Below are 57671 nucleotides of genomic sequence, written 5' to 3'. Positions count from 1 at the left end.
TCGAGTCCCAGGTCATCCACTGGCTCACGAGGCGCTGACGCGCGGGCGCGGCCGCGGCCGTACGCGCCGCTCGCTGGCTCGGGCGCCGCGGGGCCTCGGGGAGCGGGAGCGCGATCACCTCACCGCGCGGCCGCCGACCGGTGACGTCCCCCGCCGACGTCACCCACGCGCAGCGGCCGGCGTCAGGGCATAGACGTCGACGTCCACGCCCGGGCTATACAGCACGTGCGGCGCCCCCTTGGGCGCGGGGAGGCCGGCCGCGGCGACGACGCTCTCCTCGACGTGCGTCACCTCGGCTCGGTGGAGCGGATAGGGCGCGTGGTGCACCTGCCCGACATCGATCGCGCCACCGCTCGCGGCGAACAGCAGGTAGCGCTCGGCCAAGAAGTGCTCGAAGGTCCCCGGCGCCGCGACGCGGCCGTCGATCGCCGCACCGACGCGATAGCGCGCGTCGAAGCGCGCGGGCACGGGGCCCGGCCAGCGCCGCTCGCTGCGGTAATGGACCTCCCCGTCCCTCGATTCGAGATCCATCGACGCGTAATGATAGGGCAGGTGCCAGCCGACCCGGGCCGCGACGACCGCGATGGCCTTGGCCGCGTCCAGGCTGAAGAACCACACGCCCGGGGCGCGCCCCTCCTGGTGCACGTAGGTGCGGACGTTGAGCTCGTGGAAGTTCGAGATCCCCGGCACGCTCGGCGACCACGAGGGGCTGACGTCGCGCATGGTGAAGGCGACGACGCCGACGTAGGCCCTCCCCTCGAAGGTGTCGAGTTCGAGCGCTCTCGGCACGACGGCGCGGAGCGCGGCGATCGGCGTCTCCCAGTGCAGGAAGAGCAGCTCTCTCCAGCGCTGGAAGCCCGCAGGGCGGCCCGGAGGGCGGAGTGTGGGAGCGATTCGGTCCACGGCGACCTCAGCATAGGACGGCGCGGCGAGAAGATCTCCTCTCGCGGCCGGCGACGGCATGGGGATATCCTGCGCGCGGAACCAGGCGAGTGCGAGCACGGAGCGGAGGCAGGATGAAGAAGCTCATCAATGCGCCGGACGATCTGGTCGACGAGGCGCTCGAGGGGTTGGCGCTCGCCCACGCCGAGCTCCTCCGGGTGAACGCCGCGCCGCGCTTCGTCACGCGCGCGGAGGCGAAGGGCAAGGGCAAGGTGGCGCTCCTCTCGGGCGGCGGCAGCGGGCACGAGCCGCTGCACGCCGGGTTCGTCGGGCGCGGCATGCTCGACGCCGCCTGCCCCGGCGCCGTGTTCACGAGCCCGACACCCGACCAGATCTTCGAGGCGACGCGGGCAGTCGACGGCGGCGCCGGCGTGCTCCACATCATCAAGAACTACACCGGCGATGTGATGAACTTCGAGATGGCCGCCGAGCTCGCACGCGAGGCGGGAATCCCGGTCGAGGGCGTGGTCGTGAACGACGACGTGGCGGTCGAAGACAGCCTGTACACTGCCGGACGGCGCGGCGTGGGGACGACCGTCCTCCTCGAGAAGATCTGCGGAGGCGCCGCCGAGGCGGGCCGCCCGCTCGACGAGGTGGCGGCGCTGGGCCGACGGGTCAACGCGCACGGCCGCAGCATGGGGATCGCGCTCTCCGCCTGCACCGTGCCGCACGCTGGCAAGCCGTCGTTCGAGCTCGGCCCGGGCGAGATGGAGGTCGGCGTCGGCATCCACGGCGAGCCCGGCCGGCGGCGGGCCAAGCTGGAGCCGGCCGACCGGGTGACCGAGATGCTGATGCAGCCGGTCCTCGACGATCTGCCGTTCGGGCCGGGTGATGACGTGCTCCTGTTCGTCAACGGCATGGGCGGGACGCCGCTCCTCGAGCTCTACGTCGTGTACCGCAAGGCGTGCGCGATCGCGCAGGGCCGCGGCCTCAAGGTCGCGCGCAGCCTCGTGGGATCGTACATCACGTCGCTCGACATGGCCGGCGCGTCGGTGACCCTCCTCAAGCTCGACGACGAGATGATCCGCTGGTGGGACGCGCCAGTGCACACGCCCGCGCTCCGCTGGGGGGCCTGAGCCATGGACACCTTGAGCGGCGTGCACATCGCGGCGTGGCTCGAGCGCGCGGCCGACGTCATGGAGCGCGAGAAGATGTTCCTGACCGAGCTCGACGCGGCGATCGGTGACAGCGACCACGGCATCAACATGGCGCGCGGCTTCACGGCGGTGCGTGCCCGGCTCGACGGCCTCGAGCGCGGCGACGTGGGCGCGCTCCTCAAGGGCGTCGGCATGATCTTGCTGTCGACCGTCGGCGGGGCGAGCGGCCCGCTCTACGGCACGCTGTTCCGCGATGCGGGCCAGCGGGCGGCCGGCGCCGCTGAGCTCGACCTCGCGGCCCTGACCGGGTGCCTCGAGGCGGGCCTCGACGGCGTGAAGCGCCGGGGCAAGGCGTCGCCCGGCGACAAGACGATGGTCGACGCGCTCGGCCCTGCGGTCGACGCGCTCAAGGCCGCGCTGATCGCGCCGGCGACCGCGGGCGCCCCGGCGCACGCCCCGCTCGCGGAAGCGCTCGCCCGCGCCGCCGAGGCGGCGCAGGCCGGGGCCCTCGCGACCGTGCCGCTCGTGGCCCGCAAGGGCCGGGCGAGCTACCTCGGCGAGCGCAGCGCTGGGCACCAGGACCCCGGCGCCACGTCGTGCTCGCTCTTGCTGCGGAGCCTGGCCGCGACGGCAGGCGTATGAGCGGGGCGGCGGGCCGCGTCGGGCTCGTCCTGGTCTCGCACAGCCGTGCGCTCGCCGAGGCCACCGAGGCGCTGGCCCGCCAGATGACCGGCGAGGCGGTCGCCATCGCGCGCGCGGCGGGCGCGGGCGACGACGGCGCCGAGCTCGGCACCGATGCGACCGTGATCGCCGCGGCGATCGAGCGCGTCTGCGGGCCGGCCGGCGCGGTCGTGTTGATGGACATCGGCGGCGCGATCCTGAGCGCCGAGACCGCGCTCGAGCTCGTCGACCCGGACATCGTCGCGCGCACACGCCTCACCGACGGGCCGATCGTGGAAGGGGCGATCGCCGCCGCCGTGCGGTCGGCGGCGGGCGGCACGCTCGATCAGGTCGCCGCGGAGGCGCGGCTGGCGCTCGCTCCGAAGGCCGCGCAGCTCGGCGAAGCGGAGGGCCCCGCGGCGGCTGCCTGGGCGACGCCCGCGGCGGCGGCCGCGTCGGTCGCGGCCGGCGCCGCGGCGTTCACGGCCGCGACCGACGCGGCCGTGGCGGTCGAGCTCGCGATCGCCGATCCGAGCGGCCTTCACGCCCGCCCGGCCGCGCGGCTCATCACGCGCGCGGCGGCCTTCGACGCGACGATCACCCTGGAGAACGTGACCACGGGGCGCGGTCCGGTGCCGGCGTCGAGCCTGATCGCGCTCGCCTCCCTCGGGGCGCGCCGGGGCGACGTGCTGCGCCTGCGCGCGACCGGGCGGCAGGCGGCCAAGGCGATCGAGACGCTCGCGGCGCTCCTGCAGCACGGCGCGCCGGCGGTCGCGACGGCGCCGCCCCCCGCGTCGTCCCATGCGATCCCCGTCGCGCCCGGCGTCGCGCTCGGCCCCGTGGTCCGGCTCGTGCGGTCGATCCCGGAGGTCCCCGAGACCACGGTCGACGATCCCGCGGCCGAGGCCGAGCGGCTGCGGCGGGCGCTCGATCTGGCGGCGCAGGACCTCGGCAGCGCGCTGCGCGGCACCGACATCCTCGACGCCCATCAGGCGCTGCTCTGCGACCCGGCGCTCGTCGACGAGGCGATCTCGCGCATCGAGCGGGAGCGCTGCAACGCCGCCTGGGCCTTCCGCCAGGCGATCCACGCGGCGGCCGCGATCTACCGGCAGCTCGACGACCCGTACCTGCGGGCGCGCGAGGCGGACGTCCACGACGTGGGCGACGCTGTGGTGCGCGCCCTGCTCGGCGGCGCCGCGGCGGCGCTGCCCGACGGGCCGCCGGCCGTCGTCGTGGCCGAGGACCTCACGCCGTCGGAGGCCGCGCGGCTCGACGCGGCGCGGGTGCTCGGCGTCATCGACCGGCGCGGCGGTCCCACGTCGCACGCCGCCATCCTGCTGCGGAGCGCCGGCATCCCCGCTGTCGCCGGGGCCGCGGCGCAGGTGCCGGACACGGGCGGCGCGCGCGCCGGCCTCGACGGCGCGACCGGCGAGGTGTGGCTCGACCCGGATCCGGAGACCACCCGCGAGCTCGAGCGGCGGCAGGCGGCCCTCCGCGCGTCACGGCGGCCGCCGAGCGCGCGCGACGGCCGCTTGCGCCTCGCTTGCGGCCGCGAGGTCGAGCTCTGGGCAAACGTGGCAGGCCCCTCGGACGCGCGCGCCGCGCGCCAGGCCGGCGCCCTCGGGATCGGGCTCCTGCGCACCGAGATGCTGTTCCTGGACCGCGTCGACGAGCCCGGCGAGGACGAGCAGGCGGAGCTGCTCGCCGAGATCTTCGCGGCGTTCGCCGGCGCTCCGATCGTGGTCCGCACGCTCGACGCCGGCGGGGACAAGTCGCTGCCGTACCTCGATCTCGAGGCCGAGGTGAACCCCAGCCTGGGCGTCCGCGGCGTCCGCCTCTCCCTCGCGCGACCGGCGCTGCTCGAGGCGCAGCTCCGCGCGATCCTGGTCGCGGGGCGCGGCCATGACATCCGGGTCCTGGTCCCGATGGTCTCGACCGCCGCGGAGGTGAGCGCCGTGCGCGCCGCGCTCGAGCGCGCGCACGAGGCGCTCGCGGCGACGGGCGCGGCGCACCGCTGGCCCGTGGCCACGGGCATCATGGTCGAGGTGCCGTCGGCCGCGCTCATGGCCGATCGCCTCGCGCGCCAGGCCGACTTCTTCAGCATCGGGACCAACGACCTGACGCAGCACACGCTGGCGGCCGAGCGCGGTCACCCGCGGCTGCACGCGCTCGCGGATCCGGCGCACCCTGCGGTGCTGCGGCTCGTGCGCGCGGTGGTGGAGGCGGGGCACGCCGCGAAGCGGCCTGTCTCGGTGTGCGGCGAGGCCGCCGGCGATCCCGGCGTCGCGCCGCTCCTGGTCGGCCTCGGGATCACGCGCCTCAGCATGTGCCCCTCGGCGTTCGACGCGGTGGAGGACGCGCTCGCCGGGGCCTCGTTCGCCGAGCTCGCCGCGATCGCCGAGGAGGCGCTCGCGGTCGACGACGCGGCGGCTGCCCGCGCGGCCCGCGCGGCGGCGCGGCGTCCGGGCTGAGGCGCTGCGCGTCGCTACAGCGCGCCGGTCGGCCGCGCGGTCTCGTTCGCGGAGCGCGCGGTGGCGTCGCCCGATGGCTGACGTTCGCGGACCGGGTGTCCCAGCACGCACGCGCTGTCGTCAGGCAGCTCCGTCGCGTCATCACACGCGGCGAGCTCCCAGCCGGTCGCCTGTTCGGCGTCGGCCCCGGAGAGGTCGGCACCTCGGAGGTTCGCGGCGGTCAGATCGGCGCTCCCGAAGGTCGACTCCATCAGCGCGGCGTCCGAGAGGTCCGCCCCCGCGAGGCGCGCGTTCCGGAAGCTGCTCTGGGTGAGATCGGAGCGGGAGAGATCGAGCCCTGACAGGTCCAGCCCGTCGAAGTTGCGGTGACCGCTCCGCGCGAGGAGGCGTACGGCGGTGGACCGTTGCGCGGCGTCGCCCGAGGCGAGCGTGGCGCGCAGCCGGAGCACGGCGAGGCGCGACGGATCGAGGCCGTGGACGAGCGTCGCGGCGAGCGCGGCGAGCACGAGGCGGGCGCTCAGGGAGCCCGCGGCGCCGCGCTCGGTGCCGAAGGGCGGCAGCGCGAAGGTCAAGAGCGCTGCGCCCAGCGCGCTGCCTGCGTGCACCGCCCAGAGGAGGCCGGGCGGCGGGATCTTCGTCAGAGCGACGGCGGCCGCGAGGAAGAGGAGCAACGCGCCGCCGGCGAGCGCGAGGCGCAGCTCGATCGACCGCGTGAGCAGGGGCGCGTCCGCTGCCTTCCGAGGGGCGCCGGCCACCGCGGCGCCGCGGACCGTCGGCTCGCGCTCGCCGGCGGCGCGGCGCGAGGCGCTGGCGGCGACGCCCTGGCGGGGCACGTCGGTCGCCATGGGCATCCGCTGCGACGCGGGCATTCGCTGCGACTCGGGCATTCGCTGCGACTCGGGTGGCGCCGAAATCCGTTCCGATGACCACGCGGCCCCCAACCGCCGCGAGTCGGGCGCTGCCTCCATCCTCCGCGAGTCCGGCGCTGTCTCCATCCTCCGCGAGTCCGGCGCCGCCTCCGTCCTCCGCGAGTCGGGCGCTGCCTCCATCCTCCGCGAGTCCGGCGCTGCCTCCGTCCTCTGCGAGTCGGGCGCCGCGTGGGGACGGCTCCGCTCCGCGCTCTCGGGGACCGCGTCGGCGCTCGCGAGGGCGTCGCGCAGCGGCAAAGGGAACGACGCGATGTCGTAGAACGACGCGCCCGCGCTCGCGAGTGCCAAGATGGCCTCCTCGTCAAGACCGGAGCGCGCGCAGGCCGACGAATCGACGCGCGCGCCCGCGAGCGAGCTCGCCGAGGAGAACGAGCGCGGGAGCTTGGCCCCGCGCAGGTCGGCGGCCGTGAGCAGCGCCCCGCCGAGCATCGCCCCCGAGAGATCGGCCCAGCGCAGGTCGGCGCCGGTGAGGTCGGCGTTGACGAGCGACGCGGCGTCGAGCCGCGCCCCCCCGAGGTTCGCGCCCGCGAGCTTGGCCCCGTCGAGGCGCGCGCCGGCGAAGTTCGCGCCCTGAAGATCGGCGCAGCGCAGGTGCGCGGCCGCGAGATCCGCGCCCGGGAGCTCGATCGCGGTGCTCTCGCCGTCGCGGCGCGACGAGAGGGCCCCAAACAGCGTATGGAGAGCTGCAGTGTCCATGGCGGCTCCGCCTACTCGTCCGGGTCGAGGGAGCCGATCGAGGCCGCGAACAGCACCTGCCCGTCCTTGAGATAGCCCTCCAGCGCGAACCACGCGTGCGTGCCGTCCCCGTCGAGGTCGCCTCGCGCATAGGCGGCCCACCTGCGATCCAGCGGCACGTCCTCCGGAAAATGAGTCTTCGACACGGGCATCGGAGAGCCGCCGAGCCGATATCGATACTGGTACGACTGAGGTTGGGTGACCTCGAACCCAAGGCACTTCCAGCCCACGGTCGGGCTCCCCGTGTTGTAATCCACACCCGGCCTGGGGTCGGGTTGGTATTTGTGCCCCTGGACTCGATAGAACGCGTTGGGCACCGTGACCGCATCGCTGCACAGCGGCTGAGCCACCGCGCTTGTCGAGCTCGCCTGGAGGCGATCGGCCGACGCGACGACGGCCCTGGCGATGCCGCCGATCGTCTGCTTGGCCTCGGCCGTTTTGGCGAGCACGAGATACTTGGACACCCCCTGGGTCGCCAACGCGCCCAGGATCGTCAAGAGCCCGCCCACGAGCATCAACTCAACGAGCGAGAAACCTCGTTGACCCCGCCCCCGAGCCGCCCATTTCGCTCCAGATCGAAAATTTCTTGCCACGATACATCTATATACCGGGGCTGTTCATCGATAAACAAGCACAACCCGGGGCGCTCGGGCCCATGGAACGCTGTTTGGTCGGGGGTTGTGGGGAGCGCGGTCGCGCAGGCGGCGTGACTCCCACGTAGGCGACGGGAGAAGCGATGTGGCGGCGCGGTGAGCGCGCGTGGTGCAGGTGGCGATCGACGTCGCGCATCGCGCGTCGCGCGTCGCGCCAGCCGTGCCCGGACGGCGGCGAGCGCGCGAGCGTGGATGAGCGGATGAACGGTGCGCTCAGGCGCGCGGGCCAGCGGTCTTGGGCGGCGGGTCGCCCGCGAGGAACGCCTCCAGCGCATCGGCGATGCGCTCGCCGGTCTTGCCGTCCCATCCCTCGGGCACGGAGCCGCGCTTCGCGCGGCCGTCGAGGATGGCGTCGACCTCGCGCGCGATGAGCGCGGCGTCGAGCCCGACGACGATGTTGGTGCCCTGCGTCACGGTGATCGGCCGCTCGGTGCCCTGACGCATCGTGAGGCACGGGATCCCGAGCGCGGTCGTCTCTTCCTGGATGCCGCCAGAGTCGGTGGCGACGAGCAGGGCATTGCCCATCACGGTCACGAAATCGTCGTACCCGAGCGGCTCCATGATCCGGAGCCCCTTCGTCTCGCGGAGGCGCGCCGAGAGGCCGAACGACTCGGCGCGGGCGACGGTGCGCGGGTGGACGGGGAACACGGTCGGCAGGCGCTGCGCGATCGCGTCGAGCGCGTCGAGCGTCTCGGCGAGCCGCTCGGCGCTGTCGACGTTGGCCGGGCGGTGGAGCGTCGCGATCGCGTACTTCTTCGGCTCGAGGCCGAAGCGCGAGAGCGCGTTTGTCTGGCGCTTGAGGGCGTAATGGACGGAGTCGATCATCACGTTGCCCACGAACCGGATCCGCTCGGGCGGGATGCCCTCGGCGAGCAGGTTGGGGTGGGCGTCGTGGGAGGGGGTGAGCAGGAGATCGGAGAGCTGGTCGGTGAGGATGCGGTTGATCTCCTCGGGCATCGTCCAGTCGCGCGAGCGGAGCCCGGACTCCACATGCACGACCGGGATGCCCAGCTTGGCCGCGGCGAGCGCGCCGGCGAGGGTGCTCGTGACGTCCCCGACGACGACCACCACCTTCGGCCGGTGCTCGATCATGTCGGCCTCGGCGCCGACGAGGACCGCCGCCGTCTGCTGGGCGTGCGAGCCGCCGCCTGCCTTGAGCGTGTGATCCGGTGTGGGCAGGCCGAGGTCCCGGAAGAACACGTCGCTCATCGTCGAGTCGAAGTGCTGCCCCGTGTGGAGGAGCCGCATCGGGAGGCCGCGCGCCTTGAGGGCGCGGCAGATGGGGGCGAGCTTCATGAAGTTCGGGCGCGTCGCGGCGACGAGGTAGATCATCTCAACCGAGGATGATGCCGCGGTATACGGCGCGGCACCAGCGTTTTGGCGGAGCCGCGGGCGCGGCCGATTGATCGTTCGTTCGTTCGAGCGAGCGTCGCTTGTGATCGTCGTCGCCACGCGCTCGCCCAGCGCCGCGCGCTCGCGAGCCCTAGGCGCCGCGGTTCGCCACCGCGCTCGCGATGCCGCCCACGTTGGACGCCGCCGTCGGACGCTCTCGCGCCGCCGAGCGCCGCGCCCGGCGCGTGCGCCACCACCGCTCGGCGCTCATCACCGGCAAGATCGTCATCGCGACCAGCGTCGACTTGACCCACGCGTCGAGCGAGAGCGGCGCCGAGCCGAACAGCGTGTGCATGAACGGCGCATAGACGAAGCCGAGCTGCAGCGCGAGCAGCGCGCCGATCCCGACGTAGATCCACGGATTCGAGAAGAGCCCGATCTTCAGCATCGAGTCGCGCAGCGATCGGCAGTTGAGCACGTAGAAGATCTGGAAGAGCACGACCGTCGTGACCGCCGCGGTCTGGGCCTCTCGGTAGGCGATCTCCGAGACGACGCCGCCGCGCACCTCCATGGAGTACTCGTAAAAGAACAGCCCGATCGCCCCCGCCGTCATGAGGACCGCGACGATCGCCGTGCGCACGAGCACGAACCGGCTCAGGATCGGCTCGCTCGGATCCCGCGGCGGGCGGCTCATCACGTCCTTCTCCATCGCCTCGAACGCGAGCGGCAGGGAGAGCGCCACCGTGGCCACCAGGTTGACCCAGAGGATCTGGACGGCCGTGATCGGCATGAGCGGCGCGCCCCCGACGATCGGGAAGGTCATCACCGCGACGAGGAGGATGAGCGCCTCACCCAGGTTCGTCGGCAGCACGAACGCGAGCGCCTTGACCAGGTTGTCGTAGACGCGGCGCCCCTCCTCGACCGCCGCCCGGATGCTCGCGAAGTTGTCGTCCGTCAGCACGACGTCGGCGGACTCCTTCGAGACCGCCGTCCCCGTGATCCCCATGGCCACGCCGATGTCCGCCTGCTTGAGCGCCGGCGCGTCGTTCACGCCGTCGCCGGTCATCGCGACGACCTTCCCCTCGGCCTGCAGCGCCTTCACCAGGCGGAGCTTGTGCTCCGGCGCGACGCGGGCGAACACGTGCGTGGCCTTCGCCGCCGCGCGCAGCTCGTCGTCCGAGAGCCGCGAGAGCTCCGTGCCGTTCATCGCCCTCGCGCCGTCGCGCACGAGCCCGAGCTGCCCGCCGATCGCCCGCGCGGTCGCGATGTGGTCGCCCGTGATCATCTTCACGGTGATCCCGGCCGCATGGCACGCCGCGATCGCGTCGATCGCCTCGGACCGCGGCGGGTCGATCATCCCCTCCAGGCCGAGGAGCTCGAACCCCTCCGGGAGGTGCTCCTCGTCGAGCGACGCGGCGTCGCGGTCCGCCGGCCGCGAGGCCACGGCGAGCACGCGCATGCCCTGCGCAGCCATCCGCTCGACCTGCGCCATCACCTGGGCCCGCCCCGCCTCGCCGATCGCGGCGCGTCCGAGCACCGCCTCGGGCGCCCCCTTCATGAAGATCACCCGGCCTCCGCCGGGGGCCTCGTGGAGCGTCGCCATGAGCTGCCGCTCCGACGAGAACGGGACGGCATCGACGCGGGGGTGCTCCCGCCGCGTCCCCTCGACGTCCACGCCGAGCTTCTGGGCCGCGACGACGAGCGCGCCCTCGGTCGGGTCGCCCTCGATGCCGCAGGTGTCCCCGTCGCGGGTCATGCGGGCGTCGTTGCAGAGCAGCCCCGCGCGGAGCAGCGCGCGCACGGCGTCGGGCACCTCGCCGGCCGGCGCGCCGCCGCGGCGGAGCTCGCCTTCGGGCGCGTAGCCGACCCCGGTCACCTCGAGCGCCTCTCCGGCCTGCTCGAGCGCCTCCTCGCCGCGCGCGCCGGCGGCGGGCGTCCACAGGGCCCGGACCGTCATCTCGTTCCGCGTCAGCGTTCCGGTCTTGTCCGAGCAGATGACGCCCGTGCTGCCCAGCGTCTCGACGGCGGGCAGCTTCCGGATCACCGCGCGGCGCCGCGCCATCCGCTGCACGCCGATGGCGAGCGAGATGGTGATGATCGCGGGCAGCCCCTCCGGGATCGCGGCGACCGCGAGCGAGATGCCCGCGAGCATCGCGTCGACGGGCGGGTAGCCCCGGAGCAGCGCGACCCCGACGATGAGCAGCGCGACCCCGACGATCGCGACGGTGAGCACGCGGCCGACCTTGGCCATCGAGCGCGTGAGCGGCGTCTCGATCTCGGTCGCCTCGTGGAGCATCGAGGAAATACGGCCGAGCTCGGTCGCGGCGCCCGTGGCGACGACCACCGCGGTGGCCGCGCCGCTTGTGACGAGCGTCCCGCCGAAGGCGAGGTTCTTGCGGTCGCCGACGCCGGCGTCCTCGGGGACGGCCGCGGCGTGTTTGTCCGAGGGCACCGACTCCCCGGTGAGCGCCGACTCGTCCACGTGGAGGTTCTTCACCGAGAGCAGCCGCGCGTCCGCGGGGACCTTGTCGCCGGCGTCGAGCACCACCACGTCGCCGGGGACCACGTCGGCGGCGGGGATCACGCTCCGCTGGCCGCCGCGCACGACCGTGGCCGTCTGGGGCACCATGTCGACGAGCGCCTCGATCGCCTTGCCCGCGCGGAGCTCCTGGACGAAGCCGATCGCCGTGTTGAGCACCACGACCGCCAGCACGACCGCGCCGTCGATCGCCTCGCCCATGGCCATCGCGAGGGCCGCCGACGCGAGCAGCACGTAGATGAGCGGGTCGTTGATCTGACGGAAGAGCAGCTTGAGCGGGCCGTCGCCCTTGGCGCGCTGGATCACGTTGGGCCCGACGTCCTTGAGCCGCCGGGTGGCCTCGTCGCCCGCGAGGCCCACCTCGGCGCTCTCGATTTTGGAGAGCACGTCACTGGCAGACAGGCTGTGCCAGGCGATCGCGACCGACGGGGGGAGGACGCGTTGGGACATGGAGTCATCTCCTGCGGCAGGGAGCCGCGCTGAGCGCGCTGTTCCGACCGGCTGTGGCTGCTCATCACGTGGTCTGCACGTGGCTGGCGCTTGGTTTCCCCTGCTATTCGGCACGTCTCATGCCAGACCACGCCAGGGCGGAGCCGGGCTGTTCAGCGCCCTGAGCGGCACACGCACCGACGTTCCGCGGGACCTTTTCACCCGGGTGGGGAATTTTGCCTCGCCAGCGCTCGCCCGCGCGCGGAACATCTGGACGGCGAGCACGCCGGCGTCACGCACGACGACCAACGACCAGCGCGTCGTGCGTAACCGACAGCCGGCGCGACGCTTTACGCGGGCGGGGCCGTCCTGTACACGCGCCGCGTGCGTCTGACCGTGCTCCTCCACGGCGATCCGAGGGCCCCGCAGCAGGCCCGCCTCGGCGCCGCGCTCGCCGCCCGGGGCCACCGGGTCATCGTCTGCGACGCGCCCGGGGTCGCGGCCGCCATCCAGCGCGAGCACGGGCAGCGCTGCGAGGAGCTGAGGCTCGTATCTCCCCTGATCCCCCAGGCGATCCGGCGCCTCTGGGCGCGTCGACGCGTGCGCGAGCTCGGCGTCGACGTGGTGCACCTCAACTTCCTGCGCCCCTGGCACGACCTCTGGTCGAGGATGCGGGGGGGCCCGCCGATCGTCGCCACGGCGTGGGGATCCGACATCAACCCCGAGGTGCTCCACAAGTCGCGGCGGACGGTCCGGAGGGTCGACCACGTGCTGTCCCACGCCTCGGCCGTCAGCGCCGACAGCGTGCCCCTGCTGGCGAGGGCGCGGGCGCGCATGGGTGAGCGCGCCGGCGCCGTCCCCTGCGAGATCGTGCTCTGGGGCGTGGATCTCGCGACGTACGAGCGGCAAAGGTCGCTCGACGGGGCGGCGCGCTTCCGGCGCGCGCTCGGGATCGAGCCCGGCAAGCGCGTCCTCCTGAGCCCGCGGCAGACGAAGCCGCACTACCACGTCGATCGCATCCTCCGCGCCTTCGCCGCGAGCCGCTGGGCGAACGACGGCGTCCTCGTGATCAAGCTGCACGGCCGACCCGAGGAGCTCCCGTACGTGCAGACGCTCACGTCGATGACGCGCGAGCTCGGCGTCGGCGACAGCGTGAGGTTCGCCGAGCCGTGCCTGTACAGCGAGCTCCCTGGCCTCTACGTGATGGCCGACGCGGCGGTCTCGCTGCTGGAGGTCGACGGCGTGCCGTCCACGTTCTGCGAGCTCGCGGCGCTCGGCGTGCCGATCGTCGCGAGCGATCTGCCGGCCTACGAGGGCGTGCTCGCTCACGATCGCGCGCTCCTGGTCCCCGCCGCGGACCACGCGGCGCTCGTCGCGGCGCTCGACCGGCTGCTCGACGAGCCCGAGCTCGGGCCGCGCCTCGCGGAGCGCGGGCGCGCGTGGGCGGTGGAGCGCGCGGACTGGCAGCGGTGCGTCGACAAGTTCGAGGCGCTCTACCGCGCCACCGTCGCCGCCGCCGCGGCGACCTCGGGCCAGCACGCGTAGCGGCCGGCGCGCGCCGCGCTCAGCGCGCCTGCGCCCCGCGCCGCCCCTCGGCGAGGCGCTCGAACAGCGCGACGATCTCGGCGACCTGCGTCTGCCGCGTGAGCTTCGCGATCTCGTCCTCGCGCCGGGCGGGCAGCTCCCCGCGGCGGAAGCGATCGTAGGCGCGCTCGATCGCCAGCGCCCCTAGCTCGACGTCGTCCGTGGGGACCGCCTCCCCTGCCCCCGTCCGCGATAGCACGAGCGCCGCGTCGGTCCCGGGCACCACGAAGGCGAGCACCGGCGGGCCGGCGGCGATGTACTCGTACAGCTTGCCGGGCGTCGAGAGCGGATCGAGCGCGCACAGCACGAGCGCGTCGGCGTCCCGGTAGCGGGCCACGATCTGATCGTGCGGCACCGGCGCCTCGATCCGGAGGTGCGGCCGGAGGTGCGGGTACTTCCTGCCCTCCCGCTCCGCCCACGCGACCGCGCGGCTCACGATGGAGAGCTCGAAGCCCGGCAAGGCGCGCCGCGACAGGAGCCGCTCGGCCGCGCGGAACACCGAGGCGAGGTTGTAGTCGCCGTACATGTTGCCCGCGAACAGGAGGCGGAAGCGGCCGCCCCGGTCCGGCCGGGGCGCGTACGGCTCGGCAAAATCCTCCGCGTCGAAGCCGTTCCGCACGAGGCGCACCTTGCCCTCGGGGAGGCCGCGCCGCTCGACGAGCAGCGAGCGGAACGGGTCCGCCGTGACCAGCACCGCGTCGGCGCCCGCGAAGATGCGCTCCTCGACGCGCCGATCCACGCGCTGGCGCATCCGGGCGATCGGGCCCTCGCCGCGGTAGAGCGGCAGGAAGTTGTTGTCGGTCCACGGGTCCCTGAAATCGGCCACCCAGGGGACGCCGAGCGCGCGACGAGCGTGGTCCCCGAGGAGGTGGGCCGTGAAGGGCGCCGACGTGCTGAACACGAGATCGAACCGCTCCTCGCGGAGGATCGTCGAGAGCCGCCGCAGGGCGAAGGGAAGCCAGCCGAGGTAGGCGTCGACCGGCAGGGCGCCGAAGAGCGTCCCGAAGCCGACCGCGGCGCGCGTGCGCTCCACGCGGACCCCCTGCGGGACCTTGGAAAGGAGCGAGCGATCGATCGCGGTCTTGCCGCGCTCGCCGGACGCGAGCACCACCGGCTCCCAGCCGAGGGAGGGGGCAATCCGGCTGAGGTGCAGCGCGCGCTGCACGCCCGCGCCGCCGTGCGGAGGGTAGAAGTAGCTGATCAACAGGAAGCGGCGCTGCGGCATGTCGGAACCGCGCGCGTGATAACACACGGCCCCGCCCGGTGGCGCCGCTCTCGATGTGCCACGCCCCGGCTCGCCACTTTGCCGTGGCGCCCCGACGCGCCGCGCGCCGGGGGCCGCCGGGCCTCCGCCGCGGAGCGCTGCCCCACCCCGTGATCCGGGGGATCAGCCGCGCATATAGGCAAAGGTCCCGTCGATGTTGAACAGCCGGGTCGCCTGGACGAGCTCGGTCAGGGTCACGCCCACCCGCGGCAGGAGCCGCTCCGCGACGCCACGGCTCAGGAGATCTTTGCGAAAGTAGCGCATCTTTCGTGGGGCGACGTACCCCTCGAGCTCCGCGAACGTGAGGCGCTGGTACTCGGGCGTGCCGGGCACGTGGCGCCGCGAGATCACGTCGTAGAAGAAGAAGATCCCGCCCGGCTTGAGCTGGGCGATCGCCTTGTCCATGAGGCGCCGCTTGAGCTCTGCGTTGGTCACCGACGACAGCACGGCGAGCATCATCACCATGTCGAACGGCCCGCCGACGTCGGCCTTCAGGAAATCGCCCGCCATGAAGCGGATGCCGGCGAAGCGCGATCGCGCGACGTCGGTGCGCTGCGCGATGAGATCGATGCCGGTGAGGCGCGAGGGGTCCGCGCCCAGCTCGACAAGCCACGCCAGGTTGGAGCCCGCTCCGCAGCCCACGTCGAGCACGGACATCTCGCGCAGCGCCTCGGGCGTGCGCACGCCGCACGCGACGAGCGCGTCGCGCATGCGGCGCTGCCGCTGGCGCGCGACGAGGTACGGGTACGCATTGAGCAGGCTCGCCCAGGGGTTCGCCGGCAGGAAGCGCTCGGCGTAATACCGGTTGATCGCCTCGAGATCCCGCTCGAAGCCGCCGCTGTCCCGGTCCTGGGGAAGTTGATCAGGCATCGCGGCTCGCATGCCACGGCCGCCGCCGCGCAGGCAAGGATGTGCTACCGAGCCGCCATGCAGCACCAGCAGCCGGCCCAGGTCGATGAAGGCGCGCCCTCGAGCGCGCCGCAGGCCGCCCGGGAGGCGCCGGCGCCCGCGCCCGCCGAAGCGCAGGGGACGTCGCTCGCCGACCGGATCGGGATGATCGTCGGAGGGCAGTTCGTGAGCACCCTCGTCATCCTCGTGCAGGGTGTCCTCGTCGTGCGCCTGCTCGGCAAGGCCGAGTACGGCACGCTCGCGTTCTCGACGATGCTGTTCATGACGGGGCGCGATCTCGCGCAGCTCTACCTCCCGGAGTCGTTCCTCTACTTTGCGCCGAAGGTGACCCGCGCCGAGCTCCGCGGACTGGTGCGGCAGAGCATGCTGCTCCTGCTCGGCCTCGGGGCGCTCTCCGCGCTCGCGTTCTCGGCCTTCGCCCTGGTCCCCAGCGTCTTCCTCGACGGCCGCGAGGGCGTCACGCAGCTCCTCCTGCTCATCGGCCTCATGAGCATGATCGCCTACCCGGCGAGCGTCTTCGGCCCGCTCTTCATCGCCACGAACAACCACCGCAAGTCCGCCGGCGTCGCGCTGGTCGTCACGCTCTCGAACGCCGCGGGCGCGATCGTCCCTGCCGCGCTGGGGTGCTCGATCGCCTGGATCTTGGCCGCCCAGTGCGCGACCCAGGCCCTCCGGCTCTGGCTCTCGTACCGGCTCTATGCGCGGCTGTTCCAGGACGTCGCCGCGGCGCCATTCCCGGGCGGCGTCAAGGCGCAGCTCGCCTACGCGTTCCCGCTCTCGGTGACGCGCTTCGCCGGCCTCTTCAACCAGAAGCTCGACAAGTTCGTCATCGGCCTCTTCTTCAGCGCGGGGCTCTACGCCGAGTTCGCCGTCGGCGCGCAGGAGCTCCCGCTCGTCAGCGTCCTCGCCTACTCCGTCGCCTCGACGATGCTCCCCGACCTCGTCGCCCGCGTCGAGAAGGGGCGGACGCCGGCGGAGGGCGCGAGGGCCGCGATCGACCTGTGGCACTCGGGCATCCGCAAGACGACGCTGATCATGCTCCCGGTCGCGGCGTTCCTCCTCCTCCTCGCCGAGCCGCTCATGCGCACCATCTACGGCGACGCCTACGCCGGCGCCGCCGTCCCGTTTCGCATCTACTCCGCGCTCCTGCCGCTGCGCGTGACGGCGTACGCGATCCCGCTGATGGCGTTCGGAAAGACGTCGATGATCCTGCGTGTCCAGGTGCTGTCGATGGTGTTCAACGCCGCGGCGAACCTGGTCCTCCTGCCGACGATCGGCATGGTCGGCGCGCCGCTCTCGGCCGTCCTGACGCAGGTGGTCGTGATCACCTCGACCGTGGTCTGCATCGCGCGCTTCTCCGGCGTCGGCCTCCGGGGCGTCTTCCCGTGGGGCCACTACGGGCGCGTCGCGGCCACCGCGATCGTGGCCGCCGCGCCGCTCGCCGCGCTCCTGCTCACGGGCGCGGCCGACAGGCGCCCCGCGCTCTGCCTCGCGCTCGGCGCCCCGCTCTATACGGGGCTCTACCTCGTGGCCGCGCGGATCACGGGCCTGCTCGCCCCCGAGGACCGGGCGTTCGTCGCGCGCTGGCTCCGCCTCGATCCGCTGCGCGGCCGCCACGGCTGACGCGTCCGCGCGCGTCGCACCCTCGCTGTCTCGGGCGGCGACACGAGGGCTGCGGACGCGGAATCCGCGCATGCCGCTTCAAAGGGCGGCTCGCCTGGGAGGCCTCGCCTGGAACGCTTCGCCTGGAAGGCGGTAAATGCTTGATAGTCTTCCGATCGTCCATCGTGTGGCTCCCGCCTTCGTGTGGATTTCCCGCCGATCGGTGTTCTACGCTTAGTTGCCGGCCTCATCGGCGCCTTGTGCGATGGAGACGACCATGAGCGAAGACCAGGAAGCAGGGTTCGTCCTCCGGGTCATCTCCGGCCCCCTGGCCGGGCAGAGCGCCCGCATCCCTGGCGACCGTCCATTGCTCGTTGGCCGCGCGCCTGAATCGGATCTCTCGATCACGAGCGACGGCGAGCTCTCTGCCCTGCATTTCTCGGTGGAGCAGATCGACGGCAGCTACCTGCTCCGCGATCTGGGGAGCCGCAACGGGACGCAGGTCAACCGGGAGCGGGCGCGCGAGGTGTCGCTCCGTGACGGCGACGAGATCCGCGCGGGGGCGACCCTGTTCGCGGTGATGCGCCGCGAGGCGAACCGCCGCTGCGCGCCGACCGAGCCCGCCCCGCCCTCGCGCCGCACGCGGAGGACCGCGGCGCGCGCGACGGGGGCGCCGTTCGCCGCGTCGGCGCGGGCGCGGCTCCGGCAGGAGCGCTCGCCCCTCTTCGCGGTGGTCGACGCCGCCCGGGACCCGCGCATCCGGCTGCTGCTCGGCGAGGCGGGCGAGCAGACCGCCTCGCTCTACACCGGCTTCCAGGGCGAGATCCTCGCGGACGTCGGTCCCACGCTGGTGCGCCTCCCGCACGGGTCCAGGCTGCTCGACGCCCTGGTCGACGGCGGCTGGGGCGACTGCTGGGGCGTCTTCCTGACGAGCGACCGCCCGTTCAGCGACGTGCGGAAGCACCTCCACCGATTTCTCCTGGTCGAGAGCGGGACAGGCAAGCAGCAGTATTTCCGGTTCTACGATCCACGCGTGCTCCGTGGCTTCCTGCCCACCTGTGGTCCGCGAAAGCTCGAGGCGCTGTTCGAGCAGGTCGAGGCCTTCGCCATGGAGGCCGAGGATCCGGGGAAGCTGCTGCGCTTCACCGCCCGAGGCGGCAAGGCGCTGCGCGAGGAATCGGCGCTGGAGCGCGAAGGCTGAAGGCCCGCGCCGGCGCGGCGCGGGCCAGCGTGGATCAGCGCGGCGGCGCGCCGGCGGGGCCGCCCGGCTCCGGCGCAGGGAGATCCCAGGCGATCATGCGCAGGAGCTCCGCCACGCTGAAGGCCTGCGCAAAGCAGCCGCCGGGGTGGTGCGGCGGCTCTCCGGAGGCGACCTCGGGCACCTGGCCGAGCGCGATCTCGTTCGCGGCCGTGGAGGCCGCGAGCCGGTGGAGCAGCGGGACGACGTGCTCGCCGAGCGTGGAGAAGCGCCGCGCGGCCCGCGCGTAGAACCCGAGCAGGAACGGCCAGGCCGTGCCCTGGTGGTAGGCGCTGTCGCGCGCGTCGGGGGCCCCCTGGTACCGGGGCACGTAGCCCGGATCGGCCGGCGAGAGCGTGCGCACGCCGGCGGGGGTCACGAGCTCCAGGCGCACCCGATCGAGCAGCGACGCGGCTCGCTCCGGCGTGAAGCAGGCGGGATCCACGGCGACGGCGATCAGCGCGTTGGCGCGGATCGACGCGTCACGGAACGCGCCTTCGCCCTGCGCGTGCTCCGAGATGACGTCGTAGGGGTAGCCGGTCTCCTCGCACCAGAAACGGGCGGCGAAGCCCCGGCGCGCCGCGCTCGCGGCCGCCTCCGCCCGCTCTGCGAGGCGGTCGTCGCCGGCGGCCCGCGCGAGGCGCGCGAGCGTCTCCGAGCCCTTCGCCCACAGCGCCGTGAGCTCGACGGGGCAGCCGGCGCGCGGGGTGATCGCGCGGCCCGCGACGCGCGCGTCCATCCACGTCAGCCCGTCGACGGCGCCCTCACCCTGGCGCCCGGCGGCGAAGAGGCCGTCGGCCGTGACGTGGATCCCGTTCCGGGTCCCGCGCACGGCGGCCTCGAAGGCGTCGCGGAGCGCGCCGAGCAGCTCGCCCGTGACGAACGGGTGTGTGTCGCCGACGGCGTCGGCGAGCAGGCGGGCCGCCTCGAACAGCCAGAGGGTCGCGTCGGCCGCGTGGAAGTCCGCGGGCTCGCCCGCGTCGGGGAGCCGGTTCGGCACGAGGCCGTCCTGCATGGCGTCGATCATCGCGCGGAGGACGCGGATCGCCGCCTCGGTCTTGCGCGGCACGAGGTAGAGGCCGGGCAGGGAGATGAGCGCGTCGCGGCCCCACACCTCGAACCAGGGGTAGCCCGCGATGATGCCGGGCCGCGGCGCCGCGTCGGCGCGGAACGCCTCGGCCGCGATGCAGAGCCGCCGCTCCAGGAGCGGACGCCGGGGCCCCGGATCCTCGGCGCGGATCGCCGCGCTCGCCGCCGCGAGCAGGTTCTCCGGCTCGTCCTCGGGCAGCGCGCCCACCGCCACGAGCAGGTGAACGGGCTCGGCGCCGATCACCGTCTCGAAGTGGCCCGGCGTCCAGAGATCCTCGAGGAAATCCAGGCCTCGATCCTGCTCGCCGAGGTACTCGAAGCGTCGCCACCAGTCCTGCGAGCCGACGAACGTACCCTGGTAACGGAAGCAGATCCGCGGCAGCGCGCGGTTCGGCTGCACCCGGACCTCGCCCATCACGGCGCGATCCCGCCCCGAGCCGGGCTCGCCGCGCGCCGCCCCGGCGCGCAGCTCGACCTTCTGGGAGATGCCGCCGTTCTCGCGGAGCAGCTGGTGCATGTGGCGGGCCGCGAGGAGCGGGCGCAGCGTCAGCATCACCGGATCCGCCCCGCTCCAGGCATAGCGGAGGACGGCCGCGTTCTCGCCGCGCACGAGGCCGAGCGTCACCTCGAGCTCGCCGCCCGGCACGGCGTAGGCCCAGCGCGGGAGCGGATCCTGATCGAAGCGCTCGAGGTAGAACGAGCTGCTCTCCGGATCGATGCCCGGGAACTGGTGCTTGGCGAGGTCCCACCGCGGCCACGAGGCCCGGCGCTCGGCCGGCGCGCCCTGCTGCCGGACCGGGCGGACGCTGACGTCGACGTGCGAGAGCATGACGTGCCGGCGCCGCGGAGGGTCGAGCGCCGCGACGAGCAGCCCGTGGTAGCGGCGGGTGTGCATGCCGGCGATCGTCGAGCTCGCATAGGCCCCCGCGCCGTTCGTGTGCAGCCACTCCTTGCGCGCGATCGAGAGCTGGCCGCGCACCTCGACGTGCGGCCACGGCGAGGCGTGCTCCAGCGCGGCGCCCTGCCCGCGGGACGCCGCGGGCGTGGACGACAGCGCGTCGTGGGTCGGAGAGTTCCGCCGAGATCCGTCCGAGCTCATCGATCGCCGGTGGCCTTCCTGAGCGAATCCTCGGCGGCGGCGCGCATCACCTCGACCGGCGCCGGAAGGCCCGTCCAGAGGGTGAACGACTGCGCCGCCTGGCCGACCAGCATCCCGAGCCCGCCCGCGGCGTGGAGGCCTCTCTCGCGCGCCATCCGGAGGAAGGGCGTCACCGGCGGGTTGTAGACGAGGTCGTAGAGGCACACGCTCGGCGAGAGCATGTCCCACGGGATGATCCCCGTGACCTCCTCCCCCGGCGGCCCCCCGAGCATCCCGGCGCTCGTGGCCTGGATGATCAGGTCGGCGGCGACGGTGAACTCGCTCCAGTTGAGCCGCAGCGCCACGGAGGACTTGCTGCTGATCGCCCTGTCGAGCGCGATCGGCCAGGGCGCGGTGAGCGCGCCGAGCTCGGACGCGCGCTGCCCCGCGGTCGACTCGAGCATCGCCTCGGTGCTGGTCCACGATCGGGTGGTCACGCTGATGAGGTGATAGCCGAGCATCTTGCACGCGGCGATCGCCGCGAACGCCGCGCCGCCCGCGCCGATGATCACCGCGCGCTGTCGCCGGCTCGTGAGCGCGCCGTACGACCGCTCCGGCTCGTCCCCGCCGGGCGAGGCGGATCCCAGGAGCAGCGCGAGCTCGTCGCGGAGCGCGACCACGTCGGTGTTGTACGCCGTCACGCGCCGCGCCTCCGTCGCGAAGAGGACGTTCGCGGCGCCGACGTCGACGGCGCTCGCGTCCACGTCGTCGACCATCGACATGATCGCGCGCTTGTGCGGGATCGTGACGTTCGCGCCCGCGATAAGGCCGCTCCGGATGTCGCTGACGAAGCGCGCGAGCTCCGCGCCGGTGGGCACGTCGAACGCGCTGTAGATGTGGGGCAGGTGGTGGGCCCGAAACGCGGCCGAGTGCATCGCCGGCGAGACCGAGTGGCCCACCGGGTGCCCGACCAGACCGAACATTCGCCGCTCAGCGTTCGACATGGTGCCTCTCCTCTGGGCCGGCCTCCGCTCCGCCCTGCCCCACCGAGACCTGGCCGGAGCCGCCCGCGCGACCGAGGGTCGGGGCGTGCTCCTCGTCGGCCGCGAAGCCGAGCCCGAGCTGCTCGCACGCGGGCGCGCCGGGCGCCGCCCTCTTGCGCCTCGTCGCGCGACCGGACGGAGCGCGCGGCCCGCCGCCCTGGCGCGCGGGCGCCGCCGCGGCCTGCGCCGGCGCCGCAGCCGGCGCGGGCGCGCTGCCCTCGACGAGCGGCTCGTCCGGACCGGCGGTGACGACGACCCGCGCGAGCAGCGCGCCGTGGTGCACGCGCACCGCGATCGGATCGCCAGGCGCGACCTCGCGGTGATCGCGGACCGCGCGCCCCGAGGCGTCCGTCGCGATGGCGTAGCCGCGCGCGAGCACGCGGAGCGGCGACATCGCCTCGAGCCGGGCCACGTCGCCCGCGAAGCCCTCCCGCAGGAGGGCGACGTGGCGGTGCGCGGCGGCGGCGAGGCGCACCGACAGCGGCCTGAGCGCCCCGCGGGCGCCGGCGAGCACCGCGCGCGGGTGGCGCGCGGCGAGCCGCCGCTCGAGGCGCTGGAGCGCGGCGCGGTCCTCGACGAGGATGCGCTCCATGCGGCGCCGGAGCCTCGCCATGGCGTCGTCGATCCGCTGCTGCGGCTCCGCCAGGATCTGCGCGGGCGAGCCGAGCCGGGCGCGCTGCCGGTCGAGGTCGGCCCGAGAGGCGCGGAGCCGGTGGGCGATCGCGCGGCGCATGCGGGCCTCGAGGTGCTCCAGCGCCGCGCGCCGCGCGGCCGCGTCCGCGACGAGCATCTCCGCAGCCTGCGAGGGCGTGGCGGCGCGCGCGTCGGCGGCGAGGTCGGTCAGCGCGACGTCGATCTCGTGCCCGACGGCGCTCACGATCGGCACGCGCGCGGACGCGACCTTCCGGACGACGATCTCCTCGTTGAACGCGCTGAGGTCGTCGGCGGAGCCGCCCCCGCGCCCCACGATGATCACCTCGATGCCCGGGAACTCCTCGAGCAGCGCGATCGCGCGCACGATCCGCTGCCCCGCGCCGGCGCCCTGCACCGGCGTGCGCGCGAGGATCAGCCGCGCCCCGCCGCGGCGGAACGCGACGGTCACGATGTCGTGGATCGCCGCGCCGTCGCCGCTCGTGACGACGCCGATGATCTGCGGATCGACGGGCAGCTTGCGCTTGCGCTCCGGCGCGAAGAGCCCCTCGGCCGCGAGCTTCTCCTTGAGACGGAAGAGCGCCTCGAGGAGCGCCCCGCGGCCGGCGAGGCGCGCGTCGTCCGCGCAGAACTGGAGCCGGCCGCGCGGCACGTAGACCGTGGCTCGGCCCGTGAGCACGACGCGCGCGCCGTCGGCGAGCAGCTTCCGCGCGCGCGGCGCCGCGGTCCTGTACATCACGCAGTCGATGGCCGCCTCTTCGCTCTCGTCCTTGAGCGTGAAGTACGCATGTCCGCTGCCCACGACGCGCAGCCCCGAGATCTCGCCCTCGACGCGCACGTCCGCGGTCGACCCCTCGAGGATCCGCTTCAGCCGTCGATCCAGCTCCGCGACCGAGACCACCTCCGGCTCGGCGCCCCGCTGGCGGCGCGAGGGCGGCGGGCTCGTGAGCTCGCGAGGCTCGGCGACGGGGAGGGCCGCGAACGAGAGCTCGGGCGGGATATCGCGGCGCTGCACAGGGCAGACGTACCCTTTTGCTCGGCCTGGGGAAAGACTCTCGGGGGCCTCATCCCGCGTCAGGCGAGCCCGCCGTCGGGCCCGCGGCGAAGCTCGGCGCGGAGCGGCAGAGCGACGGGCGGTTCGCCGAGGCGATTTCGTGTGAGGGGGTCGGCTCTCGCTCCGCAAGGTCCTCATCGCCGACCACGGCGAGATCGCCGGCCGGATCCTCCGATCGCCGTGTGCGGCCGACATCCAGGGCGTCGCCATCGACAGCGCCGTGGATCGCGGCAGCTTCCATGTCCGCCTCGCGGACGAGTCGTACGCCATCGGCCCCGCGCCTGCTGCGGAGAGCCACCTCTGCGTCGGTCGGATCCTCGACGTCGCCAGGCATTCCGGGGCGGACGCTATCCATCCAGGGACGGCTTCTTCTCGGAATACGCCGAGTTCGCGGAGGCCTGCGAGCGGGCGGGCATCGCCGCGTCGAACGATCCTCCGGCCGCGCCATGTCGAGCTCCAGATGCCGATCGAGAGGGCAACCTCGTGCATCTCGATGGGCGCGACGTCTCGACTCCGCTGCGCCAAAAGGTGGTCAGGAGTCGCCTTGTCCGACAGCCAGCCCCGAGCTGGTGCAGCGCACGAGTGAGCGCGCCGTGCACGGCGCGTTCAGGGTCGGCAGGCGCTCGATGGGCACGCTCGAGCTCCTCCTCGCCGAGGACGGGGCGTTTTGCTCCTTGGAGACGAGCACGAAGCTCCATCACCGAGTGGACGACCGGCGTCGACCTCGTCGCCGTGGCGCCACGCAACGTGACACGTCGCAGCGCCCGCTGTTCACGACCTGCCGGGGACGTCCTCGGCGGGTCACGGCGGATCACAGCGGATCACAAAAACAGCGCGCCTCCCTACGCAGCGCGTCGTCCAAAGTCCCCCTCGCTCCGGCGTCGGTCAATGCTATTCTACCGCCAACTTTCGGCCGGGGTGGAGGTGCGATGGGACGCGAGGCGAAGGGCCAAAAGGACCCGCTGGGGTCCGTCGCCACGCTCCCGCCGATCGAGGCCCGAGCCCACGAGCCTCCGCCTGCGACAGGCAGGGCGACCGCGCAGCGCGCGGGCGAGCCGGCGAGCGATGCCGCCGTGACGCCTTCCCCGGGGACGCGGTGGTTCGACGCGACCGCTCCCGACGTGACGCCGGCGGGGGGCATGGACGCTCGGCGGCGCTGGGCGATCCCGCTCTTCCTGGCCGCGCTGGTGCTGGTCGTCACCGCGCGCAGCCTGATGCTCCGTGCGTTGCTGCCGGTCGCCCTCGTGACGGCGGCGGTCGCGCTGCTCGCGCGGGGTCGGCGGCACCTCCAGCCCCCGCCGCAGGTGAGCCGGCGCGGGCTGAGCCTCGAGGGCGATCAGCTGCTCCTGCGAGGCCAGGGCAGCGCCGCGCAGCACGTGCTGCTCGCGACCCGCGAGCGGTTCGGCGTCACCCTCCTCGCCACGCCGCGCCGGGATCGCATCGTCGCCCTGCTCAGCTCCAGCGCCGGGATGTCCTCCATCGGGGCCTGCTTCGACGGCCCCTCGCGACGCACCTTCGCCGCGCTGCTCGACCGCGCGTCCGTCGTCGGCTCCGACGAGGTCGGGCTCGAGGCGATCGGCCCGGACGGCGATCCGATCTCGCTCAGCCCGGCGGCGCTCGCGGCGCTCCTCGAGGAGCTCACGCTGCGCTCTCCTGGGTGCCTCGATCGGTTCCTCCTGACCGACGCGCGCGGAGCGGCCCTTGGCCTCGACAGCCGGGAGCTCCGCGCTGGCGGCCGCGTCTTCGATCTGACGGCGCCGCTCGAGTGGCGCGCGTTCGTGTTCCAGGAGGCGCTCGGGCAGGCCATCGCGGTGTACCAGGGGACGTGGGTACGCCAGGGCACGAACGAGCTCTCCCTCGTCTGCCTGCTCCCCGCGATGACGCCGGCGATCGACGGGCTGGGAGCATCGCTCGGCCCGCTCGATCGCGGAGCGCTCCGCGACCTCCGGCTGATGCAGGGCATACCGGAGAGCCCGCCGCCCGCCGATCAGCGCGTCGCCATCGATCGCCTGCTGATGGTCCCGATCCGATCCGCGCTGGACAAGGCGCCCCGACCCGCCGCGCAGGCGCCGCGCGCACGTGCATGACGTGTGAACCGTGAACGACACGCCAGGGTTTGTCCTGATGGGTCGACGACACAGCGAGCCAGGGCTGTCCTAACGGAGCGACGAGACATCGCGCGCGTCTGGCTTCGCTTGACTCCCGCGCGCGGGCACGGGTAAACCGCGCCAGGTATCCAGGCGATTCGAGTCACCACGTCCCACAGGACACCCGGAGGCGATCCATGGCCGTCGATATCCAGAAACTGTTCAACGAGGAGCTGCCCGCTGCGCTGGTGAAGCATTCCGAGGCGGCCAAGCAGATCGGCGGGAAGTACCAGATCAACGTGACGGGCGAGGGCGGCGGCGAGTGGTTGATCGACCTGTCCGGCGGCGTGCCCAGCATCACCTCGGGCAACCCCGGCAACGCGGATGTCACGATCTCGCTCACCAGCGAGGATTTCCAGAAGCTGCACGAGAACCCGCAGGCCAACTCGATGCAGCTCTTCTTCGCGGGCAAGCTGAAGGTCACGGGCAACCAGATGCTCGCGATGAAGCTCCCGAAGCTGTTCCAGCTCAGCGCGGGCTGATCCGGGCGCCGGCATAGATCCGGCGACCCCACCTGCGCCGCCGCGCGCGGTGACGGGTCGCTTGTGGATCGCAGCCCTTGCGTCCGCCCAGCCGACCTCGGTGCCTTCTGCGCGCGGGGCGCCCTTCGCGCATCATTCCTCGATCTCTCGATCCCTCGACGAACCTCGCGCAACGACAGGGAGGCAGCCGTGCGCCCGCTCACCGACACGCGCATCCTCGATCTTTCGAGGCTCTTGCCGGGCCCCTTCGCGACCCTCGTGCTCGCGGATCTCGGCGCGACGGTGGACAGGCTCGAGGACGTCGCCGGCGGGGACCCCCTGCGTCACCTCCCCCCGCAGATCGCCGGAGAATCTGCCGCTTTCCAGCTTCTGAACCGCGGCAAGCGCAGCGCCCAGCTCGATCTGAAGACGCCTGAGGGGCGCGACGCCTTCCGCCGGCTCGTCGCGAGCTACGACGTGCTCTTCGAGCAGTTCCGCCCAGGGGTGCTCGATCGGCTCGGGCTCGGTCACGAGGCGCTGCGCGCGGACAACCCGCGGCTCATCATCTGCGCGCTGACCGGCTACGGGCAGACGGGCCCTCTGGCGGCGCGCGCGGGGCACGATCTGAACTACGTCGCGCGCGCTGGGGTCCTCGGCGCGCAGGGGCCCGCCGAGGGGCCGCCGCAGGTGCCGGGCTTCCAGGTGGCCGACGTGAGCGGCGGGATGTGGTGCGTGATCGCCATCCTCTCCGCGCTGCGCGAGCGGGAGCGGACCGGGCGCGGCGCGGTGCTCGACATCGCGATGACCGACGGCGTGCTCGGCTTCGCCCTTCCCACGCTCGCCGCCGCGCTCGCGAGCGGCGGAGGAGCGGCCGTGGAGCCGGCCCCCGCGGCGGGCGGGGAGCTGCTCACCGGCGGGCTCGCGCCGTACAACACGTACCTGTCGAAGGACGGGCACGCGATGTCCCTCGCCGCGCTGGAGCCGAAGTTCTGGGCTGCGTTCTGCGAAGGCGTCGGGCTCGACCCCGACCCGAGCGCGCTCGTCCCCGGGCCGCACCAAGCCGAGCTCAAGCGCAAGCTGGCGGCCGTCGTTCTGGAGAGGACGCGCGCCGAGTGGGAAGCCCTCGCCGCCGAGCGCGACTGCTGCCTCGAGCCGGTCCTCGATCCGCGGAGCGCCGCGGCGGATCCTCACCTCGCCTCGCGCGGCCTCCTGTTCGAGATCGCCTCGCCGCGAGGTCTGATCCCCCAGCTCAGGACGCCGGTCACGCCGGCTGGCGTCGCGTTCGCGCCGGCACCCCGCGCCGGCGAGCACACGCGCGCCGTGCTCCGCGGCGCTGGCTTCTCGGAAGAGGACATCGACGCGTTGATCCGCGCTGGCGCGGCGCGCGAGGCGCGCTGAGTCGCGCCGTTCGCCCGACGCGCCTCGCCCGGGTTGCACGCGCAGCGCGGAGCGCCGAAGGCTCACGTGCGGCGCGCCGACAGCGGCGCCCGACGCTCCTCCTTCTTCGCGTCAGATCTTCTTCAGCTCGTCGACGAACTCCCAGTCGGCGATGAGGTGCTTCTTGAGCAGCAGCGACAGGAGCGCGGCGAACATCGCCTCCCAGCGCACGTTGTTGCCGAGGATCTCGCTCGCGTCCGCGCCGTGCGAGACCGCGCGCAGCGCGGAGACGAGATCGCGCGCGGTGAGGCCCGAATCGTCCGCCGTAGGCGGAGGAGGCGGATCGGACTGCGCGACGGCCCGGGGGGACGGCGCTGCTGCCCGCGGCTGCTGCGGCTGCGGCTGCGGCTGCTGCTGCTGCTGGGATTTGCTCCCGCGCGCGGGGAGCGTGATGGTCGTCCCGTCGAGGAGGGTGAGCGAGACCATCCGCCGGCGACCGCGGCCTTGCGGCGCGGGGATGTTACGCACCTCGCGCTCGCTCGGGGGCTCGTCGCCGTAGTCGGGCACGCTCTCCGGGACGGTGCGCGCCGCAGCGCTGGCGCGTCCGAGCACGGCACCGAGGAGGGCCGCGGCCGGCGTGCTCGAGGTGGGCGCCACGTCCGTGCTCGACGCCGCCTCACCGGCGGACGTCGTGACAGGCCCCGGCGCGGAGCTCGGGCGCAGCGTCTTCCGGCGCTCCGGCTGCGCCGCCTGCGCGGGCTGCGCCTGCGCGGCTTGCGCGGGCTGCGCGGCTTGCGCGGGCTGCGCCGCTCGCGCTGCCTGCGCCGCCGCGAGCAGCTCGGGCGTCGGCGCGACCTTCAACGTCGGCCGCGAGCGCTCGTCCTGGCGGCCGCGGATCTCACGCTCCTCGGGGCGGCCGCGGATCTGCCGCTCCTCCGGGGAGCTGCGGACCTCCCGCGCCGCGGCGCGAGGCGGCTCCCACGCCAGCTCGTCGTCCACGACGCCCACGTCCGAGGGGTCGACGTCGGAGGTCTCGATCGCCGGCCCCGCATCCTCGGCCAGCTGCGCCCCGGATCGCATGGCAGGCCTGGTGAGCAGCAAGGGCTCCGGCGTCGACGGCGTGGGCGACGCCTCCTCCGCGGGGCGCGTGGTCTCGGGCCCTCTGGCGAGTTCGGACGAAGGCGGCGGGTCGACCGGGCGCGCCCGCGACTGCGGCTCGCTCACCTGGGCCCGCTGCGCGGGCGCGGGCGGCGGCGCCGAGCGGGCGCGGGCCCCGTAGTAGACCCGGATCGCGTTCCGGATGTCGCTCGGCGGAGCGATCATCGCGCGCACGGGCAGGCCGGAGAACGCCATGCACTCCTTCATGCCGTCCTCGTTCGTCGGATCGTCCATCGCGACGTAGAGCGTCTCGCCCTGGTTGCGGACGTGGCGCACGTAGATCGGGACGAGGCAGTATCGCTCGGCCACGTCGTGGGGGACGAGGTTGAGCAGCTGCCGCGAGAACTCGATGTGCAGCAGCGACACCCAGGGAACAGCGAGCTGGTGCGACAGGATCTGCGTCAGCTGGGTTTCGTTGATGAGACCTTGCTCAACAAGGAGCGTCCCCAGCCTCCGGCCATCCGTGCGCTGCTGCTCCAGGGTCCTCTCGAGGGCGTCCTGGGTGATCATCCGCGCGTCGACCAGGAGCTGACCGAGACGTAGGCGAGGCGTAACCATCGCGCCCGAGGTTACCCCAAGAAGGATCCAGGACCTAACAGACGGCTGGACGAGCCCCCCCGCCCCCTCCAGACGGCGCCGCCCGCGGGCCGAGGGAGACCTCGACTCCAATCGTTATCCCGAACGTGGTAAGGTCCCGCGCGTGTCCACAGTGGTCTGCCCGCAATGCGCGAATCCGTGCGAGCAGGCGCACAAATTCTGCCCGGTGTGCGGCTTCCCGATCTCGGAGTTCAACCGGACGTCCGACGATCCGCTGATCGGGACGACGCTCCCGGGCAACTACGTGATCCTGGAGCTCGTCGGGGTGGGCGGCATGGGGCGCGTGTACAGGGCCGAGCAGAAGGCCCTGGGGCGCACCGTGGCCGTCAAGATCATCCATCCCCACCTGCTCGGCGACGAGAGCGCGTCGGTCCGGTTCATCACCGAGGCGCGCGCCGCGAGCCGCCTCAACCATCCGAACTCGGTCGGGGTCATCGACTTCGGTAAGAACGGCGGGCAGCTCTACCTCGTCATGGAGTTCCTGCGCGGGCGCGACCTCGCCCGCGTCGTCTACGAGGACGGCCCGCTCCCCTTCCGCCGCATCGTCGACATCCTCTGCCAGGTGCTCGCGGCGCTCGCCGAGGCGCACCACCTCGGCATCATCCACCGCGATCTCAAGCCCGAGAACATCGTGCTCGAGCCGATGCGCTCGGGCGGCGACTTCGTGAAGGTCGTCGATTTCGGCCTCGCGAAGCTGAAGGGGGAGGTCGCGACGACGAACATCACGAGCCCCGGCATCGTCTGCGGGACCCCGGACTACATGGCCCCGGAGCAGGGGCGCGGCGATCCGATCGACGCGCGGAGCGACCTCTACGCGTGCGGCGTCATCCTGTTCCAGCTGCTGACCGGCCGGCTCCCCTTCGAGGCGGAGTCGCCGACGCAGGTGGTGCTGATGCACCTCTCCTTGCCGCCGCCCGATCCCGCGCTTCTCGCGCCGGAGCGCGAGATCCCCGAGCCGCTCGTCGAGGTCACGCTGCGGGCGCTCGAGAAGGACGCCGCCCGGCGCTACCAGTCCGCGGACGAGTTCGCGGCGGCGCTGCGCGCTGCGGTCGGGACGTTCGACACCCCCTCGGGCCGCTTCTCTTTCTCCGACGCGACGGTCATCTGCGGCTCGTGCCGCGCCATCGTGCCGCGCGGCCAGAAGTTCTGCGGCGAGTGCGGCGCCAGGATCGCCCAGGCGCACTCGCCAGCTCCTGCGCCGCGCGCGGCGCCTCAGGCCGCGCGGCGCGATCGCGCGCCCTCGGCGCCGCCGCTCCCGCTCCCGTTCGCGGCGCGCGAGGAGGATCTCGCGTGGCTCGACGGCTGCCTCGCCGACGTCGAGGGCTCGGTCGTCGCCGCGCGCATCGTCGGCGAGCACGGCGTCGGCAAGACCCGGCTCCTCCGCGAGTTCCTCGACGTCGCCGCGAGCCGGGGCGACATCGTCATCCAGACCGGCCCGGACCCGTGGGGCGCAGAGGTCGGCTACTACGCGCTCCGCTGGGCGATCGCCGGGCTCGCCGAGCTCCCGCCCGACGGCGGCAACGCGTCGAACTGGAGCGGCGCGACGCCGGAGGCGCGGCGCGGGCTGCTCGAGATCTTCGGCAAGGGCGACCGCGGGAGCGACGTGCGCCGGCACGCCTGGAACAAGCCCACGGCGGGGGGCCTGTCGCCCGACGACCGCCGCTTCATCGCCGCCGAGGCCCTGCGCTGGGCGCTCTCCCGCGCGCAGCAGACCGCCTTCCCTCATCGGGTCCTGCTCGCGATCGACGACCTGCACGCCGTCGACGGCGCGAGCCGGAACGCGTTCGCCGACGTGATCGCGGAGCCGCCGCTCGCGGCGCTGCTCATCGTCGCCAGCCACACGCCAGGCTTCGATCCCGATTGGGGCGGGTCCGTGCGCGCGCTGGGCGGATTGCCGAAGGACATCGCGCTCTCGCTCCTCCGCAGCAGCGTGGGCCTGGATCACCGGGCCGCCCGCAAGACGCCACCGAGCATGGGCGGCCTGCGGCTGTCGCCGCGGCGCGACCCGCCGGAGGGCGCCGCCGATCAAACCCCGCTGGCCCTGCCGCCGAGCGCGTCGACCCCGGCCGTCCTCGGCGGCGAGGCCGCCACGGTGCCGCCGCTCTACATCGACCAGCTGGTCCGCTACACGCTCGAGGGCGGCAGCGATCCGCCCGCGCGGATGGCCGACCTCGTCGCCGCGCGCATCGAGCGGCTGCAGCAGGACGCGCGCCGCACGCTGCAGGCGCTCGCCGTCATCGGCGACGCGGCGGACCGAGCCACGCTGCAGCGCCTGCTCCCGGACATCCGCGCCTTCGACGATCTGCTCGGCAAGCTCGCGGCGGCGGGCATGATCGAGGAGCACTCGAGCGGCATCCGCACGGCGCACCCGCTGCTCCGCGACGTGACGCTGGCGACGATCCCGGCCGGCGTCCGGCGTGATCTGCACGCCAAGGCGACGTTCGACAGCGCGGGCGACCCGCTCGCGCTGCCGCTCGAGGTGCAGGCGATTCACGCCTACCACGCGCAGAACGCGTTCGTCGCGCTGATGCTGCTCGAGCAGGCGGCGGACCGCTCCGCCGCGCGCGGGGACAGCGCCGGCAGCGTGCTCGCGCTGCGCCGCGGCCTCGATCTGGCGCGGAGGGAGATCTTCCGCGGCGAGCTCGACGATCCGGTGCGCGCGGTCCTGATCTTCAGCCGGAAGCTCGGCGAGGCGCTCGCGCGCGCCGGCGATCTGACCGACGCCGACGGCGTGCTGCGCGAGGCGCTCGACCTCGCCGGCCCAGGCGGGCCCGATCGCGCGCTCGTCCTGGGCGCGCTGGCGCACGTGGCGCACCAGCGCGATCGCACGAGCGAGGCGTCGATGTACCTCCGAGAGGCGATGGACCTCGCGCGGCAGGGCGCCGACAGCGACGTGGTCCAGTCGCTCGACAAGATGCGGCGCGAATGGATGGCGCGCTGAGCGAGAGACGGTGAACGACGAGGAACGATCGCGGGGGACCCGGTTACCGGCGAGCGCTGCGGCGCCGCCGGCGCGCGCGCCGTTCATCGCGCGGTGGGACCTCGACAAGACCTACCTCAGGACCGACTTCGACACGCTGCGCGACCTCGTGCGGACCGCGATCGAGCGGCCGGATCAGAAGCGCACCGTGCCGGGCGCCGGGTCGCTCTTGCGCGAGCTCGGCCGCGCGGGCGTCGAGACCCACATCCTCTCGGGGAGCCCGGAGCAGCTCCGCTCCCGCATCGAGCAGAAGCTGCGGCTCGACGGCGCGCGCTGGGCGTCGCTCACGCTGAAGCCCAACCTTCAGAACATCCTCCGGCTGCGCTTCCGCGCGCTGCGAGGGCAGCTCGGCTACAAGCTGCCCGCGCTGCTCCAGCGGCGCTGCGAGCTCGCGGATCAGCGCGATCCGAGCGGCGCGCTGATCCGCGAGGTGCTCCTCGGGGACGACGCGGAGGCCGACGCGTTCGTCTACTCGCTGTACGCGGACGTCTGCGAGGGGCGGGTCACCCCGCTGGAGCTCGGCGAGGTGATGCGGCTCGGGCACGCCTACGACGACACCATCCTCGATGCGATCCGGTTCGCGAGCTACGTCGAGAAGGGCCCCGTCGTCGAGCGCATCCTGATCCACCTCGACCGGCAGTCTTCGCCCTCGGATTTCCGGATCTTCGGCGACCGGGTCGTCCCCTTCTACAATTACTTGCAGGCGGCCTTCGTGCTCCACGAGGACGACCGGATCGCGGCGCACGCCGTGCTCCGCGTCGCGCAGTCGCTGGTCGTCGCCCACAACTTCGACAGCGTCGCGCTCGCTCGCAGCTACGTCGACCTGTCGCGCCGCGGGCACGTCTCCGGCAAGGGCATCGCCTCGCTCGAGGCCGCCTACGGCGAGCTCGCGCAGCGCAGGGCCGCCGGCGCGAGCGATCTCGGCGCGATGGTCGCCGAGCTCACGCGGCTCTGCAGCGATCTGCGCCCCGCCGTGAGCCGGCCGCACGCGGAGATCGACTACCGCGCGCTCGCCGCCGGCCACAACCGCCGCTCGAAGCGCGGCCGCTGACGACCCGCGTCGGCGCGGCGCAGCGACGCCTCGCGCTCACAGCCAGGCGTTGTTGAGGATCTCGCCGACGCCGCCGGCGCCAGGGACGATGTACTGGATGCCGTTCAGGCCGCGCTCCTCGTCCCAGTGCGTCCCTGGCTCGGTCTTGAGGACGCGCGTCGGCGAGAGGCCGCGATCGAGCCGGAGCGCGTAGATGATCGCGTCCGGGTGGGCCTCGGTGACGCGGCGGATGTACTCGGGCGTGACGATGAGGTGCATGGCGATGCACTTGGCCGGCCGCCCCTCGAGCGCGGTCTTGTAATAGGTCATGGCGCTGACCATGGACGAGCCCGTCGCGCCCATCGGATCGGGGAAGAGCACATGGCGCCCCTCGACGTCACGACCGATCTTGGCATCGTGCCAGGTCGCGCCGACGACCTCGCCCTGCTCGTTCGTCTGCCGGCTCATGAACAGGTGATCTTGCCGGACCAGGGCGGGGTCGAGGACCTCGTTCAAGAGCTCGTAGACGACCTGGGAGGGCATCGTCCCGGCGCGCGCGATGCCCACGGTGACGGCCTTTGTCGCGCGCGAAAGCGCGGTGCCGCGATAGACGGCCTCGGGGTGGGAGGAGATCATCCGGGTCGGGACGTCGACGCGCGCGCGCCCCAGCTCGGCGGCGAGGACGGCGCGCGCCAGGTTCTGGTAGAGAACCCCGACGAGACGCCCGACGTCGGGCTGGACCGTCTCCGGGGAGCAGGCTCGAGCCAGCAGAGTCCATGCGAGCGGATCATCGAGCAGGTGCACGCCCGGACCGTACCGGTGGGCGATTTCGGGGGGCCGGAATCGACTCTCAGCGTACGCAACGTCGACCATCGTTTTTCTGTTACACTACCTGGCCCGGCGCGGGGTATTCCTCCGGGTGCGCGCCGGCGCTCTCCCCGGGCGCAAAGTGGTCTCGAAGCGATGAGGGCGCCCGCCCAGCGGGCTGTCCCGGTGGACTTGCAAAGGAAGGGATGTTCGGTGGATAGCGACCTTGCCGAGTCGGTTACGGCGCTCAAGGATGCCTTTGTCCGAAGAGGCATCCCTGCGAGGTTCGGAAAGGCGGCTCCTGCGGCGGTGGAAGAGCTGCGCAAGACGCTGCGGGTGCCGGCCAGGTACCGCGCTTTCCTGCAGGAGGCCGACCCGCTCGATGTCGAGACGGTGACTCCGGTCGAGCGTGTACGCCTCATCCCCTCCGAGAAGCTCGCGGCCGAGCAGCAAGCGAACGGCGGCGACAGCTCCCTCCCAGGCTGGCGCAAGAGCTGGATCCTCATCGCGCGCAGCGCCCTGCTGGGAGATCCCTACTTCCTCGACATCTCGAAGCTCGATGCCGAGGGGGACTGCCCCGTGTTCACCTGCATGACGGGGACCGAGACGCTCAAGCCCGAGCTCTGTGCGTCGAGCTTCCAGCAGTTCCTGCGCATCCTCGCCACCTCGATGGAGGTCGCGTCCGGCTTCGGAGAGAGCGGCCTCGACGACGACGACGAGGCCATCTTCCGCGAGGCGCTCGCGCCGAAGATCAAGACCATCGACTCCGCGGCGCTCCGCGCGGGTCACTGGACCTGACGTAGCGTCCACGGCGCGCTGCTCGTCAGGCGCGCCGTGGATCGAGCCGACCCCGCCATGGCCAGGTGCCTCGTCTGCAACGCGGAGAACCCGGGCTCCGCCCGGTTCTGTGTGGCGTGCGGCGCGTCGCTGGCCCTGAAGGAGCCCAGCGTCGGCGCGGCAGCCTCGGCGCCTGCTGCGCCCGGCCCACGGACGACCGTGCCTGGGCAGCCGCTGCTGGGCGCGCTGCTGCCCGAGGATCCGGCGCAGCGGGCCAGCTTGTCGGCCCGCGCGGCCGGCGGCGCGAACGGGCCCGCGGTGAACGTCGGCGCGCCGAACGTCGTCCCGGCGCCGCTGGCGGGCTCGCTGCCGCGGCGCGCGGGCGGTCACCTGCCGGCGGGGACGCTCGTCGATCAGAAGTACGTGGTCGAGCGGGTGCTCGGCGAGGGCGGCATGGGGGTCGTCTACCTCGCTCGGGACGTCCACACCGGCCTGCACGTGGTGCTGAAGGCGGTGCGCCAGGAGCTCGGGCACCGGCCCGACGTGCGCGCGCGGACGCTCGCCGAGGGCCGCGCGCTGGCGCAGATCGATCACCCGAACGTCGTCCACCTGAAGGCGGTGGTCGCGGAGCGAGACGACCTCTGGCTCGTCATGCAGTACATCGACGGGGAGAGCCTGGAGCAGGCGCTCGCCAGGTACGCCGAGGAGCGGCGGCTGATGCCCCTGCCCGAGGCGCTCTCGATCTTCCGGCAGATCGCCTCCGGCATCGCGGCAGCGCACCGCGAGGGGGTGATCCACCGCGATCTCAAGCCGGCGAACGTGCTCATCCGCAAGAAGGACGGTGTCGCGAAGGTCACCGACTTCGGTATTGCCAAGGCCGAGGCGGACGCGCTCGCAGGGCGCGGGCTGACCAAGGGGATCATCGGATCGCTCTATTACATGTCGCCGGAGCAGGTCCTCGGCCGCCGTGAGCTCGACAAGCGGGTGGACATCTACGCGCTGGGCGTCGTGCTCTACGAGATGCTGGTGGGCCGCGTGCCCTTCGACGCCGAGAGCGACATCGAGATCATGCGGCAGCACGCGGAGGAGCCGCTCCCCCGGGTCAGCGCCGTGCGACACGATGTCCCGCCGGCGCTCGACGCGTTCCTTCAGAAGGCGTGCGCCAAGGACAGGGCGGATCGCTTCGCCAGCTGCGAGGAGATGGTCGCGGCGCTCGACGCGATCGCTCACCCTGCGCCGGCCGCGACCTCGGCGCCGCTCGGCGTGTCGAGCCGCCCGCCGCCCGCGGCCACGACGGTCGACGAGGTCCGCGAGGGGGCGCGATCGCCGTCGGGCGCGGCGCCGGCGAGCGGGCCTTCGGGGTCGCAGCGCGCGCGCGGCTCGTGGCTCGCGATCGGCGCCGGGGCCCTCGTGATGTTCGGCGGGGCCGCCGCGCTGCTCGGTCTGGGCGTGCTCGACAGGCCGCACGGCGGCCGCCGGCGGGTGACCTCGCAGGGCGAGCGCCCGGCGGCCAGCGCGAGCAGCCCCGCCCCGGCGGCCAGCGCGGCCGATCCGCAGCCGTCGCCGCTCGCCGGTCTGACCGGCCTCTGGGTCGGCAACGGGCGCGAACTCGAGGCCGTCCTCGCCGGCGAGTCGCTCGAGTTCCGGGTCCGCCGCCCGGAGCAGTTCGCGCCGCAGGACTATGCCGAGGGCGAGGCCCGCTTCTCGCTGCGGGAAATCGCTGGAGAGACCGGGGTGTTCGCCGTCGAGGATCGTCTCCGCTTCATCGCCCCCGAGTCGCGCAAGTTCGATCCGGCCCGCTCGCGCGGCACCTGCCAGGACGTCCGCAGCGCGGTGGAGGGCCGCCCCCTGCGCGCGACCTACGACGGGGCTCGCCTGAGCGTCGAGTTCGCGAAGATCGAGCCCTCCGCGAGCAACTTCGTGGTGGAGCGCGGCAAGGTCGTCAGCTGCGTCGGCCTCAGCGCCCTCCCCGCCACGCGCGTCGTGAGCACGCTGTCGCGTTTGTAACGCGGCACGCCGCGTTACAAACCTCCGACTGCGGGGACCGGCTGCGGCTTTCCGGCGTGGATGACCGCGCACCGGACGGTGGTCGACGACGTCGGCGCGCTCGCCCGCCCGCCACCGAGGACGAGCGTGCCGAAGATGCTGCGCGCCGCCGCGTCGACCTCCGCGGCGCCGCGCGGCGGCACCGGGTTCCCGCTCGCGTCGAACACCGTCACGGCCTGCACGACGCCGCGGGCGATCTCGCCCTCGGGGAAGGACATCATCACCGTGGCGCGGACGTAGGCCGACGCCCCCTCGACGATCCCGAAGCTGTACGGCTTCTTGGCGAAGGCGCCGCAGAAGCCGCTCGTCCCCATGCCGCCGTCGGGCCCGTAGTTCGCCGACGCCCACTGCCCGACGTTGACCGTGAGCTCGCTCTGACCCGAGCCCTGCGCGTACTGGACGCACTGGGCCAGCGCGGGATCCCACATCGCGCCCGTTGGGCACCGCCCTACCTTCGCGCACGCCTGACCGGTCCAGACCTCGTCGCGCGCGCAGGTCTGCGAGAGCGGGACGCACGCGGCGGTCGGGCCGTCGACGACGAGCTCCTGGCCGGGCGGGCATCCGAGCTTCTGCCCGGCGCCGACGGCGACGCCGATGTTGGACGCCACCTGCTCGCGCGACACGCAGTAGCCCGTGCTCTGGTCGATCTCGTCGCCGGGTCGGCAGCGATCGGGGGCGCACCCGCCGGCTTCGTAGTGGCGACCCACGCCGCAGTAGGCGTTCGCCGCCTGCGGCGTGAGGCACTGGCCCGCGACCGAGAGGTAGCCTTTGAGGCAGCGGCAGCGGTTCTGCGTCGTGTCGAAGCCGGCGCCTTCGCCGCACGACGAGATCGAGCAGCGGCAGCTGCTGCCCTGGCAGATCTTGAGGAAGCAGGAGTTCTCCGGGCACCCGACGAGCGCGGCAGGCGTGAGCGCGAGGAGCACGACCGAGAGCGCGGTGGAGGCGAGGCCAAACGAGCCGGACCGCATCGGGCGACCCTACTCGATCCGCTCGGGTCGTGGAACTCGCGGAGCGACGTGCGAGCTCCGCGCGACGTGCGCTGCAGTCTCAGCCGCGCGGAGCGTCGGCCGCCGCGCGGCCGACGTACCGGCGGCCGGGGTGGTGTGGTACGGGGTGTCGCCGTCCGCGCGGAGATTCCACCGCGCCGGTCCATATCAAGCCATGCTGCCCATCTACATCGAAGGTTCGCCTCAGTTCGAGTCCACCCTGTCAGCCCTGCGCACCCGCGGCACGGGCGATCTCGCGAACGTCACGCCGGCCGTGACCGAGATCATCGACAACGTGCGGCGGGGGGGTACTCCCGCCGTGCTCCGCTACATCGAGACGTTCGAGCGGAGGACGTCGAAGGCGCTCGTCCGCCACGCGGGTCCCGAGGCGGAGGGCGGCTTCGGCGGCGCCGAGGCGCTCGCGCGGCTCTCGCCGGAGGTCCGCGCCGCGCTCGAGACCGCAGCCGCGAGGATCGCGCGTTACCATGAGCGGCAGCGCGACGCGGGCGACCTCGGCCCCGCCAGCACGACGGCGAACGGGCCCGCGCTGCAGGCGGGCTTCAGCTACGAGGAGGAGGGCGTCCTGCTCGGCATGCGCGTGCGCCCCCTGCGTCGCGTCGGCGTCTACGCGCCGGGCGGCAAGGCCCGCTACCCGTCCAGCGTGCTGATGTCGGCCATCCCCGCGCGCATCGCCGGCGTGCAAGAGATCGTGCTCGCGAGCCCGTCGGCCGACGACGCCACGCTCGCCGCGGCGCACCTCTCCGGCGTGACGACCCTGCTCGACTCGGGCGGGGCGCAGGCGATCGCGGCCATGGCCTACGGGCTCCCGGAGCTCGCGCCGGTCGACAAGATCGTGGGCCCCGGCAACGCCTACGTCGCTTGCGCGAAGCGGCTCGTCTTCGGGGACGTGTCGATCGACGGCATCACCGGGCCGAGCGAGATCCTCGCGCTGGCCGACGAGTCCGCCGATCCCCGGCTCGTCGCCGCCGATCTCCTCTCGCAGGCCGAGCACGACGAGGCGTCCTACGCCCTCCTCGCGACGACCTCGGCGAAGCTCGCCGAGGCGGTCGCGCGCGAGCTCGACGCGGCGCTCCCCGAGCTCACGCGGCGCACGATCGTCCAGGCGTCGCTCTCGACGCACGCGGCGGCGCTGGTCGTCGGCTCGCGCGCTCGCCTCGCCGAGATCGCCGATCAGCTCGCGGTCGAGCACGTGGCCTTCCACGTCGCGGACGCCGAGGGGCTGTTCTCGGAGATCGGCACGCTCGGCGCCGCGCTGCTCGGCGAGCTCACCCCGGTCGCCGCGGGCGACTACCTCGCGGGGCCGTCCCACGTGCTCCCGACCGGCGGCTCAGCCCGCTTCGGAGCGCCGCTCGGGGTCTACGACTTCGTGACGCGCGCGAGCCTCATCCGCTACTCCAGCGCGGCGCTGCGAGCGCAGGGCCCGATCATCGAGAAGCTGGCCCTGGCGGAAGGCCTGCAGGCGCACGCCCGCGCCGTGTCGCTCCGCCTCGCGAGCAAGGCCGTCGACCCGGCCGCGAAGCGCGGCACGTCGCAGTCCTGACACCACCCGCTCCGCGCGCCGCGCCATTGAGAGCGCGGCGCGCGAGGGCGCGCCGGAGGCCGCTTTTTTCCCGGCCCTATCGCGCGACGTTCCGCCGAGCAGAGCACACACCGGTGCGACGGGCCGCATCACGCGGCCTCACGACGCCCGGCGCTCCAGCCCGGCTCACTCGACGCGGAGGTAGCCCGCGTTGATCATCTTCAGCACGGACTGCGCGGTCTCCAGATCCGTCGCGGGGCTCTTGTTGAGGACCATCGCGAGGTGCCCGTGGTTGAAGACGACCTGGAGGACGTCGAGATCGACGGGCGAGAGATCGCGGAGCTGCGGCTTGAGCGGCTGGGGGATCACCAGGCGCGCCGACAGATCCGGGAGCTGGTGGCGGATGTTGTTCAGCTCGTCGATCTGCCGGAGCCCCTCCATGAGGAGCTCCTGCACCGTCGCGCTGATCTCGCCGGTCATCACCCGCTCCTCGGCCGCCTCGAGGTCGAACGTCCCGCCGGCCCACGTGAGGATCCGGTAGACGCTCTTCAGCGGCGGGACGTCGGTCAGATCATTGATGGTCGCAAAGGTCACGATGCCCTTGCGCAGGTAGATCTTGCCGACATCGTCGTCGGAGCGGACAACGAGGACGCCGCTCTTCTTCGATGTGCCGAAGAGCTGGAGCAGATCCGGGAGCGGGATCTCGTCGATCGACCCGGACATCGACCGGGTCTGACCGCTCCTCAACGAGGGCTCGTCCATCCTGCGACGCGCCGGAGGCGCGCCTGGGTCGGTGGAGACGACCTTGAGGATGCTGGTGCCGATGAGCACACGATCGCCCTCCTTCAGGGTTGTCTTCTTGATCTTCTCGCCGTTGACGAACGTGCCGTTCGTCGAGCCGAGATCCTCGATCACGATCGACTGTTCGGTGCAGGCAATCCGGGCATGGCGCCGGGAGACCATGTCCTCGACGAGGACCATGTCGAGGTCGCTGGAGCGACCCACGACGATCTCCTGCTGCTCCCCGAGGGGAAATTCGCCGCCTTGGTACTTCCCGGAGATGAAGCGCAACGCCAGTTGCCGCGTTGCCGACACCTTGGGAGCGTGGTTATCCATCGCAGGGAGTAAATACCTTCGTGCGCTTACGGGAGCGCCAGCAGGGGGCAAAGCTTAGTTTCACCGAGCAAAGGTGGTCAAGAGATCCGGTCCATTCTTTCAAATGAGTCGGCTCGTCCGGTCGTTCGATCGTCGTCCTCGTCGTCCGATCCTGACGCAACGCTCCGGCTCCCCTCCCTCGACCGCCCCAGGGGCCCGCCGCGAGGGTGCCGGCAGACGTCCTCGGCGCCCGTGAGTGTATCCAATTTGCGGGAAAGAGACAGCCCGGCTCCGTCGACGCGGTCGATAGTCCCGCTATCCAGGTCCACGTACCCCCGGGCGGGTGCGCCGGGCCGCCTCGGCGGAGAATCCTGCGCCCGCTCGGCGCATTGCCCTTGCTTTCATGCCCGGCATGTTGAACGGCCTCGGCGTGAGCTCCGAAGCGACGCAACGCACCCTCGCCGCAGGCGATCCGCTGGGCACGCACCGCGTGCTCGATCCACCAGGGGCCATGCCGCAGCCAGCCGAGCGGCTGGACGCCGACGCTTCGCGCCACTTCGAGACCGAGATCGTCGTCGATGTGCAGACGCTGAACATCGACGCCGCCAGCTTCCGCCAGATGGAGGAGGCCTCCGGCGGCAGCCCGGACGGCGTGGCGCGGCTCGTCCTCGAGACGGTGGTGCGCCGGGGCAAGCAGCACAACCCGGTCACCGGCTCGGGCGGCATGCTGCTCGGCGTCGTACGCCGGGTCGGCTCGCTCGCTGAGCACCGCGGCGTCGCCGTCGGCGACCGCATCGCGACGCTCGCGTCGCTGTCGCTCACGCCGCTCTCGCTCCGCCGGATCATCGCCGTGCGGCCCGCGTCCGCGCAGATCGACGTCGAGGGCACCGCGATCCTCTTCGCGTCGGCGCCGCTCGCCCGGATGCCGACCGACATGCCCGAGCGGCTCGCCCTCGCGCTGCTCGACGTCGCCGGCGCGGCGCCTCAGGTGGCGCGCCTCGCCGGCCCGCGCGACAGCGTGGTGGTGCTCGGCGCGGGCGGGAAATCGGGCCTCCTGTGCGCCGCCGAGGCCCGGCGCTGCGTCGGTCGCGCCGGGCGCGTCATCGGGATCGAGGCGTCTCCGGAGCTCGCGTCCGACCTGCGCGCGCTCGCGATCTGCGACCACGTCGCGGTCCTCGACGCGCGCGACCCCATCGCGGTGCGCGACGCCGTGCTGCCGTTCACGGGCGACGCGGGCGCCGATCTCACGCTCTCGTGCGTGAACGTCCCGGGCGTGGAGCTCAGCGCGATCGTCGCCACGCGCGACCGCGGAAAGACGTACTTCTTCGCGATGAGCACGAGCTTCACCGCGGCCGCCCTCGGCGCCGAGGGGATCGGCAAGGACGTGGACCTCTACATCGGCAACGGCTACGCGCACGGACACGCCGAGCACACGCTCGCGCTCGTGCGGGAGCACCCCGGGCTCGAGCGGCTCATGACGTCGCGCTACGGCTGAGCTCCCCGCTCGGCGCAGCGCGGCCGGAGACGCGCGCACAGGCGCCGCGGGCATGTACGGAGCGCGCCGACCTCAGCCAGGCCGCTCCTGCGGGGCCACCTCGGCCGGCGTCAGCGCCGCGGGCGTCGCCGGCGCGCCGAGCTTGTCGACCGCGGCGGGGAGGATCACGGCGAAGGTGCTCCCCTTCCCCTCGTACGACCGGACCTCGATGCGACCGCCGGCGCTCTGCGCGATGCGCTGGCTGATCGACAGCCCCAGCCCGGTCCCCTTGTCCTTCGTCGTGAAGAACGGCAGGAAGATGTTCGCGAGCACCTTCTGGGAGATCCCGGGGCCGTTGTCGGTGACGTTGAGCTCGACGAACGGCTCGTCGGAGCCCGAGCCGGGCCGCGTGCCGCGCCCGAAGCGGACGCGCGTCGAGATCACCACCTTGCCCCGGCCCTTCATGGCCTGGACGGCGTTGCGGAACAGGTTCATCAGCACCTGCCGCAGCTGCTCTGGATCGATGGCGACCCGGGGCAGATCCGGATCCAGCGTGACCTCGACCTCGAGCTGGTCGTTCCTGCGCTCGATCGAGAGCACCTGCAAGGTGCGGCGCACGATCGCGTTCACGTCGGTCGGGACGACCGAGCCCTGCGCCGGCCGCGCGAGATCGAGCACCGAGCCCACGACGCGATCGAGCCGGTCGACCTCTTCAAGGATGATCCCGAGGAACTCGCGCGACGCCGCGTCGATCTGCGCCTCCGGCACGGGATCGGCGAGCAGCTGCGCCGCCCCCTTGATCGCGCCGAGCGGGTTCCTGATCTCGTGCGCGAGCCCGGCGGCCATCTGGCCGAGGAGCGCGAGCCGGTCTCGCTCCTTCATCTGCGCGTAGAGGCGCGAGTTCTCCAGGACGACGCCGATCTGCGCGGCGAGCGTCTCGAGCAGGGTCAGCTCCTCGGGCGAGAACGCGTCGCGCACGCGCGTGTCGGCCACGACCAAGAGCCCGATGGGCTCGCCCTGCTCGTCGCGCGCGCACAGCACCACGCCCGAGCAGAGGCTGCCGAGCACCTCGGCCGCCGCGAGCACCGCGTCCTCGGGGACCTGGGGCCGCACCTCCGTCCGCCTCGCGAAGTTGCCGTCGTCGTCCGCGTCGCTCTGGCTGCGGCGCGCGCGCCGCTCGCGGGCCTCGCGCTCGAGCTCCTCCATCGCGAGCGGCCCCCGATCGAGGCGATCGAGCAGCGCCCTCGCGGTCGCGACCTCGATCCGCTCCGGGACCCGCGGCCCGAGCGAGGCGAGCCGGTCGAAGCCCGTCCCGTCCTGATCGCGCAGGTAGAGCGCCGCCGCCGTGACCCGGCGCGACTGCTCGAGCGCGCTCATCACGATCGAGCCCATCTCGTCGACCTCGAGCGTGTGCACGAGGCGCCGCCTGGCCTCCGCCAGCGAGCGGTCGAGGTCGAACCGCTCCCGCAGGAAGACGCGCTGGAGCTGCTCCTCGACGCGCTCCCGCAGCGGGTCGAAGAGCACCAGGATCACGATCGCGGCGAGCACCGCGTTCAGGTACATCGTGTTGAAGCCGCCGATGAACGTGAGCAGGAGATAGAAGATCAGCGCGATCAGGAACGCGACCGCCGTGGCGACGAGCAGGCGGGCGAGCATCTCGTAGGCGTCGAGCAGGCGCTCGTGCCGGAGGGCCTGGGCGAGGACGAACAGGAACACGATCGAGAGCGCCGCGCCGACCGGCGGCGGCTCCGCGCCGAGGAACCAGGCGAAGTCGGCGACGCTGGCGAGCCCGGCGAGCGCGCCGATCACGACGAGGAACCGCACCCGGCGCTGCGTGGCGCGCGAGGAGCTCTGCTTGCCCCGCTGGCCGAGCGTGTAGAGCCCCGCGGTGAGCAGCGCGAAGACGTAGAGGAAGATGCAGCCGCGCGTGAGCCAGTCGAGCCACGAGCCCGGCTCGCGGCTCACCAGCACGAGGACGAACAGCGGGATGACGAGCACCCCCGCGAACCGCAGCAGGCGCGAGCGCCGATCCGCGTCATGCGGGATCATCGCCTCGAAGAGCTGCAGCGCGAACTGCGGGAGCAGCACGGCGAGGATCGCCGTGAAGCGCTCCCAGATCGAGGCCTGGAAGAAGCCGAAGAGCGACTGAGAGAGGTACCAGAGCCCGACGTCGGCGGCGAACGCGGCGAAGAAGAGGTGGACGCGGCGGACGCGGCCTCGCAGCAGCGTCGACGCCGCGATGGCGAGGGCCAGGGCCCCGCAGACAAGGGTCGTCCGTGTGCGGAGATCGATCCCGAGCGGCGCCACGCGCGAAGGCTACCGCGGCGAGCCGCTCGGCGACCGCAAAACGCGCCAGAGAGCCGCGCCGCCGGGCGACGGGGCGCTGGCGCGCTCAGGCCGCTCGGGCGCGCGACTCAGCGCGTCCCGTCGCTCTCGGAGGGGACCTGGTCGCGTCTGTCCGCGCTGCCGGGGCTCCACGGGAGCGGGTCGGGGTTGCAGCGCTCCTGCGACCGCACCTCGATCGTCGTGGGCGCGCCGTCGCCGCCGGACGGCGGCGCGACGTCGCGCGGCTGGAGCGAGGCAGGCGCAGCGAAATCGGTGACGAGTACGACGACGTCGCCGTCCGTGCCATCGCTCGATCCGGACGCCTCTTCGGAGATCATCGGATCGAGATCGCTCCACGCTTCGACGCTCTGCTCGTCGCGCTCCGCAGGCGCAAACGCGCACCCCGCCAGCAGCAGAGGTGCCGCGAAGCCCCCCGACAGCCAACTGCTCCAGCAACCTCGCATCACTTCAATCCTCCGAAGTCCCGCCAAAGCCATACTGCTTGACAAGCTGGGAAAGCCGCGGCCGCTTCATGCCCAGGAGCACGGCGGCGCGTGTGATGTTCCCACGACTTTCGTCGAGGGCCCTAGCAATGCACTCGCGCTCGAGCTCGCGCTTCATGTCGCTGAGGCTGACCCCTCCGCGGACATGGGCGTACGCGAGTTCCAGCGGCGTGCGATCCGCAGGCATCGACGGCGGCTGTGACACCGGCCCCGCCTGCTCGGACGCCGACGGGCGCGGCCCACTGGCCGCTTCTCTTGAAGACTCTCTGGGCGCTTCTCTGGGCACTTCTCTGGGCACTTCGAAAGCAGGCTGCATGCCAGCCCTCGGCGTGATCGGAGCGCTGCCCGCCAGCTCCGCGGCGTCGAGCTCCCGCAGCCCCTCGACGTTCGTCGTGAAATCCTCGAGATCGATCACCTCGCTGTCCGCGAAGATCGCCGCGGCGCGCAGGGCGTTCTCGAGCTCGCGCACGTTCCCCGGCCAGGCGTGCCGCGAGAGCGCCTCGATGGCCCGGCTGGAGAGTCGCTTCGGCGCCGCGCCGCGCTCGCCGCCGATCCTCGCGAGGATGGCGTTCGCGATCGCGGGCAGATCTCGCGGCCGATGGCGAAGCGCGGGGACCTCCAGGACGACCTGACGGAGCCGGTAATAGAGATCTTCCCGGAACTCGCCCCGGGCAACCATCGCACGCAGGTCGCGGTGGGTCGCGCAGAGGATCCGCACGTTGGCGCGCAGCGGCGTGACACCGCCGACCCGCTCGAAGGTCTTGTCCTGCAGGACACGGAGCAGCGCGACCTGCGTGCGCGGCGAGATGTCCCCGATCTCGTCGAGGAAGAGCGTCCCCCCCTCGGCGAGCTCGAAGCGCCCGCGACGGCGCGACGCCGCGCCGGTGAACGACCCCTTCTCGTGGCCGAACAGCTCCGACAGCAGCAGCGTCTCGACCAGGGCGGCGCAGTTGACCTTGATCAGCGGGCCCGCCCGCCGCGCGCTCACCTCATGGATCGCCTCCGCGACGAGCTCCTTCCCGGTGCCGCTCTCGCCGTGGATCAGCACGGTCGCGTCGCTCGCGCCGACCCTCTCGATCTGGTGGATGAGGCTGAGCAGCGCGGGCGTCGTCCCGACCATCCGCTTGATCGCGGGGACGACGCTCGACGGCCGCGGGGCGCGGGCCGCTCCCCTGGCGCACCCGGCGCACGCGCTGGAGCCGCAGAGCTCACAGCCCCTCGGCTCCGCCTCGGCGGCGCTGCGCGCGCACGCCTCCAGACGGGCGAGCTCGGCGAAGCTCCGGCGCGCGAGGAACTTGCGCGCGATCTCGGGCGGCAGCGACTCGGCGATGCGATCGCGGAGATCGATCGCCGCCTCGAGGTGCGAGCGCGCCGCCGCGGGCTCGTCCTCCGTGACGCGCGACGCGCGGTCCCCGGAGGACGACGCATGGTGGAGCAAGACGTGCGCCTCCAGCGCGCACTCGTGGCTGTGGGCCTGGCGCGACAGCGCGAGCGCCTCCGCGGCGATCTGCCCGAACGGCGCCCCGGCGGCGCGGGCGCACAGCGCCTCGAGGAGCGCGATCTCGGCGCGGTGGCGGTCGGAGGTCGCCTCGGCGCGCGCCCGCTGGATCATCTGACCGGCCTGCAGGAGGTCGCCGTCGTGGAGCGCGACGCGCGCGGCGATCGCGTAGCACTCGCCGAGCTTCGAGCCGGCGCCGCAGGCGAAGGCGGCCGTGAGCTCGGACCAGGCGTCCACGGTGCGGCGGGACTCGAAGTGGATCTGCGCCGCGACGTAGGCGACGTGCGTGATCCGCACGCCAGGGACGACATGGCCGCAGACCTTCCGCGCGAACGCGAGCGCCTGCTCGGCCTCCTCGATCAGCCCGAGCTGGAGCCGGATCTCCGCGAGGTTCGTGATGAGGTTCACGAGGGCGACCTTGTCGCCGATCCTCCGGAAGATCTCGATCGCGCGCTCGAAGAGGCGCAAGGCCTCCGGATACTCGTGCTTCAGGTGGGCGATGACGGCGAGGTTCGTGAGGGCGTAGCCGGTCGCCGCGCGCTCGCCGCGCCGCTCGCCTTCCTCGAGCACCTCGGCGAGCATCGAGCGGGCCTCGTCGAGGCGGCCGCTGGAGAGCAGCGCGATGGCGCGGTTCAGCCGGGCGCGCAGCTCGCTCACGTGCTCGCCCGCGCACGCCGCCTCCCACGCGTCGGCCGCGAAGTGCAGCTCCGCCCCGGCCCAGGCCTGCTGCGCGAGGAGGAGCTTGCCGAGGACGTTGCGCGCCTGAAGGCGCGTCGCGATCTCCCCCGCGCCGGCGAGCCCCTCCTCTGCGCGCGCCTTCGCCCCGGCGAGATCGCCCGTCTTGCAGCAGAGCTCCGCCATCTCCACGGCGCCGCGCGCCCGCTCCTCGGGCGTGGCCGCGAGCGAGAGCGCCCGCGAGAGCACGATCGCGGCGGTCGTCAGGTCGCCGCGCGCGCTCGTCGCGCGGCCGCGCACGAGCAGCGCGGCGAACGACTCCCGCTCGCGCTGCGCCGCGGAGGAGAAGTCGATGGCGAACTCGATGTCGCCGAGCCGGAGCGCGAGCTCCGCGGCGCGGAGCAGCCGCTCGCCCGAGGCGCCGCGCTCGCCGGAGAGCGCCCGCATCGTCCGGGACCAGCGCTGCCAGAAGTCGGCGCGCGCCGACGGCTCGCCGACCGAGGAGATCGCCAGCATCGCCGCGGCCTCGGCGCGATCGTCCTGACCCAGCGAGGCGAAGAGCTCGCCCGCGCGAGAGAGGCTCCATGGATCGGACGACAGCGCCTCGAGCGCCTCCGCCACCGCGAGCACATCCTCGGGGTCGACGCCGGCCGGATCGATGATCGCGCGCCGCGCCGCGACCCACCCGCGATCGTCGGCCTCGATCAGGCCGAGGGCGGTGAGCTCCTGGGCGGCGCCCTGGCGCGCCGCGTCCCCCGCCCCCGGCTCCGCGCGTCGCGCCGCGAGCAGGGCGAGCTGCGCGCACGGCCAGGGCCGCTGGCTCAGCGCGAGCCGATCGAGCAGGCGCGCGGCCTCGCGGCTCGGCGGCCGCCGCGCGGGGCGCTGCTCGGGCGGCGCGGCCAGCACGGCGGCGCACCAGCCCTCCAGCGCGTCGAGCCGATCCATCTTCGCGACGACCCGGCGCTCCGCGTCCGCCGCGAACGCCTCCCAGAACCGGTGCAGATCGTCCGGCGACGCGATGCCGTCGATCGTGAGCGCGCTCGTCCACGGCCGTATCGCGGCGTCGCTGCACACGATGACCAGCGCGGAGCACGAGCCCTCCGCGATGAGGCGCTCGACCTCGTCCAGCACCAGGCTCCCCCAGCGGGTGGCCTCGCCCTCGGTGACGAGCAGGATCGCGCGCTGCGCGGCGGCGCTGATGCCCTGCGCGGCCGCTGACGGCTCGGCAGAGGTGACCCCGCAGCGCAGCGCGAGATCGCGCCAGGGATCCCGATCCGCGGCGTGCGCGGCCGAGATCAGCGAGCGCCCGACACCTCGAGCGCGGCGCGCGAGGTGGGAGCAAACCGCGTCCAGGACCGGCCGCTGTCCATGGACGTGGAGCACCCCACGCGACGCGGCATCGAGGACGCGCTCATCGAGCGCCCGGAACCCGCCGGAGTCGCTCGTGGTGGCAGAAGGAACGCAGGCTGCAGCAACGGATCCCAAGGCAACAAAAGCGTACCTCTCCGCTGGACCTCCCATCAACGGATCCTGCCGTCGGCCGTTAATGAGGTGATTACCTCACAACGATAAATTTTCAGTCCTGGTGCTTGTTTCCGTCCAAGACCTGCTGGATGGCGTCGAACGCATCCGCAGGTGCTTCGCCCAGGACGCGGGCCAGCGGGAGCTGCGTCGCCGCGGCGGCGACGTAGAACGGCACGAGGTGCGGCGCGAGCCGACGGAGGGTCTCGAGGTGCCGCGCGACGCCGGCCGCGTCGCCCCGGCGCACCGGCCCCGTCAGCGCCTCGGGCACGCCGAGGACCTCGACGTTGTCCGCGACCGTGCGGAGCAGCGGGCCGAGCATCTCGGCGGCGGTCCTTCGATCGATGCCCGCGCGCTCGAGCAGGTCGACGCCGGCGGCCGCGAGCGCGGCGGCGCCGTTGGCGACGAGGCCCGCCGCTGCGTGGTAGGCGACGCGATCGAGGCCGGGGAACGTGCGCGGCGTCATGCCGAGGCACACCCCGAGCGAGCGCGCGGCGCGCACGGCGACGGGATCGCCGTCGACGTGGAGCTGGCCGCGCTCGAGGAAGGGCGCGAACGAGGGCGAGGCGAACGAGATCATCGGGTGCATCTGCGCGACCGAGACGCGGCCGCCCCGCACCGCCGCGAGCGCCTCGGGGCCGAGCGCGCCGGCGCAGTGCACCACCGCGACGTCCCTGTGGCCGACGAGCGCGCGGTCGCGCAGCGCCTCGGCGCAGGGCGCGATGTCCCGATCGCGCACCGCGAGGATCACGAAGTTCGCTTCGATGCGCTGCGAAGGCAGGCCGTCCCGCGCGGGCCTGAGGGTCACCTGCAGCCCCGCGTCGCGAATGACGCGCGCGAGCCCGCGGCCCACCTTGCCGCCGCCATAGATGAACACCTCCAGAAGGGCGTTTTCCTCCGGGTGCACCGGCGACGGGCGCGTGCTGTCCATCTCGCTCACGAGCCGCTCCCGTAAAGGTGGTGCGCTAGCACATAGTCCAGCACGGCGCGCGGGACGCGCTGGTGGACGGCCTCGAGATCGCCCGCCGCGAACGCCCGGCGGATGTCGCTGCTCGAGATCCGAGGGAGCTGCACGTCCGCGGCGCGCAGGTGGGGACGAGGATCGGCCGCCCCTGCCTCGAGGCGCTCCTCGACGGACGCGACGAAGCCGGAGCGGCCGAGGACGATCGGCGGGGCGAGCTGCTCGATGCGATCGAAGCGGTGCCACCTCGGGAGATCGGGGAGCACGTCGGCGCCCACGAGCAGGCGCATCGCCCAGTCCGGGTGCGCGGCGGCGAGGTGCTCCAGCGTGCGCAGCGTGAGGCTCTCGCCGCCGAGATCGCGCTCGACGGGCGACACCGACACGCGCGGGAGCCACCCGAGGGCGAGGTGGCACATGGCCAGGCGATGCTCGAACGGCACGAGCTCCTTCGAGAAGGGGTGGCGGTAGACGGGGACGACGACCACCTCGTCGATCGGCGCGACGGAGATCGCGTACGTGGCCGCGAGGACGTGCGCGACGTGGGGCGGGTTGAAGCTGCCCCCGAAGATGGCGACGCGGCGCGCCTCGGGCGCGCGCGCGGCCGGGGCGCCGGCGTGCGCGTCAGCCGTGCGAGCCACCTTGAACCCTCAGCTTGGGACCGGCCGCGGACGGGCCCACGATCTCGCGCGCGGTCACCGCGCCGCTCGCGTTCATCACCTCGATCCGCACGCCGCCCTGCCCGTCGTCGAGGAGCGCGGTGCCGCCGTCGGAGCCGATCGGCCCGGGAGAGAAGAACGTCCGCTGGCCGACCTTCTTGATGAGCGGCTCCGGGCTCTTGCCGAAGACGAGGAGCGACGCGGCAACGATGTCCTCCTCGTCGAGCGCCGCCTTGTCGAACACGAAGAGCGCGACGCGCCCGTCGAGGATCTCGATGGTGCGCCGGCCCGACGGGAGGCTCATCAGCACCTTGAGGCGCAGCCGCGCGCGCTCGGACGCCACGAAGGCGTCGATCTGATCCGGGGTCGCGGCCGCGCACCGCGCGGCCCGTTCGAACAGGGCGCCCTCGGTGGGATCCGCGCCGACCAGGCGCTGCGCCCAGCCCACGACGACCCGCTCGAGGGCGTCGTCCTCGGCGACGTAGATGACCCGCTCGGCGTGGCCTTCATCGAGCAGGTGCTGCGCGCCGCGAGCGAGCGCGGGCAGATCACCCTGTGCAGGGCCGAGGACGCCGAGGCGCATCGACCACAGCATAGATCACCGCGCGAAGGTGAGGACACCTTCTCCACTCCGCCCGCTCTGCGCGCTTCCTGTGCCTTCCGCGTTTCCCGCGCCTACCGTGCTTCCCGCGCCTCTCTCCTCTCGTGGTTCTCGTGATGGCACGCCTCGGCCATCCCGGCTCTGCCGCCTGCTCCCGCGTTTCTCCTCCGGCTTCCTCCCGCTCCCTCCTTCTGCCGCCGCGGCGCGCGTCTGCTAGCGTCCGCCCATGTTTCGGCGAGGTCGCGCGCTCCAGCATCCGGTCACCATCACCCTCGACGGAGCGGCCGTCCCGGCGGAACGTGGCGAGCCCCTGGCCGTGGCGCTGATCGCCTCCGGGCGCGTGACGCTCGCGCGGAGCCCGAAGCTGCACCGCCCCAGGGCGCCGAGCTGCCTGCGCGGAGGCTGCGATGGGTGCCTCGCGCGGGTCGACGGCGTGCCCAACGTGATGACCTGCCTCCGCCCGGCTGCCGGCGGCGAGCGCATCGAGGTGCAGAACGTCGTGGGCTCGCGGCAGGCCGACCTGCTCCAGGTGACCGACTGGTTCTTCCCGCAGGGGATCGACCATCACCACCTGATGGCCGGCGTCCCCGGCCTGTCCGGGGTCATGCAGTCGATCGCGCGCAAGCTGGCGGGGCTCGGGCGGCTGCCGAGCGAGCCGCTCGCGCCCGAGCGCGCCGCGCGGCTCGACGTGGACGCGGCCGTGATCGGCGGCGGCCCCGCGGGCGTGGCGGCCGCGTCGGCGCTCTCGGCGCGCGGCCTCCGCGTGGCGCTGATCGACGACGGGCTCGCCCCCGGCGGGTCGCTCGCCGGAGCGCCGCGCCGCGCGGCGGAGCTCGTCGCGCGGCACCCGCTCGACGGGGTCCACCTGCTCCGCCAGCACGTGGCCGCCGGCGTTTACCTCGGCGAGCTCCTTGTCGCCGGCGACGCGGGCGCGACCGTGATCAGGGCGCCCGCCAAGGTCTTCGCCACCGGAGCGCACGACGGCGTCGCGGCGTTCCCCAACAACGATCTGCCCGGGGTCTTCTCGGCGCGCGCGCTCTGCCGGCTCCTCGCGTGCGGCGTCGAGCCGACCGGCCCCGTCGCGCTCGCGGGCGAGGGACCATGGGCCGACGAGCTCGCGAGCGCCCTCGGCGACCGCCTCGCGGTCCGGATCCCGCTCGCCGCGCTCGCCGCGGTGAACGGGATCTCGCAGGTGAAGAGCGTGACGGTGCGCGGCGCGCCGTTCGCCCCTGACAGCCCGACGAGCGATCTCCGGGTCGTGGCCGTCGCCGTGGACGCGCCGGCCGCGCCCGCGTTCGAGCTCGCCGCGCAGGCCGGCGCGCGCGTCGAGATCGACCCGCGCGCGGGGTACGCGGTGCAGGTCGACGCGCGCGGCCGAGCCGGCGACGGCCTGTGGGCGATCGGCGAGTGCACCGGCGCCCCGCTCGACCTCGCCGCGATCGAGCGGGCGGCGGCGACCCTCGCCGAGGACGTGCTCGCGGCGCGAGGCGCGGCCGCTTGAGCCCGCGGCCGCGCCGCGCACCGCGCGCCGCGCGGCGGATCAGCCGTCGATGATCAGATCGAAGAGGCCGATCCCGCCGGCGAGGAACACGACGTCGAACACGCCCATGAGCGCCACGTAGTCGGTGAGCTCGCCGATCGCCGCGCCGCCGAAGAGCTCCCGCGTCCCCGCGACCGCGGCGAGCAGCGTCGGCGCGAGCAGCGGGAAGAGCACGCTCGCCAGCACGAGATCGCGGGCGCGGGTGCGCACCGTCATGGCCCCGAAGAGGGTGCCGCTCGCGGCGATGCCCGGCGTCGCGGCGAGGCAGAAGAGCGCGAGCCCGGGGCCCGTCTTCACGAGATCCACCGCGAAGAGGAGCGCCGCGACCGGGATGATGATCACCTCGACCGCGAGCACGAACGCGCAGAGCCCGAGCGCCTTGCCGGCGAAGAGCGCGCTCCTCGCGATCGGCAGCACGAGCAGGCCCGAGAGCGCGCCGTCCTCGCGCTCTCGCTGCCACGTGCGGCTCAGCGCGAGCACCGACGCGAACGCCACGCTCACCCAGATGACGCCGGGCGCGACCCGCTCGGCCGCGTCCTGCCCCGCGTAGAACGCGAGCGAAGCGATCACGGCGACGAGCACCGCGAAGAACCCGCTCGTGGTGACGATCTCGCCCGTGGCGAGCTCGATCGCGAGATCCTTCCGCGCGACGAGCGCCGCCTGGCGCACCCAGCCGGGCCGGCGCCGGGGGAGCGACGCGCGGACCGCGGGCGCGGTGCCCTCCGAGATCACGGCGTGGAGGTGAGGCTCAGGTACGTCTGGTCCTTGAGCCCCCGCTCGTAGTCGGCGAGGAGCCGCATGCCCTCCGTCGGCTTGAGGAGGTCCTGCTTGATCGCGCCGTCCACCTGGGCCTTCACCTTCCCCACGAGATCGCGGTTGTCGTACTGGGTCAGCGCCAGCACCTCGTGGATCTTGTTCCCGGCGATCGTCTCCTCGATGTAGTACCCGCTCTCCTCGTCCTCATCGAGGAAGACGTGCACCTCGTTGACCCGGCCGAAGAGGTTGTGGATGTCGCCCATGATGTCCTGGTACGCGCCGGTCAGGAAGATGCCGACGTAGTACGGCTGGTCGCCCGAGATCGGGTGCAGCGGGAGCGTGTCCTTCACGTCGTTGAGATCGATGAACTTGCTCACCTTGCCGTCGGAGTCGCAGGTGATGTCGACCAGCGTGCTGTCCGCCGCGGGGCGCTCGTTCAGCCGGTGGATCGGCACGATCGGGAAGAGCGCGCCGAGCGCCCAGTGATCGAGCAGCGACTGGAACACCGAGAAGTTGCAGATGTACTGGTCGGCGAGCTGCTTGCGGAGCTCGCCGAGATCGTCCGGCACCTCCTCCGGATCGAGCGCCGACGCGATCTTCTGCATGCTCTCGGCGATCTCCCAGAAGAGGATCTCGACCCGGGCTTTCACGTCGAGGTTGAGGAGGCCGAGCTCGAACATCTTCTGCGCCTCCTCCTTGTTCTGGAGGAGGTCGTGCCACGACTCGCCGAGGTTCGGCCCGGAGATGTTGTCCTTGATGTAGAGGAGGTTCTGGATGAGCTTGTGCTCCTCGGTCTGGATGTCGATCGGCGACATCGGCGTCTTCTCGATCGACCCGAACGCCTGGACGACCAGCACCGAGTGGTGCGCGACGATCGCTCGCCCGGACTCGGAGACGATGCTGGGGTGAGGCACCCGCTCCTCGTCGCAGATGTCGGCGATGTTGTGCACGATGTCGCGCGCGTACTCCTCGACCGAGTAGTTCATCGAGGAGTGGAAGGTCGAGCGCGAGCCGTCGTAGTCGATGGCAAGCCCGCCGCCGACGTCGATGTACTCGATGCGCTGCCCCATCTTGCGGAGCTTCGCGTAGTAGCGCGTCGCCTCGCGCACGGCGCGCTTGATGATCAGGATGTCCGGCACCTGCGAGCCGATGTGGAAGTGGAGGAGCTTGAACGAGGCGCTCATGCCCGCCTCCTCCATGATCCTGATCGCCGCGAGGATCTCGGCGGTGGAGAGCCCGAACTTCGCGTTCTCTCCGCCGGAGGTCTTCCACTTGCCCGCCCCCTCGGTGAGCAGCCGCACCCTGAGCCCGATCATCGGCTCGACGTTCATCTCCTTGGCGACGCGGGTGATCATCCGCACCTCGGAGAGCTTCTCCGCGATGAGGATCACCTTCTTGCCGAGCTTGCGCCCGATCAGCGCCGTCCGGATGAAGTTCTCGTCCTTGTAGCCGTTGCAGACGATCAGCGACTCCGGGTCGGTATGGACCGACAGGCCGGCGAAGACCTCGGGCTTGGAGCCGACCTCGACGCCGTAGTGATAGGTCTTTCCTGCGTCGAGGATCTCCTCCACGACCTCGCGGAGCTGGTTCACCTTGATCGGGAACACGCCGCGGTACGTCCCGCGGAACTTGCTCTCGGCGATCGCCTTGTTGAAGGCCTCGTTGAGCGCCCGCACCCGGTGGTGGAGGAGATCCTGAAAGCGGATCAGCAGCGGCGTGCGGAGGCCTTGCTCGAGCGCCGCGTCGACGACGTCGCGGATCGCGATCTTGCTGCCGCGCTCCTGGAGCGGCGCGACGGTGAGGTTACCGTCCGGGCTCACATCGAAGTAGCCGCGACCCCAGCGGTCGATCATGTACAGCGACTTGGCGTCTTCGGTCGTCCAGACCTCGGTCTCGGTCTCGTGCGCGCTGCTCACAGTCGTTCTCCTTGGCGGGGCTCGCTGCGGGCGACACCCACACCTTCTCTGGGAGTGCCCCAGGCGGGGGCTTCTGGCTCATCAGGGGGACGTCAGATCGTCGGTCCGACGCAGGACGGCTGGACGCCGCGCGCTGGCGACGCGGCTCAATTACGATAGGAACGCCGGACCTTCAAGGGCAGGCAGCCCGGTCGGGAGCGGTGGGGGGGTGGCTCCGAGCAGCGCGCGCTCGGGCCTAGGCCTTCGAGGCTGCCTTCGCCCGCTTCGAGGCCGACAGGTAAAGGTCGTAGAGGCGCGGGACGGGGTACGCCTCGAGGCGCTTCTTGTACCCCTGGTCCTTCGACCGGTTCAGGACGGTCAACGTCTCCTCGATGAGCTTCGCCCGGGTCCCGAACTTCTCCTTCACCACGCTGAACGTCGCGTGCAGGCGGAGGAGCTTGGCGTTCGAGACGTGCTCCAGGCCCTTCGTGCCGCCCCGATCGGAGCTGACGCGCCCGAGCCAGAGGTCCTCGGTCCCGAACCCTTTCACGGCCTCGACGAGCTTCGCCTTGTCGCCGAAGCGCTCCTTCACGATCGCAAGCGGATTTTTGCTGGCCATTGCTGATCTCCCACGGGCAGGCGAGGCCTGCGCCGGACATGCGCGAGATGACTCGCGCGGCATTGAAGAGGGGGCGCGATCTAGCAGAGCAGGGCGGGTCGCCGCAAGGTCGCGCTGCGCGGGAGGGGCCGCGCCCGCGGCGGTCGAGGTGCCGCGTCGGCTGCGCGTCGCCGCTGTGCTGGGTCGCGGATCGTGGTACAGGGCGCGCCGATGCTCAACCTGGGGAGCTGGCTCGTGGCGCACGTCGACCGGTTCCGGCCGCTCCAGCCCCTCTCGGACGTGCCCCCCCGGCTCGCAGCGCCCTCGTCGGCCGTGGCGAGCACCCTCCTCAAGGCCCTGTTCCCGGTCGCCGCGTACATCGCGCTCGCGCCCGTCCTCTGGCTCTTCTTCCGGCGCACCTGGCGGGAGCTCGACGTCGAGGCCCACGAGCACCAGCGGCGCACCCTGGCCGCCGGCGGCTACGACCGCCGTCCCGCCGTCCTGTTCACGATCACCGCCGTCGTGCTCATGCTGCAGCAGTACTACGGCGGCCGCGCGGTCTACGACGAGCACATCCGGCCGTGGCTGCGCGAGATCGAGCTCGCTCAGTCGCTCTCGCCGGCCGGGACGCTGCTGCCCATCTCGCTCCGCCGCTACGACGAGCTCTACGGCTATGTCTGGTGGTCGTTCACCCGCGTCTTCGGCTACGTGGCCATCCCGATGGTCGGGTGGAAGCTCTGCTTCCCGAAGGACAGCCTGCTCGACATGGGGCTGCGCGTCCGGGGGCTCGCGAAGCACGCGTGGATCTACCTGCTCTGCCTCGCGGTCGTGGTCCCCGCGGTGTTCGTCGTCGCGAGCGCGCCCGATTTCGGGACCTATTACCCGTTCTACAAGCAGTCCTCCCGCTCCTGGTTCGATCTCATCGCCTGGGAGGCGATGTACTTCGCCCAGTTCTTCGCGCTGGAGATCTTCTTCCGCGGCTTCTGGCTCTCCGGCCTGCGGCACACCCTGGGCTCCGGCGCGATCTTCGCGATGATCGTGCCCTACTGCATGATCCACTTCGGCAAGCCGTACCTGGAGGCGGCCGGCGCCGTGGTCGCCGGGATCGCGCTCGGCTCGCTCGCGATGCGCACGAAGAGCATCTACTCGGGCTTCCTGGTCCACGTCACGATCGCGCTGCTCATGGACCTCGTCGCGCTGTCGAACCGCGGCGCGCTGCCGCGATCGTTCTGGGGGACGTGACGTCTCCACCGTCGGCCCGCCGGCCTCCGCGCCTCAGCCGAGCGTCCGGGTCAGCTTGCGCATGATCTCCGCCCGGCTCCGGTCCCGGATGCCGCGACGGTAGAGCGCCTCGAGCCCGGCGGCGGCCGCGCGGACCGCGTCGCGGTGCTCGGCGTCCCAGGGGAGCACCGCGAGCCTCCGCCACAGGATCTTCTCGAGGAGCCGGGGCCTGCGCTTGGCCAGCGCGCCGCTCGCGAGCTCGATGACCCGGGCCGAGGTGGGGTCGGCGCGCATCGCGCGCACGAAGAAGCCCACGGCCGCCGTGACGCGGCGGCCGCCGTGCATCGCCTGTACTCCAGCGTCGCACAGGGCCTCGGCCCGCTCTCGCGGGGTCGCGGCGCGCCGCGCGCGCTCCCGCGCGGCCTGCACCTCGGCGCTCAGCGCGTCCCGGCGCTTCCGGGCAGGGCGCATCTTGACGACGAGGAACAGGATGAAAAGGGCCGCAACCCCCGCGAGCACGTGCCGCCAGCCGATCTCCATGGCGCCCGCCTTACTACAGCGCCCGGGACGTGCTCACCAGAACGAGCTTCCACGGGGGCGTCGCGGCGCGCTGGATGGCCGATGGCCGATGGCCGATGGCCCCGCGGAGGCGTCCGCGGAATGACGGCGCGGGCCCGCGGCGTTGTTCTCCAATTCAGCTTGCTCCGATTCCATCGCCACGGCTTCCGCCGACACGGTGCGGTTTGCACGAGCAGACGATCGCAACCTATGCTGAGCCGACAGATGCCTGCCCCGTCGACCTCCGGCCCTTCCGTTCGCGTGCCCCTGCGCGCCCTCGCCGCCGCGCTCGGGCTCGCCGTCCTCGCGCTGCACCCGGGCAGCGCGCTCGCGGACATCTTCACGTACACCGACGCGGATGGAACTGTGCACTTCGCGAACCGCCCCACCGGCGACGCGCGGTTCAAGCTGTACATCAAGGGCGACGGGCGCCGATCGTCGGCGCGCCCCGGCGTGACGCCGGTCGCGCCGAGCGACAAATCGGTCGAGCGCTTCAGCCGCTACGACGCGTGGATCCGGCAGGCCGCGGCGCTTTACCAGATCCCCGAGGAGCTCGTCCGCGCGGTGATCAAGTGCGAGAGCGACTACGA

The 57671-nt window shown here is 72.9% G+C and carries 44 protein-coding genes (2 of these 44 cut by a window edge); 20 read left to right on the top strand and 24 right to left on the bottom strand.

The genetic code is table 11. The features are described from left to right. A protein-coding gene (locus WME90_RS12900) for an alpha/beta fold hydrolase (RefSeq protein ID WP_437281406.1) crosses the window boundary here: on the top strand, window positions 1-38 show its end. The gene continues 916 nt to the left of window position 1, outside the view; only the last 38 of its 954 coding nucleotides appear in the window; the start codon falls outside the window, past its left edge; the stop codon is at window positions 36-38. Between the two features lie 121 nt (window positions 39-159). Here WME90_RS12900 and WME90_RS12895 read toward each other — a convergent pair whose 3' ends face one another. Then, window positions 160-903, bottom strand: coding sequence for a YqjF family protein (locus WME90_RS12895; RefSeq protein ID WP_437281405.1), 744 nt, complete (start codon window positions 901-903; stop codon window positions 160-162). A gap of 113 nt (window positions 904-1016) precedes the next feature. Between WME90_RS12895 and dhaK the strand changes: the two genes are divergently transcribed. From dhaK to ptsP, 3 genes are read left to right on the top strand one after another with little or no spacing between them, the layout of a single operon-like run. Further along, window positions 1017-2018, top strand: coding sequence for a dihydroxyacetone kinase subunit DhaK (dhaK, locus tag WME90_RS12890; RefSeq protein WP_437281404.1), 1002 nt, complete (start codon window positions 1017-1019; stop codon window positions 2016-2018). 3 nt (window positions 2019-2021) lie between these two features. Continuing rightward, window positions 2022-2681, top strand: a complete 660-nt coding sequence (gene dhaL / locus WME90_RS12885; RefSeq protein ID WP_437281403.1) for a dihydroxyacetone kinase subunit DhaL — start codon at window positions 2022-2024, stop codon at window positions 2679-2681. Next, a complete protein-coding gene (ptsP, locus tag WME90_RS12880; protein WP_437281402.1) occupies window positions 2678-5170 on the top strand; it encodes a phosphoenolpyruvate--protein phosphotransferase in 2493 nt (830 codons plus the stop codon). The genes dhaL and ptsP overlap by 4 nt, the downstream gene beginning before the upstream one ends. Window positions 5171-5184: 14 nt before the next feature. Here the strand turns inward: ptsP and WME90_RS12875 are convergent, their stop codons facing one another. From WME90_RS12875 to WME90_RS12860, 4 genes are all read right to left on the bottom strand, one after another. Beyond that, window positions 5185-6795 carry a pentapeptide repeat-containing protein gene (locus WME90_RS12875; RefSeq protein WP_437281401.1) on the bottom strand — a complete coding sequence of 537 codons (1611 nt, stop codon included), beginning with the start codon at window positions 6793-6795 and terminating at the stop codon, window positions 5185-5187. A gap of 11 nt (window positions 6796-6806) precedes the next feature. After that, entirely contained in the window at window positions 6807-7298 is a 492-nt protein-coding gene (locus WME90_RS12870) for a Type II secretory pathway pseudopilin (protein WP_437281400.1), read from the bottom strand. A gap of 402 nt (window positions 7299-7700) precedes the next feature. Further along, entirely contained in the window at window positions 7701-8819 is a 1119-nt protein-coding gene (gene wecB, locus WME90_RS12865; protein ID WP_437281399.1) for a non-hydrolyzing UDP-N-acetylglucosamine 2-epimerase, read from the bottom strand. Between the two features lie 151 nt (window positions 8820-8970). Next, on the bottom strand, window positions 8971-11808 hold the full coding sequence (locus tag WME90_RS12860; RefSeq protein WP_437281398.1) for a cation-translocating P-type ATPase: 2838 nt from the start codon (window positions 11806-11808) through the stop codon (window positions 8971-8973). A gap of 363 nt (window positions 11809-12171) precedes the next feature. Between WME90_RS12860 and WME90_RS12855 the strand changes: the two genes are divergently transcribed. Next, window positions 12172-13332 carry a glycosyltransferase family 4 protein gene (locus WME90_RS12855; protein ID WP_437281397.1) on the top strand — a complete coding sequence of 387 codons (1161 nt, stop codon included), beginning with the start codon at window positions 12172-12174 and terminating at the stop codon, window positions 13330-13332. Between the two features lie 19 nt (window positions 13333-13351). On the opposite strand, the gene WME90_RS12850 is transcribed toward WME90_RS12855, so the two are convergent. After that, complete coding sequence (locus WME90_RS12850; protein ID WP_437281396.1) at window positions 13352-14596, bottom strand: glycosyltransferase family 4 protein; 1245 nt, start codon at window positions 14594-14596, stop codon at window positions 13352-13354. A gap of 162 nt (window positions 14597-14758) precedes the next feature. After that, a complete protein-coding gene (locus WME90_RS12845; RefSeq protein ID WP_437281395.1) occupies window positions 14759-15505 on the bottom strand; it encodes a class I SAM-dependent methyltransferase in 747 nt (248 codons plus the stop codon). A 57-nt stretch (window positions 15506-15562) separates the two neighbouring features. Here WME90_RS12845 and WME90_RS12840 point away from each other — a divergent pair, with 57 nt between their 5' ends. Beyond that, entirely contained in the window at window positions 15563-17167 is a 1605-nt protein-coding gene (locus tag WME90_RS12840) for a lipopolysaccharide biosynthesis protein (protein WP_437281394.1), read from the top strand. Window positions 17168-17423: 256 nt separating this feature from the next. Continuing rightward, window positions 17424-18347: a DUF4123 domain-containing protein gene (locus WME90_RS12835; protein WP_437281393.1), complete on the top strand. Its 924-nt coding sequence runs from the start codon at window positions 17424-17426 to the stop codon at window positions 18345-18347. 34 nt (window positions 18348-18381) lie between these two features. Here WME90_RS12835 and WME90_RS12830 read toward each other — a convergent pair whose 3' ends face one another. The 3 genes from WME90_RS12830 to xseA are packed head-to-tail and all read right to left on the bottom strand — an operon-like array spanning window position 18382 to window position 23259. After that, window positions 18382-20571, bottom strand: a complete 2190-nt coding sequence (locus WME90_RS12830) for an amylo-alpha-1,6-glucosidase (protein WP_437281392.1) — start codon at window positions 20569-20571, stop codon at window positions 18382-18384. Continuing rightward, entirely contained in the window at window positions 20568-21554 is a 987-nt protein-coding gene (locus WME90_RS12825; RefSeq protein WP_437281391.1) for a shikimate dehydrogenase family protein, read from the bottom strand. The genes WME90_RS12830 and WME90_RS12825 overlap by 4 nt, the downstream gene beginning before the upstream one ends. After that, window positions 21541-23259 carry an exodeoxyribonuclease VII large subunit gene (gene xseA, locus WME90_RS12820; protein ID WP_437281390.1) on the bottom strand — a complete coding sequence of 573 codons (1719 nt, stop codon included), beginning with the start codon at window positions 23257-23259 and terminating at the stop codon, window positions 21541-21543. Before xseA ends, WME90_RS12825 begins: the two co-directional genes overlap by 14 nt. Before the next feature lie 175 nt (window positions 23260-23434). On the opposite strand from xseA, the gene WME90_RS12815 reads away from it, so the two are divergent. The 4 genes from WME90_RS12815 (at window position 23435) to WME90_RS12800 (ending at window position 27304) form a co-directional block, all read left to right on the top strand. Continuing rightward, window positions 23435-23884, top strand: a complete 450-nt coding sequence (locus tag WME90_RS12815; protein WP_437283602.1) for a biotin carboxylase N-terminal domain-containing protein — start codon at window positions 23435-23437, stop codon at window positions 23882-23884. Window positions 23885-24227: 343 nt separating this feature from the next. Beyond that, the gene (locus WME90_RS12810) at window positions 24228-25385 is read left to right on the top strand and encodes an IMP dehydrogenase (protein WP_437281389.1); all 1158 of its coding nucleotides are present in this window, start codon (window positions 24228-24230) and stop codon (window positions 25383-25385) included. Between the two features lie 197 nt (window positions 25386-25582). Further along, window positions 25583-25927: an SCP2 sterol-binding domain-containing protein gene (locus WME90_RS12805; RefSeq protein WP_437281388.1), complete on the top strand. Its 345-nt coding sequence runs from the start codon at window positions 25583-25585 to the stop codon at window positions 25925-25927. 189 nt (window positions 25928-26116) lie between these two features. Then, a complete protein-coding gene (locus WME90_RS12800) occupies window positions 26117-27304 on the top strand; it encodes a CaiB/BaiF CoA transferase family protein (protein ID WP_437281387.1) in 1188 nt (395 codons plus the stop codon). Between the two features lie 111 nt (window positions 27305-27415). Here the strand turns inward: WME90_RS12800 and WME90_RS12795 are convergent, their stop codons facing one another. Then, on the bottom strand, window positions 27416-28951 hold the full coding sequence (locus WME90_RS12795; RefSeq protein WP_437281386.1) for a hypothetical protein: 1536 nt from the start codon (window positions 28949-28951) through the stop codon (window positions 27416-27418). Between the two features lie 190 nt (window positions 28952-29141). On the opposite strand from WME90_RS12795, the gene WME90_RS12790 reads away from it, so the two are divergent. Together WME90_RS12790 and WME90_RS12785 are read left to right on the top strand one after the other, a co-directional pair. Further along, the gene (locus tag WME90_RS12790; protein WP_437281385.1) at window positions 29142-31979 is read left to right on the top strand and encodes a serine/threonine-protein kinase; all 2838 of its coding nucleotides are present in this window, start codon (window positions 29142-29144) and stop codon (window positions 31977-31979) included. 10 nt (window positions 31980-31989) lie between these two features. Then, the gene (locus tag WME90_RS12785) at window positions 31990-33069 is read left to right on the top strand and encodes a hypothetical protein (protein WP_437281384.1); all 1080 of its coding nucleotides are present in this window, start codon (window positions 31990-31992) and stop codon (window positions 33067-33069) included. A gap of 36 nt (window positions 33070-33105) precedes the next feature. On the opposite strand, the gene WME90_RS12780 is transcribed toward WME90_RS12785, so the two are convergent. Beyond that, window positions 33106-33921: a uracil phosphoribosyltransferase gene (locus WME90_RS12780; RefSeq protein ID WP_437281383.1), complete on the bottom strand. Its 816-nt coding sequence runs from the start codon at window positions 33919-33921 to the stop codon at window positions 33106-33108. A 147-nt stretch (window positions 33922-34068) separates the two neighbouring features. Here WME90_RS12780 and WME90_RS12775 point away from each other — a divergent pair, with 147 nt between their 5' ends. Together WME90_RS12775 and WME90_RS12770 are read left to right on the top strand one after the other, a co-directional pair. Beyond that, window positions 34069-34653, top strand: coding sequence for an SMI1/KNR4 family protein (locus WME90_RS12775; protein WP_437281382.1), 585 nt, complete (start codon window positions 34069-34071; stop codon window positions 34651-34653). 57 nt (window positions 34654-34710) lie between these two features. Next, window positions 34711-36639, top strand: a complete 1929-nt coding sequence (locus WME90_RS12770; protein WP_437281381.1) for a protein kinase domain-containing protein — start codon at window positions 34711-34713, stop codon at window positions 36637-36639. 14 nt (window positions 36640-36653) lie between these two features. Here WME90_RS12770 and WME90_RS12765 read toward each other — a convergent pair whose 3' ends face one another. Continuing rightward, complete coding sequence (locus WME90_RS12765) at window positions 36654-37646, bottom strand: hypothetical protein (RefSeq protein ID WP_437281380.1); 993 nt, start codon at window positions 37644-37646, stop codon at window positions 36654-36656. Between the two features lie 193 nt (window positions 37647-37839). On the opposite strand from WME90_RS12765, the gene hisD reads away from it, so the two are divergent. Further along, window positions 37840-39225 carry a histidinol dehydrogenase gene (gene hisD / locus WME90_RS12760; RefSeq protein ID WP_437281379.1) on the top strand — a complete coding sequence of 462 codons (1386 nt, stop codon included), beginning with the start codon at window positions 37840-37842 and terminating at the stop codon, window positions 39223-39225. Window positions 39226-39390: 165 nt separating this feature from the next. On the opposite strand, the gene WME90_RS12755 is transcribed toward hisD, so the two are convergent. Then, window positions 39391-40320, bottom strand: a complete 930-nt coding sequence (locus tag WME90_RS12755) for a DUF4388 domain-containing protein (protein WP_437281378.1) — start codon at window positions 40318-40320, stop codon at window positions 39391-39393. 391 nt (window positions 40321-40711) lie between these two features. On the opposite strand from WME90_RS12755, the gene WME90_RS12750 reads away from it, so the two are divergent. Continuing rightward, the gene (locus WME90_RS12750; protein ID WP_437281377.1) at window positions 40712-41794 is read left to right on the top strand and encodes an L-erythro-3,5-diaminohexanoate dehydrogenase; all 1083 of its coding nucleotides are present in this window, start codon (window positions 40712-40714) and stop codon (window positions 41792-41794) included. 72 nt (window positions 41795-41866) lie between these two features. Here WME90_RS12750 and WME90_RS12745 read toward each other — a convergent pair whose 3' ends face one another. The 6 genes from WME90_RS12745 to WME90_RS12720 form a co-directional block, all read right to left on the bottom strand. After that, on the bottom strand, window positions 41867-44080 hold the full coding sequence (locus tag WME90_RS12745; protein WP_437281376.1) for an ATP-binding protein: 2214 nt from the start codon (window positions 44078-44080) through the stop codon (window positions 41867-41869). A 107-nt stretch (window positions 44081-44187) separates the two neighbouring features. Further along, window positions 44188-44562, bottom strand: a complete 375-nt coding sequence (locus WME90_RS12740) for a hypothetical protein (protein ID WP_437281375.1) — start codon at window positions 44560-44562, stop codon at window positions 44188-44190. Window positions 44563-44566: 4 nt separating this feature from the next. Beyond that, window positions 44567-48259, bottom strand: coding sequence for a sigma 54-interacting transcriptional regulator (locus WME90_RS12735; RefSeq protein WP_437281374.1), 3693 nt, complete (start codon window positions 48257-48259; stop codon window positions 44567-44569). Between the two features lie 91 nt (window positions 48260-48350). Beyond that, a complete protein-coding gene (locus WME90_RS12730) occupies window positions 48351-49226 on the bottom strand; it encodes a DUF2520 domain-containing protein (RefSeq protein WP_437283601.1) in 876 nt (291 codons plus the stop codon). A 5-nt stretch (window positions 49227-49231) separates the two neighbouring features. After that, a complete protein-coding gene (gene nadD, locus WME90_RS12725; protein WP_437281373.1) occupies window positions 49232-49894 on the bottom strand; it encodes a nicotinate (nicotinamide) nucleotide adenylyltransferase in 663 nt (220 codons plus the stop codon). Continuing rightward, window positions 49878-50495 (bottom strand): hypothetical protein, encoded by a 618-nt coding sequence (locus WME90_RS12720; protein WP_437281372.1) that lies wholly within the window; start codon window positions 50493-50495, stop codon window positions 49878-49880. Before WME90_RS12720 ends, nadD begins: the two co-directional genes overlap by 17 nt. A 244-nt stretch (window positions 50496-50739) precedes the next feature. Between WME90_RS12720 and WME90_RS12715 the strand changes: the two genes are divergently transcribed. After that, a complete protein-coding gene (locus WME90_RS12715; RefSeq protein WP_437281371.1) occupies window positions 50740-52014 on the top strand; it encodes a (2Fe-2S)-binding protein in 1275 nt (424 codons plus the stop codon). A gap of 39 nt (window positions 52015-52053) precedes the next feature. Here the strand turns inward: WME90_RS12715 and WME90_RS12710 are convergent, their stop codons facing one another. From WME90_RS12710 to WME90_RS12700, 3 genes are all read right to left on the bottom strand, one after another. Further along, the gene (locus tag WME90_RS12710; protein ID WP_437281370.1) at window positions 52054-52785 is read right to left on the bottom strand and encodes a heme exporter protein CcmB; all 732 of its coding nucleotides are present in this window, start codon (window positions 52783-52785) and stop codon (window positions 52054-52056) included. After that, a complete protein-coding gene (gene speA / locus WME90_RS12705; protein ID WP_437281369.1) occupies window positions 52782-54725 on the bottom strand; it encodes a biosynthetic arginine decarboxylase in 1944 nt (647 codons plus the stop codon). Before speA ends, WME90_RS12710 begins: the two co-directional genes overlap by 4 nt. Window positions 54726-54960: 235 nt before the next feature. Further along, window positions 54961-55323 (bottom strand): hypothetical protein, encoded by a 363-nt coding sequence (locus tag WME90_RS12700; protein ID WP_437281368.1) that lies wholly within the window; start codon window positions 55321-55323, stop codon window positions 54961-54963. 210 nt (window positions 55324-55533) lie between these two features. On the opposite strand from WME90_RS12700, the gene WME90_RS12695 reads away from it, so the two are divergent. Next, the gene (locus WME90_RS12695; RefSeq protein ID WP_437281367.1) at window positions 55534-56544 is read left to right on the top strand and encodes a CPBP family glutamic-type intramembrane protease; all 1011 of its coding nucleotides are present in this window, start codon (window positions 55534-55536) and stop codon (window positions 56542-56544) included. Window positions 56545-56577: 33 nt separating this feature from the next. On the opposite strand, the gene WME90_RS12690 is transcribed toward WME90_RS12695, so the two are convergent. Continuing rightward, window positions 56578-57063, bottom strand: coding sequence for a hypothetical protein (locus WME90_RS12690; protein ID WP_437281366.1), 486 nt, complete (start codon window positions 57061-57063; stop codon window positions 56578-56580). 228 nt (window positions 57064-57291) lie between these two features. Here WME90_RS12690 and WME90_RS12685 point away from each other — a divergent pair, with 228 nt between their 5' ends. Then, window positions 57292-57671, top strand: the 5' portion of a protein-coding gene (locus tag WME90_RS12685; RefSeq protein WP_437281365.1) for a transglycosylase SLT domain-containing protein. 322 nt of this gene lie beyond the right edge of the window; the window shows 380 of its 702 coding nt (coding positions 1-380); its start codon is at window positions 57292-57294; its stop codon lies off the right edge, out of view.

This window comes from Sorangium sp. So ce375 (assembly GCF_051473855.1).
Lineage (GTDB): Bacteria > Myxococcota_A > Polyangia > Polyangiales > Polyangiaceae > Sorangium.
The sequence above is the reverse complement of the archived record's forward strand: the minus strand, read 5'-3'. Positions and strand labels throughout refer to the sequence as shown.

Bases quoted from the DNA above. Each gene is read 5' to 3' on its own strand.
- dhaK (WP_437281404.1), top strand. From the start codon at position 1,017: ATGAAGAAGCTCATCAATGCGCCGGACGATCTGGTCGACGAGGCGCTC.
- dhaL (WP_437281403.1), top strand. From the start codon at position 2,022: ATGGACACCTTGAGCGGCGTGCACATCGCGGCGTGGCTCGAGCGCGCG.
- ptsP (WP_437281402.1), top strand. From the start codon at position 2,678: ATGAGCGGGGCGGCGGGCCGCGTCGGGCTCGTCCTGGTCTCGCACAGC.
- WME90_RS12875 (WP_437281401.1), bottom strand. From the start codon at position 6,795: ATGGACACTGCAGCTCTCCATACGCTGTTTGGGGCCCTCTCGTCGCGC.
- wecB (WP_437281399.1), bottom strand. From the start codon at position 8,819: ATGATCTACCTCGTCGCCGCGACGCGCCCGAACTTCATGAAGCTCGCC.
- WME90_RS12860 (WP_437281398.1), bottom strand. From the start codon at position 11,808: ATGTCCCAACGCGTCCTCCCCCCGTCGGTCGCGATCGCCTGGCACAGC.
- WME90_RS12850 (WP_437281396.1), bottom strand. From the start codon at position 14,596: ATGCCGCAGCGCCGCTTCCTGTTGATCAGCTACTTCTACCCTCCGCAC.
- WME90_RS12845 (WP_437281395.1), bottom strand. From the start codon at position 15,505: ATGCCTGATCAACTTCCCCAGGACCGGGACAGCGGCGGCTTCGAGCGG.
- WME90_RS12840 (WP_437281394.1), top strand. From the start codon at position 15,563: ATGCAGCACCAGCAGCCGGCCCAGGTCGATGAAGGCGCGCCCTCGAGC.
- WME90_RS12835 (WP_437281393.1), top strand. From the start codon at position 17,424: ATGAGCGAAGACCAGGAAGCAGGGTTCGTCCTCCGGGTCATCTCCGGC.
- WME90_RS12830 (WP_437281392.1), bottom strand. From the start codon at position 20,571: ATGAGCTCGGACGGATCTCGGCGGAACTCTCCGACCCACGACGCGCTG.
- WME90_RS12825 (WP_437281391.1), bottom strand. From the start codon at position 21,554: ATGTCGAACGCTGAGCGGCGAATGTTCGGTCTGGTCGGGCACCCGGTG.
- WME90_RS12810 (WP_437281389.1), top strand. From the start codon at position 24,228: ATGGGACGCGAGGCGAAGGGCCAAAAGGACCCGCTGGGGTCCGTCGCC.
- WME90_RS12805 (WP_437281388.1), top strand. From the start codon at position 25,583: ATGGCCGTCGATATCCAGAAACTGTTCAACGAGGAGCTGCCCGCTGCG.
- WME90_RS12795 (WP_437281386.1), bottom strand. From the start codon at position 28,951: ATGATCACCCAGGACGCCCTCGAGAGGACCCTGGAGCAGCAGCGCACG.
- WME90_RS12780 (WP_437281383.1), bottom strand. From the start codon at position 33,921: ATGGTCGACGTTGCGTACGCTGAGAGTCGATTCCGGCCCCCCGAAATC.
- WME90_RS12770 (WP_437281381.1), top strand. From the start codon at position 34,711: ATGGCCAGGTGCCTCGTCTGCAACGCGGAGAACCCGGGCTCCGCCCGG.
- WME90_RS12765 (WP_437281380.1), bottom strand. From the start codon at position 37,646: ATGCGGTCCGGCTCGTTTGGCCTCGCCTCCACCGCGCTCTCGGTCGTG.
- hisD (WP_437281379.1), top strand. From the start codon at position 37,840: ATGCTGCCCATCTACATCGAAGGTTCGCCTCAGTTCGAGTCCACCCTG.
- WME90_RS12755 (WP_437281378.1), bottom strand. From the start codon at position 40,320: ATGGATAACCACGCTCCCAAGGTGTCGGCAACGCGGCAACTGGCGTTG.
- WME90_RS12750 (WP_437281377.1), top strand. From the start codon at position 40,712: ATGTTGAACGGCCTCGGCGTGAGCTCCGAAGCGACGCAACGCACCCTC.
- WME90_RS12740 (WP_437281375.1), bottom strand. From the start codon at position 44,562: ATGCGAGGTTGCTGGAGCAGTTGGCTGTCGGGGGGCTTCGCGGCACCT.
- WME90_RS12730 (WP_437283601.1), bottom strand. From the start codon at position 49,226: ATGGACAGCACGCGCCCGTCGCCGGTGCACCCGGAGGAAAACGCCCTT.
- WME90_RS12720 (WP_437281372.1), bottom strand. From the start codon at position 50,495: ATGCGCCTCGGCGTCCTCGGCCCTGCACAGGGTGATCTGCCCGCGCTC.
- WME90_RS12715 (WP_437281371.1), top strand. From the start codon at position 50,740: ATGTTTCGGCGAGGTCGCGCGCTCCAGCATCCGGTCACCATCACCCTC.
- WME90_RS12700 (WP_437281368.1), bottom strand. From the start codon at position 55,323: ATGGCCAGCAAAAATCCGCTTGCGATCGTGAAGGAGCGCTTCGGCGAC.
- WME90_RS12695 (WP_437281367.1), top strand. From the start codon at position 55,534: ATGCTCAACCTGGGGAGCTGGCTCGTGGCGCACGTCGACCGGTTCCGG.
- WME90_RS12690 (WP_437281366.1), bottom strand. From the start codon at position 57,063: ATGGAGATCGGCTGGCGGCACGTGCTCGCGGGGGTTGCGGCCCTTTTC.